General features: G+C 61.2%; 55 protein-coding genes and 1 pseudogene (2 of these 56 only partly in view). 37 read left to right on the top strand and 19 right to left on the bottom strand.

Annotated features, from left to right (window positions below; translation table 11 throughout):
- The 8 genes and pseudogenes from VZC39_RS00975 to VZC39_RS01010 form a co-directional block, all read left to right on the top strand.
- On the top strand, positions 1-501 hold the final stretch of the coding sequence (locus tag VZC39_RS00975; protein ID WP_434665036.1) for a LysM peptidoglycan-binding domain-containing protein. Its footprint begins 588 nt before the window's first position; 501 of the gene's 1,089 nt are visible here — the last part of the coding sequence; its start codon lies off the left edge, out of view; its stop codon occupies positions 499-501.
- Position 502: 1 nt separating this feature from the next.
- Positions 503-1,618 carry a DNA-processing protein DprA gene (gene dprA / locus VZC39_RS00980; protein ID WP_349920610.1) on the top strand — a complete coding sequence of 372 codons (1,116 nt, stop codon included), beginning with the start codon at positions 503-505 and terminating at the stop codon, positions 1,616-1,618.
- Complete coding sequence (locus tag VZC39_RS00985; RefSeq protein ID WP_043763422.1) at positions 1,611-2,084, top strand: DUF494 family protein; 474 nt, start codon at positions 1,611-1,613, stop codon at positions 2,082-2,084. The genes dprA and VZC39_RS00985 overlap by 8 nt, the downstream gene beginning before the upstream one ends.
- A gap of 55 nt (positions 2,085-2,139) precedes the next feature.
- A complete protein-coding gene (locus tag VZC39_RS00990; RefSeq protein ID WP_349920611.1) occupies positions 2,140-2,697 on the top strand; it encodes a DNA topoisomerase family protein in 558 nt (185 codons plus the stop codon).
- A gap of 159 nt (positions 2,698-2,856) precedes the next feature.
- Positions 2,857-3,417 (top strand): Sua5/YciO/YrdC/YwlC family protein, encoded by a 561-nt coding sequence (locus VZC39_RS00995; RefSeq protein WP_349920612.1) that lies wholly within the window; start codon positions 2,857-2,859, stop codon positions 3,415-3,417.
- Between the two features lie 90 nt (positions 3,418-3,507).
- The gene (gene hemF, locus VZC39_RS01000; RefSeq protein WP_349920613.1) at positions 3,508-4,416 is read left to right on the top strand and encodes an oxygen-dependent coproporphyrinogen oxidase; all 909 of its coding nucleotides are present in this window, start codon (positions 3,508-3,510) and stop codon (positions 4,414-4,416) included.
- 101 nt (positions 4,417-4,517) lie between these two features.
- Entirely contained in the window at positions 4,518-5,339 is an 822-nt protein-coding gene (gene aroE / locus VZC39_RS01005; RefSeq protein WP_349920614.1) for a shikimate dehydrogenase, read from the top strand.
- A pseudogene (locus VZC39_RS01010) lies at positions 5,336-5,589 on the top strand (DUF1488 domain-containing protein). Before aroE ends, VZC39_RS01010 begins: the two are co-directional and overlap by 4 nt.
- Before the next feature lie 789 nt (positions 5,590-6,378).
- Here the strand turns inward: VZC39_RS01010 and yihA are convergent.
- Positions 6,379-7,035 carry a ribosome biogenesis GTP-binding protein YihA/YsxC gene (yihA, locus tag VZC39_RS01015; protein ID WP_349920615.1) on the bottom strand — a complete coding sequence of 219 codons (657 nt, stop codon included), beginning with the start codon at positions 7,033-7,035 and terminating at the stop codon, positions 6,379-6,381.
- 142 nt (positions 7,036-7,177) lie between these two features.
- Here yihA and VZC39_RS01020 point away from each other — a divergent pair, with 142 nt between their 5' ends.
- The 4 genes from VZC39_RS01020 (at position 7,178) to hemN (ending at position 11,011) form a co-directional block, all read left to right on the top strand.
- Positions 7,178-7,795, top strand: coding sequence for a c-type cytochrome (locus tag VZC39_RS01020; protein ID WP_349920616.1), 618 nt, complete (start codon positions 7,178-7,180; stop codon positions 7,793-7,795).
- A 797-nt stretch (positions 7,796-8,592) separates the two neighbouring features.
- Complete coding sequence (gene yihI, locus VZC39_RS01025; protein WP_434665045.1) at positions 8,593-9,162, top strand: Der GTPase-activating protein YihI; 570 nt, start codon at positions 8,593-8,595, stop codon at positions 9,160-9,162.
- Between the two features lie 11 nt (positions 9,163-9,173).
- Positions 9,174-9,614: a DUF2489 domain-containing protein gene (locus VZC39_RS01030; protein WP_349922333.1), complete on the top strand. Its 441-nt coding sequence runs from the start codon at positions 9,174-9,176 to the stop codon at positions 9,612-9,614.
- 23 nt (positions 9,615-9,637) lie between these two features.
- Positions 9,638-11,011, top strand: coding sequence for an oxygen-independent coproporphyrinogen III oxidase (gene hemN / locus VZC39_RS01035; RefSeq protein ID WP_349920618.1), 1,374 nt, complete (start codon positions 9,638-9,640; stop codon positions 11,009-11,011).
- Between the two features lie 67 nt (positions 11,012-11,078).
- On the opposite strand, the gene add is transcribed toward hemN, so the two are convergent.
- The 5 genes from add to glnA all read right to left on the bottom strand — a co-directional run bounded on the left by add (position 11,079) and on the right by glnA (position 16,985).
- Positions 11,079-12,086, bottom strand: coding sequence for an adenosine deaminase (add, locus tag VZC39_RS01040; protein WP_349920619.1), 1,008 nt, complete (start codon positions 12,084-12,086; stop codon positions 11,079-11,081).
- A gap of 142 nt (positions 12,087-12,228) precedes the next feature.
- Positions 12,229-13,647 carry a nitrogen regulation protein NR(I) gene (gene glnG, locus VZC39_RS01045; RefSeq protein ID WP_349920620.1) on the bottom strand — a complete coding sequence of 473 codons (1,419 nt, stop codon included), beginning with the start codon at positions 13,645-13,647 and terminating at the stop codon, positions 12,229-12,231.
- 9 nt (positions 13,648-13,656) lie between these two features.
- Positions 13,657-14,724 (bottom strand): nitrogen regulation protein NR(II), encoded by a 1,068-nt coding sequence (gene glnL, locus VZC39_RS01050; RefSeq protein WP_349920621.1) that lies wholly within the window; start codon positions 14,722-14,724, stop codon positions 13,657-13,659.
- 86 nt (positions 14,725-14,810) lie between these two features.
- Positions 14,811-15,380, bottom strand: coding sequence for a DUF4124 domain-containing protein (locus VZC39_RS01055; protein ID WP_349920622.1), 570 nt, complete (start codon positions 15,378-15,380; stop codon positions 14,811-14,813).
- Between the two features lie 195 nt (positions 15,381-15,575).
- Positions 15,576-16,985, bottom strand: a complete 1,410-nt coding sequence (gene glnA / locus VZC39_RS01060; protein ID WP_349920623.1) for a glutamate--ammonia ligase — start codon at positions 16,983-16,985, stop codon at positions 15,576-15,578.
- A gap of 351 nt (positions 16,986-17,336) precedes the next feature.
- Here glnA and typA point away from each other — a divergent pair, with 351 nt between their 5' ends.
- The 3 genes from typA (at position 17,337) to dtd (ending at position 20,755) form a co-directional block, all read left to right on the top strand.
- The gene (gene typA, locus VZC39_RS01065) at positions 17,337-19,148 is read left to right on the top strand and encodes a translational GTPase TypA (RefSeq protein ID WP_349920624.1); all 1,812 of its coding nucleotides are present in this window, start codon (positions 17,337-17,339) and stop codon (positions 19,146-19,148) included.
- A gap of 161 nt (positions 19,149-19,309) precedes the next feature.
- A complete protein-coding gene (locus tag VZC39_RS01070) occupies positions 19,310-20,182 on the top strand; it encodes a virulence factor BrkB family protein (RefSeq protein ID WP_349920625.1) in 873 nt (290 codons plus the stop codon).
- A 135-nt stretch (positions 20,183-20,317) separates the two neighbouring features.
- Positions 20,318-20,755: a D-aminoacyl-tRNA deacylase gene (gene dtd / locus VZC39_RS01075; RefSeq protein ID WP_434665053.1), complete on the top strand. Its 438-nt coding sequence runs from the start codon at positions 20,318-20,320 to the stop codon at positions 20,753-20,755.
- Positions 20,756-20,878: 123 nt separating this feature from the next.
- Here dtd and VZC39_RS01080 read toward each other — a convergent pair whose 3' ends face one another.
- Positions 20,879-21,544 carry a spermidine synthase gene (locus VZC39_RS01080; protein WP_434665056.1) on the bottom strand — a complete coding sequence of 222 codons (666 nt, stop codon included), beginning with the start codon at positions 21,542-21,544 and terminating at the stop codon, positions 20,879-20,881.
- A gap of 173 nt (positions 21,545-21,717) precedes the next feature.
- On the opposite strand from VZC39_RS01080, the gene VZC39_RS01085 reads away from it, so the two are divergent.
- Entirely contained in the window at positions 21,718-22,626 is a 909-nt protein-coding gene (locus VZC39_RS01085) for a bifunctional GNAT family N-acetyltransferase/hotdog fold thioesterase (RefSeq protein ID WP_349920628.1), read from the top strand.
- A gap of 53 nt (positions 22,627-22,679) precedes the next feature.
- Here VZC39_RS01085 and VZC39_RS01090 read toward each other — a convergent pair whose 3' ends face one another.
- The 4 genes from VZC39_RS01090 to gntU form a co-directional block, all read right to left on the bottom strand.
- The gene (locus VZC39_RS01090) at positions 22,680-24,755 is read right to left on the bottom strand and encodes a membrane assembly protein AsmA (RefSeq protein ID WP_434665059.1); all 2,076 of its coding nucleotides are present in this window, start codon (positions 24,753-24,755) and stop codon (positions 22,680-22,682) included.
- Positions 24,756-24,829: 74 nt separating this feature from the next.
- The gene (gene recG / locus VZC39_RS01095; RefSeq protein WP_434665062.1) at positions 24,830-26,899 is read right to left on the bottom strand and encodes an ATP-dependent DNA helicase RecG; all 2,070 of its coding nucleotides are present in this window, start codon (positions 26,897-26,899) and stop codon (positions 24,830-24,832) included.
- A gap of 193 nt (positions 26,900-27,092) precedes the next feature.
- Complete coding sequence (gene pssA / locus VZC39_RS01100; RefSeq protein ID WP_349920631.1) at positions 27,093-28,442, bottom strand: CDP-diacylglycerol--serine O-phosphatidyltransferase; 1,350 nt, start codon at positions 28,440-28,442, stop codon at positions 27,093-27,095.
- A gap of 148 nt (positions 28,443-28,590) precedes the next feature.
- Positions 28,591-29,931 carry a gluconate transporter gene (gntU, locus tag VZC39_RS01105; RefSeq protein ID WP_349920632.1) on the bottom strand — a complete coding sequence of 447 codons (1,341 nt, stop codon included), beginning with the start codon at positions 29,929-29,931 and terminating at the stop codon, positions 28,591-28,593.
- 245 nt (positions 29,932-30,176) lie between these two features.
- Here gntU and VZC39_RS01110 point away from each other — a divergent pair, with 245 nt between their 5' ends.
- The 3 genes from VZC39_RS01110 (at position 30,177) to VZC39_RS01120 (ending at position 33,195) form a co-directional block, all read left to right on the top strand.
- Complete coding sequence (locus VZC39_RS01110; RefSeq protein WP_434665067.1) at positions 30,177-30,686, top strand: gluconokinase; 510 nt, start codon at positions 30,177-30,179, stop codon at positions 30,684-30,686.
- A 61-nt stretch (positions 30,687-30,747) separates the two neighbouring features.
- Positions 30,748-32,544, top strand: coding sequence for a phosphogluconate dehydratase (edd, locus tag VZC39_RS01115; RefSeq protein ID WP_434665069.1), 1,797 nt, complete (start codon positions 30,748-30,750; stop codon positions 32,542-32,544).
- A 9-nt stretch (positions 32,545-32,553) separates the two neighbouring features.
- Positions 32,554-33,195, top strand: coding sequence for a bifunctional 4-hydroxy-2-oxoglutarate aldolase/2-dehydro-3-deoxy-phosphogluconate aldolase (locus VZC39_RS01120; protein ID WP_349920635.1), 642 nt, complete (start codon positions 32,554-32,556; stop codon positions 33,193-33,195).
- 125 nt (positions 33,196-33,320) lie between these two features.
- Here the strand turns inward: VZC39_RS01120 and VZC39_RS01125 are convergent, their stop codons facing one another.
- Positions 33,321-34,328, bottom strand: coding sequence for a substrate-binding domain-containing protein (locus VZC39_RS01125; protein WP_434665072.1), 1,008 nt, complete (start codon positions 34,326-34,328; stop codon positions 33,321-33,323).
- Between the two features lie 87 nt (positions 34,329-34,415).
- Here VZC39_RS01125 and VZC39_RS01130 point away from each other — a divergent pair, with 87 nt between their 5' ends.
- The gene (locus VZC39_RS01130; RefSeq protein ID WP_349920637.1) at positions 34,416-35,066 is read left to right on the top strand and encodes a Qnr family pentapeptide repeat protein; all 651 of its coding nucleotides are present in this window, start codon (positions 34,416-34,418) and stop codon (positions 35,064-35,066) included.
- A 143-nt stretch (positions 35,067-35,209) separates the two neighbouring features.
- On the opposite strand, the gene VZC39_RS01135 is transcribed toward VZC39_RS01130, so the two are convergent.
- Together VZC39_RS01135 and gpmM are read right to left on the bottom strand one after the other, a co-directional pair.
- A complete protein-coding gene (locus VZC39_RS01135) occupies positions 35,210-36,610 on the bottom strand; it encodes a peptidoglycan DD-metalloendopeptidase family protein (protein WP_349920638.1) in 1,401 nt (466 codons plus the stop codon).
- Between the two features lie 9 nt (positions 36,611-36,619).
- Entirely contained in the window at positions 36,620-38,149 is a 1,530-nt protein-coding gene (gene gpmM, locus VZC39_RS01140; RefSeq protein ID WP_349920639.1) for a 2,3-bisphosphoglycerate-independent phosphoglycerate mutase, read from the bottom strand.
- Positions 38,150-38,496: 347 nt separating this feature from the next.
- Here gpmM and VZC39_RS01145 point away from each other — a divergent pair, with 347 nt between their 5' ends.
- The 3 genes from VZC39_RS01145 to gpsA are packed head-to-tail and all read left to right on the top strand — an operon-like array spanning position 38,497 to position 40,452.
- Complete coding sequence (locus VZC39_RS01145; protein ID WP_434665076.1) at positions 38,497-38,928, top strand: rhodanese-like domain-containing protein; 432 nt, start codon at positions 38,497-38,499, stop codon at positions 38,926-38,928.
- A gap of 46 nt (positions 38,929-38,974) precedes the next feature.
- Positions 38,975-39,445 carry a protein-export chaperone SecB gene (gene secB, locus VZC39_RS01150; protein WP_349920641.1) on the top strand — a complete coding sequence of 157 codons (471 nt, stop codon included), beginning with the start codon at positions 38,975-38,977 and terminating at the stop codon, positions 39,443-39,445.
- Between the two features lie 2 nt (positions 39,446-39,447).
- On the top strand, positions 39,448-40,452 hold the full coding sequence (gpsA, locus tag VZC39_RS01155) for an NAD(P)H-dependent glycerol-3-phosphate dehydrogenase (protein ID WP_349920642.1): 1,005 nt from the start codon (positions 39,448-39,450) through the stop codon (positions 40,450-40,452).
- Positions 40,453-40,531: 79 nt separating this feature from the next.
- On the opposite strand, the gene nfuA is transcribed toward gpsA, so the two are convergent.
- Both nfuA and VZC39_RS01165 read right to left on the bottom strand, forming a co-directional pair.
- Positions 40,532-41,110 (bottom strand): Fe-S biogenesis protein NfuA, encoded by a 579-nt coding sequence (gene nfuA / locus VZC39_RS01160; protein ID WP_349920643.1) that lies wholly within the window; start codon positions 41,108-41,110, stop codon positions 40,532-40,534.
- A 161-nt stretch (positions 41,111-41,271) separates the two neighbouring features.
- Complete coding sequence (locus VZC39_RS01165) at positions 41,272-42,000, bottom strand: ComF family protein (protein ID WP_434665080.1); 729 nt, start codon at positions 41,998-42,000, stop codon at positions 41,272-41,274.
- Positions 42,001-42,038: 38 nt separating this feature from the next.
- Between VZC39_RS01165 and bioH the strand changes: the two genes are divergently transcribed.
- The 3 genes from bioH (at position 42,039) to VZC39_RS01180 (ending at position 43,980) form a co-directional block, all read left to right on the top strand.
- The gene (gene bioH, locus VZC39_RS01170) at positions 42,039-42,803 is read left to right on the top strand and encodes a pimeloyl-ACP methyl ester esterase BioH (RefSeq protein ID WP_434665082.1); all 765 of its coding nucleotides are present in this window, start codon (positions 42,039-42,041) and stop codon (positions 42,801-42,803) included.
- Between the two features lie 83 nt (positions 42,804-42,886).
- Positions 42,887-43,120, top strand: coding sequence for a flagellar biosynthesis protein FlgE (locus tag VZC39_RS01175; protein WP_434665085.1), 234 nt, complete (start codon positions 42,887-42,889; stop codon positions 43,118-43,120).
- Positions 43,121-43,215: 95 nt separating this feature from the next.
- On the top strand, positions 43,216-43,980 hold the full coding sequence (locus VZC39_RS01180; RefSeq protein WP_434665088.1) for a putative metalloprotease CJM1_0395 family protein: 765 nt from the start codon (positions 43,216-43,218) through the stop codon (positions 43,978-43,980).
- A 724-nt stretch (positions 43,981-44,704) separates the two neighbouring features.
- Here the strand turns inward: VZC39_RS01180 and VZC39_RS01185 are convergent.
- Both VZC39_RS01185 and greB read right to left on the bottom strand, forming a co-directional pair.
- Positions 44,705-47,035, bottom strand: a complete 2,331-nt coding sequence (locus tag VZC39_RS01185; protein WP_434665090.1) for a Tex family protein — start codon at positions 47,033-47,035, stop codon at positions 44,705-44,707.
- A gap of 201 nt (positions 47,036-47,236) precedes the next feature.
- Positions 47,237-47,710 (bottom strand): transcription elongation factor GreB, encoded by a 474-nt coding sequence (greB, locus tag VZC39_RS01190; protein ID WP_100860708.1) that lies wholly within the window; start codon positions 47,708-47,710, stop codon positions 47,237-47,239.
- 222 nt (positions 47,711-47,932) lie between these two features.
- Here greB and ompR point away from each other — a divergent pair, with 222 nt between their 5' ends.
- The gene (ompR, locus tag VZC39_RS01195; RefSeq protein ID WP_434665093.1) at positions 47,933-48,652 is read left to right on the top strand and encodes an osmolarity response regulator transcription factor OmpR; all 720 of its coding nucleotides are present in this window, start codon (positions 47,933-47,935) and stop codon (positions 48,650-48,652) included.
- Positions 48,649-49,959 carry a two-component system sensor histidine kinase EnvZ gene (gene envZ / locus VZC39_RS01200; protein WP_434665096.1) on the top strand — a complete coding sequence of 437 codons (1,311 nt, stop codon included), beginning with the start codon at positions 48,649-48,651 and terminating at the stop codon, positions 49,957-49,959. Before ompR ends, envZ begins: the two co-directional genes overlap by 4 nt.
- A gap of 37 nt (positions 49,960-49,996) precedes the next feature.
- On the opposite strand, the gene VZC39_RS01205 is transcribed toward envZ, so the two are convergent.
- Positions 49,997-50,911 carry a DMT family transporter gene (locus VZC39_RS01205; RefSeq protein ID WP_434665098.1) on the bottom strand — a complete coding sequence of 305 codons (915 nt, stop codon included), beginning with the start codon at positions 50,909-50,911 and terminating at the stop codon, positions 49,997-49,999.
- Positions 50,912-51,266: 355 nt separating this feature from the next.
- Here VZC39_RS01205 and rpsJ point away from each other — a divergent pair, with 355 nt between their 5' ends.
- The 9 genes in view from rpsJ to rplP are tightly spaced (at most 22 nt apart) and all read left to right on the top strand, a layout consistent with a single transcriptional unit that may run on beyond the window.
- On the top strand, positions 51,267-51,578 hold the full coding sequence (gene rpsJ / locus VZC39_RS01210) for a 30S ribosomal protein S10 (RefSeq protein ID WP_005307944.1): 312 nt from the start codon (positions 51,267-51,269) through the stop codon (positions 51,576-51,578).
- Positions 51,579-51,600: 22 nt separating this feature from the next.
- On the top strand, positions 51,601-52,233 hold the full coding sequence (gene rplC, locus VZC39_RS01215; RefSeq protein WP_010672559.1) for a 50S ribosomal protein L3: 633 nt from the start codon (positions 51,601-51,603) through the stop codon (positions 52,231-52,233).
- 17 nt (positions 52,234-52,250) lie between these two features.
- Complete coding sequence (rplD, locus tag VZC39_RS01220) at positions 52,251-52,856, top strand: 50S ribosomal protein L4 (protein WP_005340616.1); 606 nt, start codon at positions 52,251-52,253, stop codon at positions 52,854-52,856.
- The gene (rplW, locus tag VZC39_RS01225; protein ID WP_005307955.1) at positions 52,853-53,155 is read left to right on the top strand and encodes a 50S ribosomal protein L23; all 303 of its coding nucleotides are present in this window, start codon (positions 52,853-52,855) and stop codon (positions 53,153-53,155) included. The genes rplD and rplW overlap by 4 nt, the downstream gene beginning before the upstream one ends.
- A 15-nt stretch (positions 53,156-53,170) precedes the next feature.
- A complete protein-coding gene (gene rplB, locus VZC39_RS01230; RefSeq protein ID WP_100292730.1) occupies positions 53,171-53,992 on the top strand; it encodes a 50S ribosomal protein L2 in 822 nt (273 codons plus the stop codon).
- 22 nt (positions 53,993-54,014) lie between these two features.
- Positions 54,015-54,293, top strand: a complete 279-nt coding sequence (gene rpsS / locus VZC39_RS01235; protein ID WP_005307960.1) for a 30S ribosomal protein S19 — start codon at positions 54,015-54,017, stop codon at positions 54,291-54,293.
- A gap of 10 nt (positions 54,294-54,303) precedes the next feature.
- On the top strand, positions 54,304-54,648 hold the full coding sequence (gene rplV / locus VZC39_RS01240; protein ID WP_005319741.1) for a 50S ribosomal protein L22: 345 nt from the start codon (positions 54,304-54,306) through the stop codon (positions 54,646-54,648).
- Positions 54,649-54,651: 3 nt separating this feature from the next.
- Positions 54,652-55,365: a 30S ribosomal protein S3 gene (rpsC, locus tag VZC39_RS01245; protein ID WP_005307962.1), complete on the top strand. Its 714-nt coding sequence runs from the start codon at positions 54,652-54,654 to the stop codon at positions 55,363-55,365.
- 13 nt (positions 55,366-55,378) lie between these two features.
- Positions 55,379-55,609: the 5' portion of a 50S ribosomal protein L16 gene (rplP, locus tag VZC39_RS01250; protein ID WP_005307963.1), read on the top strand. Its footprint extends 183 nt past the window's final position; the window shows 231 of its 414 coding nt (coding positions 1-231); the start codon lies at positions 55,379-55,381; the stop codon falls past the right edge of the window.

Consider the following 55,609-nt stretch of genomic DNA (forward strand, 5'->3'; position numbering starts at 1 on the left):
TTCGTCGGTGTGGTGCGGGCCGAGGAGCAGTTGCCCGACAACACCACCAGAGTGACCCTGGCCCAGAGTCGGCGGGAAGTCTATCAGGGGGACAAGGTGATGCCGCTGCCGCCCCAGGAGGCCCTCACCGCCGTCTTCATGCCCAAGGAGGCGCCCGTGATCAGCCCGGGCTACGTGATCGAGCTGCCGAGCAAGGCTCGCGGAGGTGGCAAGTTTGACGTGGTGCTCATCAACAAGGGGCTCAGAGACAGCGTCTCTCCCGGCGATGTGCTGGACATCCAGCGCCCCGGCGCCGAGATGGTGGACAAGAATGGCAAGGTCTCTTACCGCGAATACGCCTCCGTCTATGACAAGGCGTTCTATTCTGCCGGCAAGTCTTCCCTGCCGTCAGAATCCGTGGCCAGGGTCATGCTGTTCAAGGTGTATGACAAGCTGAGCTATGGCCTCATCCTGCAGAGCCGCGAGCTGGTGAGCTCGGGTTACCAGGTCAGCAACTTCTGACGTGTCGGCGCCTCTCGATCGCCTCGCCCTGTGGTTGACCCTGAATGCGGTGAGTGGCATAGGGCCGGTGACCGCCGCCCGCCTGCTGGGCCGCTGCCATGATGACATTGCGGCCCTGTTCGAGGGCGACGATGGTCAGTTGCGAGCCATGGGGCTCGATGAGCATCAGCTTCGGCAACTCAGGTGGCCGGGCCCCGAGGTGGAACAGGGGCTGCGCTGGGCCAGTCAGCCCGCTCATCATCTCATCTGCCTCGATTCTCCGCTTTACCCTTCCCTGTTGAAACAGATCCCGGCTGCCCCCTTGCTGCTCTATTGCCGCGGGGATCTGTCTGCGCTGGCATTGCCGCAGTTGGCCATGGTGGGCACCCGTCACCCCACCTATGCGGGCAAGGACAACGCCGCCCGCCTGTGTGCGGAGTTGGTAGCGTGCGGCTTGGCCATCACCTCCGGGCTGGCCCTCGGCATCGACGGTGTCTGTCATCAACAGGCACTAGCGGCAGGAGGAGCGACGCTGGCGGTGCTGGGCTCTGGGCTCGACTGCCTCTATCCCAAGCGCCATCAGGGACTGGCGGAACAGATCCTGGCGCAAGGTGGCCTGCTCATCTCCGAGCTGGCGCCGGACAAGGGGCCCTTGGCCGAACACTTCCCACGTCGCAACCGCATCATCAGTGGCTTGTCGCTGGGTACCCTGGTGGTGGAAGCGGCGGAACAGAGCGGCTCTCTCATCACGGCCCGCTATGCCCTGGAACAGGGGCGCGAGGTGTTCGCCGTACCCGGCGCCCCGCAGAACGCCCAGGCGGCGGGTTGCAATCGGCTCATTCAGCAAGGGGCCAAGCTGGTGCTGGCAGCGGCCGATATTCTGGAGGAGCTGCCGATGCTGGCAGCCGCAGTGGGGGCCACCCGCCCCGTCCCCGAGGCTTCGCATAATAGCGAATTGCCTTATGCCGATTTGTTGGATAACGTAGATTATGAAGCCACGAGCGTGGATACCGTTGCCGAGCGGTCCCGGCTTCCTGTCGAGCAGGTTCTCGGCAGGTTGGTAGAGCTGGAGCTGGCCGGTGCAGTGATGGCGGTAGCCGGTGGATACGTCAGAACGAGGAGGGCGAATCATGTTTGATGTATTGATGTACCTTTTCGAGACCTACATCCACAGCGATGCAGATGTGATGGTCGAGCAGGATGAACTCACCGACGAACTGAGCCGGGCCGGTTTCAATCAGGACGAAATCGAGAAGGCGCTCAACTGGCTGGAACGGCTGGCCAATCTGCACGACAGCGAGCGGGAGGTCTATGTGACCGCCAGCGCGCAAGGCTCGATGCGGATCTATGCCCCGCAAGAGCTGGTCCGCCTCAGCACCGAGTGCCGTGGTTTCCTGCTGTTCCTGGAACAGGCCCAGGTGCTCAATGCCGAAACCCGCGAGATCTGTATTGAACGCCTGCTCGAACTGGATAAACCGGATATCGAGCTGGATGATCTCAAGTGGGTAGTCATGATGGTTCTTTTCAACGTGCCAGGCAGTGAAAACGCCTACCAGCAGATGGAAGAGCTGGTGTTTGATGAGTCAGACGGCGTCATTCACTGACAGTCCGGCGCCGCGCTGGTAGAATTCAGGCCATCTGGATTTCGAGGCGCGGCCCATGTCAAAGATCGATCACCACCTGTTTTCAGCCCACGAGCCTGCGTTCGAGCGAGAGCCGTGCCCGCAGTGTGGTGCCGAGCTGGTGATCCGCCAGGGCAAGCATGGCCCCTTCCTGGGCTGTTCCGCCTATCCCGCCTGCGACCATATCCGCTCCCTCACTCCGTCTGGCCGCGATATCGAGAAGGTGCTGGAGGGGTCGGCCTGCCCGGATTGCGGTCAGCCCCTTGCCATCAAGAAGGGGCGCTACGGCCTCTTCGTCGGCTGCACCCAGTACCCGGCCTGTCAGCATATCGAATCCCTGCAGGAGAGTGACGATACCCAGATCCTCTGCCCCGAGTGCGGCAAGGGTCACCTGGTGAGTCGCACCTCCCGTTATGGCAAACAGTTCTACTCCTGCGACGGCTACCCCCACTGCAAATATGTGGTGAACGACAAGCCGATCCCCATGCCCTGCCCCCAGTGTGGCTGGGGCATCATGGTGGAGAAAAAAGTGCGGGGGACGCTGAGCTGGATCTGTCCGCAAAAGAAATGCGGCCATCAGAGCGAGCGGGTATAATCCCGCCGCCGTAACCAAATTGAAACATCATGGGTACCAGCGCCTGGCGGTATCAGGGTTGCCCCATGGGGGATCCCCTGTCTGCCGTGCCATTCCCCTGTCTGATGTCGGCTCAACCTGAACCTGTGACGAGGTGGCAGCCAGACTGCCGCATTTCCTATGCAAAACGAATTTGAACAAGCGGTTGCCGCTCTGCGTGCGGACGGGGTGATTGCCTATGCGACCGAGGCCGTGTTCGGCCTGGGATGTGATCCAGACTCCGAGCAGGCCGTACAGCGCCTGCTGACCATCAAGCAGCGGCCGGTGGAGAAGGGACTGATCCTGATCGCCGCCGATCTGGCGCAGTTGCAGGCGTACGTCGATCTCAGCCAGCTCAGCACCGAGCAGCTGGCACGGGTTGAGGCGAGCTGGCCTGGCCCCTTCACCTGGATCATGCCGGCCCGCCCCACTACCCCTGCTTGGCTGACCGGCCGTTTCGATACCCTGGCGGTGCGCGTGAGTGGCCATCCCCAGGTGCAGGCCCTGTGTCGCACCTATGGCAAGCCCCTGGTTTCCACCAGTGCCAACCTGACCGGTGAGGAGCCCGCCCGCAGCACCGCCGAGATCGGTGCCCCGCTGGCAGACATGCTGGCTTATGTATTGCCGGGGAGCGTCGGTGGACAGGCCAATCCATCCGAGATCAAGGACGCCAGAACCGGCGCCATCATCCGTCCCTCCTGAGGGCGGAACCTTCCCGCTCCGGCGGGCTGGCCCTGGCCAGGGCATCATAATAAAACGGGCGGGACGCGATCCCGCCTGACTGGAGACAAGATGAGCAAACCGGACGTGGCCGGGATCAAGGCCTTCCTGCTGCAGTTGCAGGATCAGATCTGTCACGGCCTCGAGCAGGCCGATGGGGCAGGGCACTTCGTCGAAGATGCCTGGACCCGAGAGGGCGGTGGTGGTGGCCGCACCCGGGTGCTGCGCCACGGCGCCGTGATCGAGCAAGGGGGCGTCAATTTCTCCCACGTCCATGGGGATGCCATGCCCGCCTCGGCGACCGCCCACCGCCCCGAGCTGGCGGGTCGTCGTTTCGAGGCGATGGGGGTCTCCCTGGTGATCCATCCGCACAATCCCCATGTGCCGACCAGTCACGCCAACGTACGTTTCTTCATCGCCGAGAAGGAGGGTGAAGATCCCATCTGGTGGTTTGGCGGTGGCTTCGATCTGACACCCTTCTATCCTGTCGACGAAGATGTGCGGCACTGGCATCAGGTCTCCCGTGACCTGTGTCAGCCCTTTGGTGAAGGGGTTTACTCCGAGTTCAAGTCTTGGTGCGATCGTTACTTCTTCCTCAAGCATCGGGGAGAGACCCGTGGCGTCGGCGGCCTCTTCTTCGATGATCTGAACCGCTGGCCGTTCGATGACTGTTTCGCCTTCATGCGGGCGGTGGGTGAGGGCTATCTTGCGGCCTACCTGCCCATCGTCGAGCGACGCAAGGCACAACCCTTTGGCGAACGTGAGCGTGAGTTCCAGCTCTACCGCCGTGGTCGTTATGTGGAGTTCAACCTGGTCTACGACAGGGGCACCCTGTTCGGCCTGCAGACCGGCGGTCGCACCGAATCCATTCTGATGTCCATGCCCCCGCTGGCTCGTTGGGAGTATGACTGGCAACCAGAGCCGGGAAGCCCCGAAGCCGCGCTCTATCGTGATTACCTCACGCCAAGGGAATGGGTGTGACGCAAGGGGCCGGCAGGCCCCTTTTCGTTGCCGATTTTTGGCTTGTTCCAGGGCAGGAAAACCCGTTAAATCGGGGCATACCCTTCTGATGGAATTCCCCGATGGATCGTTATCTGGTTTTTGGCCACCCGGTGCGCCACAGCAAGTCCCCCTTCATCCATACCCTGTTTGCCCGCCAGACTCAGCAAGCGCTGGAGTATGGCCTGGCCGAGCCCGCCCCTGCTGAGTTTGAGACCAGCCTGCGCGCTTTCTTCGCCGAGGGGGGCAAGGGCTGCAACGTGACGGTCCCCTTCAAGGAGCAGGCCTTCGCCCTGGTGGACAGGTTGAGTCCAAGAGCCAGGCGAGCGGGGGCCGTCAATACCATCAAGCTGACCGATGACGGCGTGCTGCTGGGGGACAACACGGATGGGGCCGGGCTGGTGGCGGATCTCAAGTCTCACGGGGTGGCCCTGACAGGAAGCCGTATCCTGCTGCTCGGCGCCGGTGGTGCCGCCAGGGGCTGTCTGGCCCCTCTGCTGGCCGAGAGGCCGAGCGAGCTGGTGATCGCCAACCGTACCCAGGCCAAGGCGGCCCGACTCGCCGAGGAGTTTCAGGATCTGGGGGCTATTCAGGCCGTGGCTTATGAGGCATTGCAGGGGCCCTTCGATCTCGTCATCAACTCCACCTCCGCCAGCCTGCAGGGGGATCTTCCTCCTCTCTCCCCTGCTCTGATCCACGGTGATATTGCCATCTACGACATGATGTATGGAGCCACCGATACCCCCTTCATCGCCTGGGCCAAGTCCCACGGAGCACGGCTCACCATGGATGGGCTCGGCATGCTGGTGGAGCAGGCGGCGGAGGCCTTTACCGTGTGGCGCGGTCTGCGTCCCGGAACTAAACAGGTATTGAGAGAACTGAAACGCAATCTGGGGATCCTGTGAATCAAGGCATACTCTTTCCCGATCTGATGAGTTGGGAAGAACAGGCGCAGCGAGTCCATTTCCCGGCCCAGTGGCAAGGATCGACTGCTACATCAGTCGGCGGAGACTGGAGAAACTGGCAGGTCTGAGCCTAGCCCGGGAGGAGGAGATCCTCAAAGCTTTTGAGGCCCTGCGCTTTGACATCGAGGAAATGACTGAAAAACTCATTGAAGAACAATCGTTTGGTGAAGATGGCGCCATCTGTTTATAGATTCTTCAAGTTTTTTTCTGATGCAGCGGAACTTGAGAGGGAAATGGCTGACTAACTAGATAGTTGAGGAAGTGCTAGCTAGTCACCTTTTATAACGCCCCGGTCTTCGTACTGGGGATTTTTTTATCTACATGAAAATTAAGAGAATTTATGTAATCTATTTTTCGTGAAACTAAATTACATAAATTACTTTCACTTTCTGCTGCTTTGCTGTACAGTTCTCTGCGTAGGGTACAGAGGTAAGATGTTCTATCTTTCAGACCTTTTATTTCACGTAATTGAATGTGGCTGAATAGCAGCCCCGATGAGTCATCGTCGGGGCGTTTTTTTATGCTAGTTGTTTAGAGTAAATGCTTTAATTCACCCAGTTTTTTGCTAGAATGAGGGCCTTTCTTGAGGAAAACCAATCGTCTTTGTTCTCGAGAATTAGCTTTTTCCCAATTTTTTGAATTGATTGCTTAGGGCCAGTCTTGCGGATCGCAGCACTGGCCTCATTTTTGTCCTCTCCCCGCCCATCCCTTCGTTGTGTTGTAATAAAATTTCAGTTTTGTTCTTGTTTGGCCTCAAAAAGGCTCTGTACGACAAGAATTCTGAAAACGCTACCAGAGCGGCAATAAGTTAATTATTGCTACATTTAAAGCGGCTATCACATTGATTATCAATGATTCCATACCCTGAGAGGGGGCGTCATTGCGTGTCGAGATACGGGGGAGATAGGCGGGAGAGAAACTGAAAGTCTTTCAATCAGCGGAGAACCAACTCCGCTCATTGCACCGAGGTGGGGAGTGCTTACTCCTCGATCTGATCCTCTTCATCACTGTCTGCCGGCTCGTTGTCGGCTCCGGACAGATACCAGCCGGTCAGGGTCTGGGCCAGCTTCTCGACACCGATATTGGTGAGGGAAGAGAAGGCTTCCACCTGGATCTGCGGACCCAGCTCCGCCACCGCCTGGCGAACCTTGATGACCTGATTGTTGCGAGGGCCCGGGCTCAGCTTGTCTGCCTTGGTGAGCAGCAGCATGACGGGCAGTTCGCGGTGGGCGCTCCACTCCAGCATATTCATGTCGGTCTCTTTGAGCGGGTGGCGGATGTCCATCAGGATCACCAGCCCTTTCAAGGACTCACGGCGCTGGAGATATTCTGCCAGCGACTTTTGCCACTTCAGCTTCATTTCCAGCGGGACCTGGGCATAACCGTAGCCCGGCAGATCCACCAGACGCTTGCCCGGTTCCAGCTCGAACAGGTTGATCAGCTGGGTGCGGCCTGGGGTCTTACTGGTGCGGGCCAGGTTCTTGTGCTTGGTCAGGGTATTCAATGCTGACGACTTGCCGGCGTTGGAGCGACCGGCGAACGCAATCTCGACACCCCCGTCATTCGGCAGGTGGCGGATATCGGGTGCGCTGGTCACAAAATGCACCTTATTGAAATTCAGAGTTTGTGTATCCAACGTAAATTCCCTATAGAGAGAGAGGGTTATGAGTTACTTTATTGTAAAATCGTGTAAAATAGCGTCGCTTATACGCGTTTATTTTAACATGCCTTCGGCGGCATGGGATCTGGAAGCCTAATAACGAGAAAGTTGGAACGCCATGAAGAACCTAGTCATTACACTTGCTCTGATGGTTGGCGTAATTGGGATGGCACAAGCCAAGGGCGATGCCACAGCGGGACAAACCAAGGCTGCTATCTGTGCAGCTTGCCATGGACCGGACGGCAACAGCCCAGTCGACATGTATCCCAAGATTGCTGGTCAGCACGCATCATATATCAAAAAACAATTAGTTGAACTGAAGGCTGCCGCTTCTGGCCAAACTGGCCGGGTTGCCCCCATCATGGGGCCCATGGCCTTGCCCCTGTCCGATCAGGACATGGATGACCTGGCAGCTTACTTCTCCAGCCAGAAGGTGACGCCCCTGGCCGTGCCGGATGAGGTCGTGGCCGCCGGCAAGGCACTCTACATGGGGGGCGACATGAGCCGGGGTCTGGCGGCATGCACCGCCTGCCATGGGCCGCGGGGATCCGGTGTCGAGCAGGCCAAGTATCCTAGCCTGTCCGGGCAGCATCCTGCCTATATCAAGGCCCAGCTGATCGCCTTCCGCAGCGCAACCCGCGAAAATGATCCCAACGGCATGATGCGGGACGTGGCCAAGAAGCTGACGGATGAAGACATAGAGTCGCTGTCCAGGTATGTGGCTGGCTTGCACTGATAACAGCTGAAACCTATCTTGTTGAAAAGTACGGGGAACTCAATTGTTCCCCGTTTCTTTTTCGCCTTTAACACCATTGGCCATAAATGGCCTGGGTTGTTGTAAGAGATCTCCTATTTTCTGGTTCGGCCCCGGCTGAAACGACCCTCAGCTTTCATTTTCGAAACCATAACTTTCAAATACTTAGGCATGAATAGGCAGTTTTGTCTTCATTTGAAGAGATCTTGAGTGGATTGAGCCATTCTGCCAAGTTGTTACAGTGGGGGCATGGAGTGACGCGAGGGCGATTGTCCCATCGGGTCGGACAGGAAGTCTGCTCAGCATGCACAGGTGATGGGCACGGGATAGCAAGACCAGGATGGTGATCGCTCGGGATGGGCGAGGCTGCGGGAGGCAACCACCCCGGATGGATGGCAGGATGTCATCGAGATGGGTCAGGCAAGCACACGCACATTCAGGAACGACCAATAAGGGTCAGGAAGACCCCACAACACGATGCGCAGATGTACGCCCAGGGACAGGCGTTTTGCAACCAGGGAATGGGACTCGCATAAATATAAAAAGGCAGCTTCGGCTGCCTTTTTTCCATTGGGTGATTAACCCGCTCAGGCATTCTGTGTCAAAATAGCAGCAACATGCCCAGAGGATGCCGATCCTGCGGTGTTCAGCGGTCAATATGGCCGAATTGGTGCAGGATCCCCTTCTTGTTCCAGATTTACTGTTCCCGCCTCAGCATCCTTCCCGCACGAATCCATCACGGGATCGGGCTTCAATCCAGATATTTGTCGGAGTCATTCATGTCGGCCAAACAACCCACCCGCAAGCCTACCGGCAAGCGCAAAGAATCAGATGCCAGTGCCCAGGAAGGTCGTGAGCGCAAGCGCGCCGCCAAGCGCAAGGGTTTGAAAGCAGGCTCCCGCCAACAGGCAGGGGAAGAGCAGAAGCGCGGCAGCGGCAAGCAAGCCAAGGATCCGCGCATCGGTTCCCGCAAGCCGGTCGTGCTGGTCGTGGAAGAGAAGAAGAGCAAGCCGGTCGTTTCCAAGCCGCTGAAAGAGAAGAAGCTGGTGATGACCCCCGAGCAGGAACTCGCGTCCATCGAGAACGATGATCGTCTGAACGATCTGCTGGATCGCCTGGACAATGGCGAGACCCTGGCCGCGGACGAGCAAATCTGGGTCGATCAGTGGGTCGACCGCTACCAGGAGCTGATGGACGAGCTCGGGATCATCGATACCGATGAAGACGACGACTTCGATGACGCCGACTTCGACGAGCCGAGCCAGCCTGCCTCCGAAGAGGAGCTGTGGGAGCGCTTCACCCAGGTTGACTATCAGCCTGAACCCAAGCCTGAGCCGAAGAAAAAGTGATGAGTGGATGGATGCTGGCCGCCCTGCTGGGTGGCCTTGTCTTGCTGGGGCTGGCGGTCTACGCCGGTACCCTGCTGGCTCGTCTCAAGCGTCAGCACGAGATGCAGCAACAGGCCATCGCGGCCCGCAATGAGCGTATCCTCGAGAGCGTCAGGGTGATCGCCCATGCGGTGCGGGACGGTCAGTGCGACTACTCGGAGGGGGCCATTCGCCTGACCAATCTGCTGGATGCCCTGCAGATTAAGGGCGGACGCGCCTTCACCGAGGAGTTCCCCGGTCTCTATGGTCTCTATGAGAAGGTGAAAGAGATGCCGACTCACGAGGCGAGACGGGCGCTCAAGCGCAATGAAGTGATGAGGATGGATCTCGAGCGCAGCGGCTATGAAGCCGAGCTGGAGGCGCAGATCCTCAAGGACGTCGCCCTGTTGAAGGACTTCCAGTTAAGCCGTTGATATAAAAGAAAGAGGAAGCAAGCGTGCAAGTAGAACAGATTGTGTGGGACCAGGCCCTGATCGAGAAATACAACTACAGTGGCCCGCGTTATACCTCCTATCCCACTGCGCTGGAGTTCAACGAAGGGTTCGGTTATCCGGATTTCGTCCACGCCGCCGGCCAGTACCCGACCCGCAATTTGTCGCTCTACGTGCACATCCCCTTCTGCCACAAGCTCTGTTACTACTGCGGCTGCAACAAGGTGATCACCCGTCATCAGCACAAGGCCGATCAGTATCTCGACTTCCTCGAGCAGGAGATCAAGGCCCAGGCCCCGCTGTTCAAGCACCGGCTGGTGACCCAGCTGCATTGGGGCGGCGGCACCCCGACCTATCTGAACGAAGCCCAGACCCGGCGCCTGATGGCCATGCTGCGGGAACACTTCCAGTTTGCAGGCGAAGGGGAGATCAGCATCGAAGTGGATCCGCGGGAGATCGAACTCTCCATGCTGGATGTGCTGCGAGAGGTGGGCTTCAACCGCATCAGCCTCGGCGTGCAGGACTTCAACAAGCAGGTCCAGATCGCGGTCAATCGGGAGCAGGACAACGACTTCATCCGCGCCATGCTGGAGCGCGCCCGTGCGTTGGGCTTCCGCTCCACCAACCTCGATCTGATTTATGGCCTTCCCCACCAGAACCGGGACAGCTTCCATCACACCCTGGAAGAGGTGCTCAAAACCGATCCGGCCCGTCTCTCCATCTTCAACTATGCCCATCTGCCGAGCCGCTTCGCCGCCCAGCACAAGTTGAAAGAGGCGGACATGCCGGCTCCTCGCGAGAAGCTGGCCATGCTGCAGGACACCATCGCCTTCCTCACCGGCCAGGGTTACCAGTTCATCGGCATGGATCACTTCGCCAAGCCGGACGACGAACTGGCGGTGGCCCAGCGGGAAGGCAAGCTGCACCGCAACTTCCAGGGGTACACCACCCAGGGGGATTGCGACCTGCTGGGTCTGGGGGTCTCCTCCATCAGCATGATCGGCGACGCCTACTCCCAGAACCAGAAGGATCTCAAGGCCTACTACGCCCAGGTGGACGAGCTGGGTCATGCCCAGTGGAAGGGGTGCTCCCTCAATCAGGATGACCTGATCCGCCGGGAGGTGATCAAGCGCCTCATCTGTGACTTCTCCCTGAACTTCGCTGCCGTCGAGCAGGCCCACGGCCTGGTGTTCAAGGAGTATTTCGCCGAGGATCTCAAGCTGCTGCAGACCTTCATCGACGATGGCCTGGTGCGCATGACGGCCGAGGGGCTGGAGGTGGTCTCCACCGGTCAGCTGCTCATTCGCAACATCTGCATGTGTTTCGACGTCTACCTGCGCAGCAAGGCGCGTCAGCAGCAGTTCTCCCGGGTGATCTGAATCGTTCGATTGCCGGACAATAAAAAAACCGCCGAGAGGCGGTTTCTTTATTGGGTCGGGATGCCGACTAGCCTTGGCGGCGGGCAGCCCGGGCGCTCAGTTCGGCCTTCTCGGCGTCGCTCAGGAAGGCCAGTGTCAGACCATTGCGCTGCGCGGTGCGAATTTCTTCCGCACTCATGCCGGCGGTAGGGGCTGCGACCTCGTATTCGTAGGGCAGATCTATGCCTTCAACAGCAGGATCGTCGGTGTTGAGACAGGCCAGTACGCCGGCGGCCAGGAACTGGCGGATCGGGTGATCGCCGAGGCTCGCCACCGTGGTGGTCTGCAGGTTGGAGGTGAGGCAGGATTCGATGCCGATGCGGTGCTCCGCCAGGTAGGCCATCAGGGCCGGATCCTGGATCGCCTTGACGCCGTGGCCGATGCGCTCGGCGCCGAGCTCCCGGATGGCCTGCCACATGCTCTCGGGGCCTGCGGCTTCACCGGCGTGCACGGTAACCCGCATGCCCGCATCCCGCACCTTGCGGAAGTGGTCGGTGAACAGGTTGCCAGGGAAGCCCAGCTCATCCCCCGCCAGATCGACGGCGACCAGCTGATCCCGGTGGGCCAGGCAGGCTTCCAGTTCGACTCGGCACTGCTCGGTGCCGAAGGTGCGACTCATGATGCCGATGAGGTTGGTCTTGATGCCAAAATCGCGGCTGCCGGCGGCCACGCCATCGATGACGGCCTCCACCACGCCCTGGGGGTGCAGCTTGTGGGCCATGGCCATGTAGGCCGGGCTGAAACGCAGCTCGGCATAGTCGATGCCGGCGCGCAGCAGATCTTCCACGTTCTCGTAGGCCACCCGACGGCAGGCATCGTAGTCGGCCAGCACGGCCACGCCCCAGTCCAGCTTTTTCAGGAAGGCGACCAGGCTCGGTTCGTTCTCGACGATCTGCACGTGGGGGCGCAGCGCCTCCAGCTCGGTGGCGGGCAGCTGAATGTTGTGCTGTCTACCCAGCTCGAGAATGGTCTGTGGGCGAATGTTGCCGTCCAGATGGCGGTGCAGGTCGGTCAGGGGGAGGGATCTGTCAATCATGGTGGCGCCTTCTGCGAGTCGGGTTGGAAAGCCTGCCATTCTAGGCAGGACTCCTGAAAAAGATACCCCGTTTGCAGGCAAACGGGGTACTGGGCGGGCATATATTCATCAAGGCGTGATGGGAATCGTTTTCCCCTGAGGCTCAGGGAATATCGAGCTCCTTGAGCTTGCGGGTCAGGGTGTTGCGACCCCAGCCGAGCAGGCGGGCTGCCTCCTGCTTGTGACCGCGAGTGTGTTCCAGTGCCGTCTCCAGCATGATCCGCTCGAACTGGGGCAGGGCGTCGGCCAGGATGTCGGTCTCCCCCAGCGCCAACTTGCCAGCCACCCAATCCTGCAACTGTTGCTGCCAGCCACCGGCGAGGGCGGGTTGCCCCGGCTCTGCCGTGCTGGTGACCGGGGTCAGCAGTTCGGGAGGGAGATCGCTCACCAGCACCTCCTGACCCGAGGCCATCACGGTCAGCCAGCGGCAGACGTTCTCCAGCTGGCGCACGTTGCCCGGCCAGGGCAGGCGGCTGACATAGGCCTGGGTGTCCGGATGCAGGCTCTTGGCCTCCACGTTCAGCTCCTTGGCCGCTCGCAACAGGAAGTGCTGGGCGAGTTGGGGAATGTCTTCGCGCCGCTCCTTGAGGGCCGGGATGTGAATGCGAATGACGTTGAGGCGATGGAACAAATCCTCCCGAAACTCGCCGTCGGCCACCCGCTTCTCCAGATTTTGGTGGGTGGCGGCGATGATCCGCACGTCCACCTGCACCGGCTGGTGACCGCCGACCCGGTAGAACTGCCCATCCGCCAGTACCCGCAGCAGCCGGGTCTGTACCTCGAGGGGCATGTCCCCTATCTCGTCGAGAAACAGGGTGCCGCCATCGGCCTGCTCGAAGCGGCCGTGACGGATGTTGTTGGCACCGGTGAAGGCCCCCTTCTCATGGCCGAACAGCTCGGATTCGATGAGATCTTTGGGGATGGCCGCCATGTTGAGTGCGATGAAGTTCTTGTGGGAGCGGGGGCTGTGCTTGTGCAGGGCATGGGCGACCAGCTCCTTGCCGGTACCACTTTGACCGTTGATGAGCACCGAGATGCTGGAGCGTGACAGTCGGCCGATGGCGCGAAACACCTCCTGCATGGCGGGGGCCTCGCCGATGATCTCCGGGCTGTTGCCGGGCTCCTGCTGACGACCCTTGCGTTTGGTACGCTGCTCCTTGAGGTGATTCTCGGCGCGGCGTACCAGGCTGACGGCCTCGTCGATGTCGAAGGGCTTGGGCAGGTACTCGAAGGCGCCGCGCTGGTAGGCGTTGACCGCACTGTCCAAGTCCGAGTGGGCGGTCATGATGATGATGGGCAGATCCGCCTGACGGCGATGGATCTGCTCCAGCAGGCTGAGACCATCGATGCCGGGCATGCGAATGTCGGAGAGGATGACGTCGGGCGAGCGCATCTCCAGGGAGCTCAGCAGGGCTTCACCATCGGCAAAACTCTCGCAATCGAAGCCTTCGCTGCCCAGGGTGCGCTCCAGGACCCACCGGATGGAGCTGTCGTCATCGACGATCCACACTTTTGCTGTCATGAGGTTCCCTTATTTGCGAAGCGGTAGATAGATGGTGAATTCGGTATGGCCGGGCCAGCTGATGCAGTCGATGCGCCCCTTGTGCTGATCGATCAGGTTCTGGGCGATGGAGAGGCCAAGCCCCGTCCCTCCCTCCTTGCCGGTGATCATGGGGTAGAAGAGGGTGTCGCGGATGGCATCGGGAATGCCGGGGCCGTTGTCGATGATCTTGATCTCCGCCGCCAGCCGGTAGCGCTGGCCGTGGATGGTGATCTGGAAGGCGGTGCGAGTCTTGATGCGGATGAGCCCGGTCTGCTCCCCCAGCGCCTCGGCGGCGTTGCGCACTATGTTGAGGAAGGCCTGCTGCAGCTGATCCGCCTCCATCTCGAATTCCGGAATGCTGGGATCGTAGTCCCGCTCGATCCGGATCTGGGGAGGCAGCTCCAGATCCACCAGGCGGCGCACCTGTTCCAGCACCGAGTGCACATTGTGCATCTGGTGGCGGCCGGGCCGCTGGGGGCCGAGCAGGCGATCGACCAAGGCCCGCAGCCGGTCGGCCTGCTCGATGATGATGCCGGTATATTCCCGCAAGGCGGGATCCGGCAGCTCCTTTTGCAGCAACTGGGCGGCGCCGCGCAAGCCACCGAGGGGATTCTTGATCTCGTGGGCCAGACCGCGCACCAGCTCCTTGGCCGCCTGCTGCTGGGCATGTTGCTGCAGCTCCTGGCTTATCTTCTTCTGCTGATCGATCTTGCGCAGCTCCACCACCATCAGCCGCTGTTCACCGCTGCCCTGGGTGTCGGCCATGGGGCTGACGCTGATCTCCACCAGCCTGGGTTCCCCTTCCACCACCAGGGTCACTTCGCTGTCGGTGAAGCCTTGCCCCGAAATGAGGCACTGTTTGAATCGCTGCAGATCGAGGGAGATGTGTTCGAGCAGATAGGGCAGCTCTATGCCGATCAGGCGCCGCTCGCTGAGGGAGAGCAGCTGCTCTGCCGCCGGGTTGACGAATTGAATGCAGAGCCGCTCGTCCATCAGGATGACGGCGGTCAGCAGGTTGTCCAAGAGTGTCTTGGCGTTGTCCGAGCGGGTTGGCACTGGTTTCTCCCTAAAACGGTGCTGCTCACCGATTATGCACCGATATGGTGCATTGAGTTTACCCGCATCGGTGCATCACATCACCCCTAATCCGCTTTGGGGGTGGCCTTGGGAGCCGGATCCACCGTGGTTCTGTGCAGGTAAAAGGTGGTTGGCTTGGATTTAGCAAGGATCGTACCGTCTTTGGCGAGCAGCTCGAGCTGCGCCTGATGGGCGCCGCGATCGAGGTTCTCCACCCGGATTGCCAGGCTGTTATGGACCAGGGGGACGGCCTTGCCGTTGAGCAGCAGGCGCAGATCGAACTGTACCGGTGCCTGGGGATTGACCTCGGCCTGGAAGACGATGTTGCCCGTGTTGTCACGCAGGGTACTGCCTGGCTCGGGGGAGAGCAGCTCGACAGACAGCGTGGCGGCCGCCTGTGCCTTCTTGTCATCAACCCCGGTCAGATGATTGAAGTTGTCTACCTGCACCGAGTGGGGGGCGGTGCCGATGAGGGGGGAGACCCGAAGATCCAGCTCCTTGGCACTCTTGCCGGGAGGGGGAGCATCGGTGTAGTGGGTCACGCCGTTGGCATCGACCCAGGAGTAGACCCTGGCAGCCTGGGCGGCGAAAGGCAGCATCAGCAAGAGGCTCAGCATCCATGGCACTGTGTTCATCCATCTCTCCTTGACGGGGTTCAGCTTAATCCTATCAGAGAAAAAACGGCCAGACCGATTGTCGGAAATATGGGGCGGATATCGATCGATGGGCTGGCGGTTTCTTCCGTGAATGGCGCGTGTGCGGGCTGCCGGCCCACCATAAAAAAACCCGCCAGCTGGCGGGTTTTCATGTTGATGACGCAAGGACACCGATTAGACGGAGTAGTACAGCTCGAACTCCAGCGGGTGCGGGGTCATGCGTACGCGATCCACGTCCTGCTGCTTCAGCTCCAGGTAGGAGTTGATGAAGTCATCGCTGAACACGCCACCACGGGTCAGGAACTCGCGGTCTGCGTCCAGGGCAGACAGGGCTTCGTCCAGAGAGCCGGCAACGGTCGGCACTTCGGCGGCTTCTTCCGGCGGCAGGTCATACAAGTTCTTGTCCATGGCATCGCCCGGATGGATCTTGTTGATGATACCGTCCAGGCCGGCCATCAGCTGGGCGGCGAAGGCCAGGTAGGGGTTGGCTGCCGGATCCGGGAAGCGAACCTCGATGCGACGGGCTTTCGGGCTCGGCACCACCGGAATACGGATGGAGGCAGAGCGGTTGCGGGCGGAGTAGGCCAGCATGACCGGGGCTTCGTAGCCTGGTACCAGACGCTTGTAGGAGTTGGTGGTCGGGTTGGCGAAGGCGTTGATGGCCTTGGCGTGCTTGATGATGCCGCCGATGTAGTGCAGCGCCATCTCGGACAGACCGCCGTACAGGTCGCCGGCGAACAGGTTGACGCCGTTCTTGGCCAGGGACTGGTGGCAGTGCATGCCGGAGCCGTTGTCACCGAACATGGGTTTGGGCATGAAGGTAACGGTCTTGTTGTAGGCGTGGGCCACGTTGTGGATCACGTACTTCAGCACCTGCACTTCGTCCGCTTTCAGAGTCAGAGTGTTGAAGCGGGTCGCGATCTCGTTCTGACCGGCGGTCGCCACTTCATGGTGGTGCGCTTCGACCACCTGGCCCATCTCTTCCAGCACCAGACACATGGCGGCACGGATATCCTGGGAGGAGTCAACCGGTGCAACCGGGAAGTAACCACCCTTGACGAAGGGACGGTGACCCTTGTTGCCGTGCTCGTAGTCGGTACCGGAGTTCCAGGCAGCTTCTTCGGATTCGATCTTCACGAAGCTGTGGCCCATGGTGTTGGAGAAGGTGATGTTGTCGAACATGAAGAATTCCGGCTCCGGCCCGAACAGCACGGTGTCAGCGATGCCGCTGGACTTCAGGAAATCTTCGGCGCGCTTGGCGATGGAGCGCGGATCGCGGTCGTAGCCTTGCATGGTGGCGGGCTCGAGCACGTCACAGACGATGTTCAGGGTGGTCTCTTCAGTGAAGGGATCCAGCTTGGCGGAGGCCGGGTCCGGCATCAGCACCATGTCAGACTCATTGATGCCCTTCCAGCCGCCGATGGAGGAACCATCGAACATCTTGCCATCTTCGAAGAAGTCTTCATCGACCTGATGGGAAGGAATGGATACGTGCTGTTCTTTACCCTTGGTGTCGGTAAAGCGCAGATCAACAAACTTGACTTCGTGTTCCTGGATCAGGGCCAAAACGTTCTGGGCTGACATGCTAAGTAACCTCCGGTGTTAAAACTCTTTGGGTGAATGCGTCGTCATATTCACATAAGCCAGTATCGTGCCAAGTTTGTGACAGCTTGATTTCAGGGCATTTGCACCGTTTCAGGCTGTCGGGTCACCCGCTCTCGTGCAGTGTTGCGCCTCATAGTGGTGCAACCTTGGATCCTTTTGGTGCACCAATATGGTGCGCCAGCGTTCCAACCCCCATCTAAGCAGGCTTTTCAAACGGGGTCTATGATCCTGATCCCCTGTCGTGCACGAATGGTCTGCAATTCTGCTAGGCAGATCACAAAGGCGAGAGTACAATTAGCGCCCAATTTTACCCGGTGATTTGAGGCGAGAATGTTAGAGAATTTACGCAATATTGCGATTATTGCGCACGTTGACCACGGCAAAACGACTCTGGTTGATAAGCTGCTGCAGCAATCCGGCACTCTGGATCGCACCAGCGAAGGTCAGGAACGGATCATGGACTCCAATGATCTGGAACGGGAACGTGGCATCACCATTCTCGCCAAGAACACTGCGATCCGCTGGAACGACTACCGCATCAACATCGTTGATACCCCGGGTCACGCCGACTTCGGTGGTGAAGTTGAGCGCGTACTGTCCATGGTTGACTCCGTGCTGCTGCTGGTCGACGCCGTCGACGGCCCGATGCCGCAAACCCGTTTCGTGACCCAGAAGGCGTTCGCCCAGGGCCTGAAGCCGATCGTGGTCATCAACAAGATCGACCGTCCGGGTGCTCGTCCTGACTGGGTAATGGATCAGGTATTCGACCTGTTTGACAACCTGGGTGCCACCGATGAGCAGCTGGACTTCAAGGTTGTTTACGCCTCTGCACTGAACGGCTGGGCCACCATGGATCAGGACGTGCCGTCCGAGAACATGGAACCCCTGTTCCAGGCCATCGTCGACAACGTGGAAGCCCCCAAGGCTGACGCAGACGGTGGTTTCCAGATGCAGATCTCCCAGCTGGACTACAACTCCTACGTCGGTGTCATCGGTATCGGCCGTATCACCCGTGGTCGCGTCAAGACCAACCAACAGGTCACCATCGTCGGTGCCAACGGCAAGAGCCGTACCGGCAAGGTCGGTCAGGTGCTGGGTTACCTGGGTCTGTCCCGTACCGAAGTGGCCGACGCGCAAGCGGGCGACATCATCGCCATCACCGGTCTGGGCGAGCTGAAGATCTCCGACACCGTCTGTGACAACAACGCCGTCGAAGCCCTGCCGCCGCTCTCCGTTGACGAGCCGACCGTGAACATGACCTTCCAGGTGAACACCTCCCCGTTCGCCGGTAAAGAAGGCAAGTTCGTGACTTCCCGCAACATCCTGGAGCGTCTGAACCAGGAGCTGGTCCACAACGTGGCCCTGCGCGTGGAAGAGACCGAAGATCCGGACAAGTTCCGCGTCTCCGGCCGTGGTGAACTGCACCTGTCCATCCTGATCGAAAACATGCGTCGCGAAGGTTACGAGCTGGCCGTATCCCGTCCGGAAGTTATCCTGCGCACCGTTGACGGCGTTCTGCAAGAACCGTTCGAAACCGTGACTGTCGACGTGGAAGAGATCCACCAGGGTTCCGTGATGGAGCAACTCGGCCTGCGTAAGGGCGAGATGACCAACATGACCCCGGATGGCAAGGGCCGTGTCCGCCTGGACTTCATGATCCCGAGCCGTGGTCTGATCGGCTTCCAGACCGAGTTCCTGACCATGACCTCAGGTACCGGCCTGCTGTACCACACCTTCGACCACTACGGTCCGCACAAGGGTGGCAGCATCGGTGAGCGTCAGAACGGCGTGCTGATCTCCAACGCCACCGGCAAGGCTCTGACCTTCGCCCTGTTCGGCCTGCAAGACCGCGGTCGTCTGTTCATCGGTCACGCGACCGAGGTGTACGAAGGCCAGGTGATCGGGATCCACTCCCGCTCCAACGACCTGACCGTCAACTGCCTGAAGGGCAAACAGCTGACCAACATGCGTGCCTCCGGTACCGACGAAGCCCAGGTGCTGACTCCGCCGATCCGCATGACCCTGGAACAGGCCCTCGAGTTCATCGACAACGACGAGCTGGTCGAGATCACCCCCAAGGCGATCCGTATCCGTAAGAAGTTGCTGACCGAGATGGATCGCAAGCGCGCCGGTCGTGCTTGATAGCTGTTCATCGACAGACCAAAGAGAGGCCTTATGGCCTCTTTTTTTATGGGCGCTTGCCCGGGTGCGAGCCACGCTGACGGGTCAGGGCTGCACGCAGGTGGCCAAATGGCCACCCTATCTGACACAATATCGGCATGATGAATTGTTCGAGAATTGCGATGTTGCAGAAAATCCGTGGCCGTCTGGGCCATGCCGTTTCCTTCTTGCGCCACGATGGTGGCCACTTCGCCCAGTTTGTCTGGGGCCGTTTCCAACAGGACAGGTTGACCGTCACCGCGGGCTACCTGGCCTATGTCACTCTGCTCTCCCTGGTGCCCATGATCGCCGTGGTGTTCGGCATGATGTCCGCCTTTCCGGTGTTCCAGAGCCTGAAGCAGGGGATAGAGCAGTTCGTCTATCACAACTTCGTGCCCACCGCCGGTGAGATGCTCAAGGAGTACATCGACGGCTTCGTGGCCAATGCCACCAACACCACGGCGGTGGGGATTGGCGCCCTGATCGTGGTGGCCCTGATGCTGATCTCGGCCATCGACAAGAACCTCAACTACATCTGGCGCTCGACCCAGAACCGGCCCCTGGCCCAGGCCTTCGCCATGTACTGGATGATCCTGACCCTGGGCCCGGTGCTCATCGGTGCCAGCCTCGCCATCTCCTCTTATATCTTGTCCCTCAAGCTGTTCTCCGGTGACAGCCTGTTCGGCATCGGTTTCCTGCTGCTGCGCAGCCTGCCGTTCCTGTTCTCCGTGCTCACCTTCCTGCTGATCTATACGGTGGTGCCGAACTGCAAGGTGCGGTTGACCCACGCCTTCATCGGCGCCCTGGTGGCGGCCACCCTGTTCGAGCTGGCCAAGCGTGGTTTTGCCATCTATATCACCAACTTCCCCTCCTATCAGGCCATCTACGGGGCGCTGGCGACCATTCCTATCTTGTTCGTATGGGTCTATCTGAGCTGGCTGGTGATACTGCTCGGTGCCGAGACCACCGCCTGCCTCGGTGAATATGAGAAGCCAGGGGCCGAGGAGCTGGGTTGAGTTGCGCCAGGGTCCATCCGGCGGGAGGAGATGCGCAAGGCTGATGTGACATTGGCCTGCGCCCATCGCTTATTGCTACCATCAACGACCGCCTTCGGGCGGTCGTTCGTTTCTGACAAGACAAAGGAGTTGCGGGTGATTGCATTGATCCAACGGGTTGCCGAGGCCAGCGTGACGGTGGACGGCGAGGTGGTGGGCGCCATCGAGGGGGGCCTGCTGGTGCTGCTCGGGGTCGAGCAGGGGGATGATGAGGCCAAGGCCGACAAGCTGCTGCACAAGGTGAGCGGCTATCGCATCTTCTCCGACGAGAACGGCAAGATGAACCTCAACGTCGGTCAGGCCGGCGGCAGCCTGCTGGTGGTCTCCCAGTTCACCCTGGCGGCGGATACCGGCAAGGGGATGCGGCCGAGCTTCTCCGGCGGCGCGCACCCGGTGGAGGCGGAGCGTCTTTATGACTATTTCGTGGACAAGGCGCGAAAGAGCGGTCTGCCGACCGAGAGCGGCCGTTTTGCCGCCGACATGAAGGTGCGGCTGCTCAATGACGGCCCCGTGACCTTCTGGCTGCAGGTCTGATAGCTACCTTTCATGCTGCCAAAGACTGTTTTTATGGCGTTTTGTATGGCAGAAAATCGCTGTGCAATACATAACCACTGCCTGCCAGGGGGCGATCCCGGCTTGTCGGTACGTTTTCAGCCCCTATGAGCCGTGATGGGGCTCGCGGGTAGTGTGCAGGATGACATTGCGGTAGCCGGGCACGGCATGCAGCTCGGTGGGACCGACCCACTCCCTCGCCAGCCGCAGGGCCTGCGCCTGTTCGAGCTGGGTGCGTGGCAGCAGGTTGATGATGAGGGTGCCCGCGAGGCGCTGGGCCAGGGCCTGGTAGAGGGGCGCCTGGAACAGCAGCAGGGGGTTGCCGTCCTGACTGAACAGATCCAGCAGCACCAGATCGTAGCGCTCCTGATGCTGGAGCAGGAAGTGGAGTGCATCGGCCTGGTGCAGCCGGGGAGCTCGCAGGGCCGAGGGTTGAAAGAATTGCTGGAACAGGGTAAGGATCTCGGCGTCCAGATCCACGCAATCGTGTTCGGCCTCGGGCCAGCGGGCCGCCAGATGGCGGGTGAGATCGCCGCCGCCGAGGCCCAGCTCCAGGATCCGGTTCGCCCGTTCGGGCAGGTGTACGGCAATGCTGCGTTGATGGGGCAGACAGAGGCGTTCTGGCTGGGCGAGGCTCATGGCCGACTGCACCACGCCGTCCATTTCCAGCCAGCGATGCTGACCATTTTCCAGGATGCTGAGGCGGCGCTCGGGTTTGACACTGAGGTGCAATAAGTGATCGGCTTGGTACGCTTGCAGATTGAAGTCCATGAATTTGCACGGCAAGATGGTTTTCGACCAGTGTAACTCAAGGATGTATCTATGTACCGGGTGGTCACCCCCCAAACGGCAGCCGAGCCGGATGTTTACTACCAGTGGCGCTGGGAGGCATTGGTGCGCAAGCCCTTCATTCTGCCCTGCGGCGCTAACTCAAGGATCGCTTTATGTACCGGGTAGTCACCCCCCAAACGGCAGCCGAGCTGGATGCTTACTACCAACTGCGCTGGGAGCTGCTGCGCAAGCCCTTCAATCTGCCCATCGGCTCCGAGCGGGACGAATATGACACCGTCGCCATCCACCGTCTGATGCTGGCGGAAGACGACACCCCCATCGCCGTTGGCCGCCTGTTCGTCGGGGGGGACGAGGCCCAGATCCGCTTCATGGCATTGCGCCCCGAGTACCGGGGCCAGGGACTCGGGGCCCGCATGGTGGAAGACCTCGAGCAGCTCGCCCGGGACGAGAAGGTGAAGCGGCTGGTGATGAACGCCCGCCAGGAGGCGGTCGAGTTTTACCGTCGCTGCGGTTTTCTGGAGGTGGGGGAAGGCCCCGTCTCCTTTGGCCGCATCCCTCATCGGCAGATGATCAAGTCCCTGAGTCCTTTGCAGACCATCCAGTACCGATCGGAGTGGTGTCAGGATCTCACCACCCGCTGGTCGAGGGGCATCCCCATCAGCGAGAAGATGGGTGTCCACATCACCCATTACGACGGGCAGACCTTCCACCTCAAGGCCAACCTGGCGGCCAACCTCAATGTTCACGACACCATGTTCGCCGGCAGCATTTACAGCCAGTGCGTGCTGGCGGGGTGGGGCCTCATCTGGTTGCAGCTCAAGGAGGCCGGACTGGGCGGTGACATAGTGCTGGCGGAGGGGAACATCAAATATTACCGTCCGGTGAGCGAGGAGCCGGAAGCCAGGGTGGCCCGCGAGGGGATGCCCGCGGTGCTGGATCCCCTCAAGAACAAGGAGTCTGCCAAGTTCAGCCTGAGGGTGCAGCTGTTCAGCGGCCGCAAGCTGGCGGTGGAGTTTTCCGGTCAGTATGTGGTGCAACCCATCAAGCGGGCTGGCCAGTAGATGGATCTTGCCGACCTGCTGACGACAAGGCCTCATGATGAGGCCTTGTTCGTTTATGGCGTTGGTTGGGGCGCCGGTTTGGGCTGGGCCGGACGCCAGAGCGGGCTGCTGTTGCCCTGGGCCGGGTAGCGAACCCCGGGCTCCCAGCCGCAGGTGTTCTGCCCGGTGGGGAAGTGCCACTCCAGAGTCGGGTCATCGAGGGGGCCGCGCCACTGGGCCAGCAGCTCGGCACAGCGCTGCTTGTTCAGCACCCCGAGATCCAGCTGCCACTCGCTCTTGGCAAGATCCAGCCCGCCCTGCAGGGCGAGCAGGTGGGTGATGGTGGAAGCGCCGGCCTGCTCGACGGTCACCTTGCCCTGCTCGGCCTTGGCCTGCAGTGTGATGTGGTAGAAGGGGGTATCCCCTCTTTGCAGCGCCTGCCACAGCGCCTCTGGCGTCATGGCGGGTGCCTGGGGTTCCTTGAACCACTCATCCAGCAGGGGGTCTATCCCCACCTTGTCCCAGAAGGGATCCCTGGCATCCAGGCTCAGGCTGCCCTGCAGGGTGCTGCGCCAGCTGTCCGGGGTCTCCCCTGTCACGGCCTGCAGATCGGCGCTGATGTCCAGCTTGCCCGCCACCGAGAGGGGGGAGGGCTTGTCCGGATGGAGCAAGCTGTTCCACTGCTCCATGTCCAGCTGCTTGCCCTGCAGTTGCAGCCGGCTGCTCTGGCCCGGTTCCTTGCCCCATTGGCCGCTCAGGGTGAGGGAGCCCTCGTCAGGCAGGGTGGTCGAGAGGCGGTTGAGTTGCCAGGAGCTGGGGGTCAGCTCCCCATCCAGCTCGCCGTTGCGGGCACTGAGGCCGTCCCACACCAGTTCGAACCATTTGCTCTCCACCCGGGTGCGGCCGAGCAGGGGGCCCGGCTGATTGCCCCGCAGGCTGAGATCGGTCAGGTAAAACTGCCAGCCGGTCAGGGAGAGTGGCAGCGCATCGTCGAAGGAGAGCACCTTGAGCTTGTCGAAGGTGAGCTTGCGCACGTCGATCTGCTGGGGGCGCCAGCCTTGCCAATCCTGCCACCAACCGTCTGGCAGGCTGATGTCCATGGCGCTCAGGCTCATCTCCTTGAGGGTGAGCCGCTGCAGGTCCGGGTCCAACGCCAGCTCCAGATTGAACTCCCCCTCATAGGCCTTGCCCTGCAATTCAGCATCGTATTGCTGGGGCGAGAAGGCGAGCCGTCCCTTGATCGCCTCCAGCTGGAACAGGCCGCGACCGAAGTCCGCCAGGGTGCCGATGAGGTAGCCGCTGGGACGATGGCCGGCCTGCCAGTCGAAGGCGGTCAGCTGGCCGTTGAAGTTGTTGAAGGCGATCTCCTGGTTGATGGCATTGACGTTGAGCTGCTCGAACTGGCCCTTGTCCAGGCTTATCTTGCGCAGGGGGAAGTTGCCTTGTGGGATATCGCCGAGCTCGACTCGCATGGCGCGCGCCTTGAGATCGTGCAGTCGCAGGCTGCGAGCAGGCCAGTCGAGCACCATGCCGGTTGCAAGCCCGCCGTCGAACAGGCTGGCGGTGAGCTTGTCGGTGCTGAGCACCTGGGCTTCCAGTCGCCCCGTCAGGTTGAGGCGAGCCAGGGTGAACTGGGGCACTTCCAGCTGATTGATGGCCAGGGTCAGATTGGCCTGGGGCTGGCGTTTAGGATCGATCAGTTCCCAGTCGCTCAGAGTGGCGCTCAGGCCACGCAGGGTCAGCTCCGGACTCAGCAAGCTGAGATTGTCGACGGTGCTGTCGCTGATGGTGAGGGTGCGCACCGGCAGGGTGGGCAGCTGGTTGGGGAGCGGCAGCTTGATGACGGGGCGGATGAGATCCAGGTGGGCGATGCGCACGTCCCGGTTCAGCCAGTCGATGTTGTCTATCTCCAGATAGATCTTGTCGAGCTGCACCGCATCTCCGTAGTGCACCTGCTCCGCCAGCAGGGTGTAGGGATGGAGCGGATTGAACACCAGCCGGCCTATGCTGACCGGCACCCCGGTCTGCTGGCTCAGCCAGTCGGCGATGGGGCCCTTGGCACGATCGGCATCGAACAGGCCAAGCCCCATCCAGACGAAGAGCAACAGGAAGGCAAAGAGATAGAGCAGGGCGCGTAGCCAGGAATTCATCGGTGCTTTTCTCCTGTTTCTATGGGCCGGTCAGGCGTTGGCATAGTGAGCCTGCAGGTCAAACCGGTGACGGATCAGGCATTGGAATAGTGATCCCGCAAGCCGAGCCAGCGCCGGATCAAGGGTTCGACATGGCTCGGGTGCTTGTCCATCAGGAAGCGAGCCATCTTCTGCACCTGGGGGATCAGCGGCTGGTCCCGCACCAGGTCGGCAATCTTGAGATCCGCCAGCCCGGTCTGGCGAGTGCCGAGCAGTTCTCCCGGCCCGCGCAGCTCCAGATCCCGCTGGGCGATGAGGAAACCGTCGTTGGTCTCGCGCAGCACCCCGAGCCGGCTCTGGGCCGTCTTGGAGAGCGGGGCGTGATAGAGCAGCACGCAGTGGGAGGCCACCGATCCCCGCCCGACACGGCCGCGCAGCTGGTGCAACTGGGCCAGCCCGAGTCGCTCCGGGTTCTCGATGATCATCAGGCTGGCGTTCGGCACATCCACCCCCACCTCGATGACGGTGGTGGCGACCAGCAGTTGCAGGATGCCTGCCTTGAACTCCTCCATCACCCGCTGCTTCTCGACGGGACGCATGCGGCCATGTACCAGGCCGATATGCAGACCGGGCAATCGGGTTTGCAGTTCGGTGGCGGTATCCTCGGCGGCCTGGCATTCCAGCGCCTCGGACTCCTCGATCAGGGTGCAGACCCAGTAAGCCTGCTTGCCCTCCTCGCAGGCCAGCCTGACCCGTTCTATCACATCGTCCCGGCGGCTGTCCGGCAGGGCGACCGTGGTGATGGGGGTGCGGCCCGGCGGCAGCTCATCGATGATGGAGGTATCGAGATCCGCATAGGCGGTCATCGCCAGAGTGCGGGGGATGGGGGTGGCGGTCATGATCAGCTGATGGGGGTGTACCCCCTCCCGTTCCCCTTTCTCCCGCAGGGCGAGGCGCTGGTGCACCCCGAATCTGTGCTGTTCGTCGATGATGACCAGAGCCAGTCGCTGGAACACCACCTGCTCCTGGAAGATGGCGTGGGTGCCCACCACCATCTTGACGCTGCCGTCGGCAATGGCGGCGAGCGCCTCTTCCCGCGCCTTGCCCTTCTGCTTGCCAGCCAGCCAGCCGACCTTGATGCCGAGCGGTGCCAGCCAGTTGGCGAAGTTGATGGCATGCTGCTCCGCCAGCAGCTCGGTCGGGGCCATCAGCCCCACCTGGCAGCCGTTGCCGATGGCCTGCAGGGCGGCGAGCGCCGCGACCAGCGTCTTGCCGGAGCCCACGTCTCCCTGCACCAACCGCATCATGGGGTAGGGGCGCTGCAAGTCCTGGCTTATCTCCGCCACCACCCGGTTCTGGGCCCCGGTCGGTTTGAACGGCAGGGCGCCGAGCAGTTGCCTGATCAGGGTGGGAGCGGGCTTGAGGGCGCGGGCGAGCTGGGTCTGGGATTGGGCACGTACCTTCAATACCGAGAGGTTGTGGGCCAGCAGCTCTTCCAGCACCAGCCGCTGCTGGGCCGGATGCTGGCCGCTCTCCAGCAACGCCAGCGCCACCGAGGGAGGTGGGCGATGCAGCAGACGCAGGGCGGCGGCGAGTTCGATCTGATGGGGATAGAGGCCGGCAGGCAGCAGTTCGTCTACCCCGTAGAGGTCGAGCTGGGCCAGGGCCTGATCGGTGAGGCTGCGCAGGGTCAGCTGGCGCAAGCCTTCCGTGGTGGGATAGACGGGGGTGAGGGCATCCTCGGTCTGGCCGGCCTGCTCCTCGCCGAGCAGCTTGTACTCGGGGTGGGCCATCTCCAGCCCGTATTTGCCGGGTCTCACTTCGCCAAAGCAGCGGATCAACCTGCCCTGGCCCAGGCTGTTCTTCTGGGCGGCGGTGAAGTTGAAGAAGCGCAGGGTCAGGGTGCCGGTGCCATCGCTGATGCGGCATACCAGCATGCGGCGACGACCCATGACCAGCTGGGTATCCTGGATTTCACCCTCGACCGCGCCGTGCAGACCCGGCGGCAGATCGCCGATGGGCCACACCTGGGTGCGATCCTCGTAACGCAAGGGGAGGTGGAACAGCAGGTCCTGCACGGTGGCGAGTCCCAGCCGTTCGAGTTTCTCCAGCATCTTGCTGCCGACGCCCTTGAGGCTATCGAGGGAGATTTTATCCAATTTCATCAATTAGATGCCCGAAAACACTGTAAATATGTCCAGATGATAGGGGTTATTGATGTTGCGATGCAAGCCGCGTTGCTGTCGCAGAGATGCCGGCAGGGGGCGATGGCGGCAGGCCATGAATGACAAAGGCCCGCCGAAATCGGCAGGCCTTTGGGTGCATGGCTGTGCGCCTGGGATGCAGGCTTCACAGACGTTAGATGATGCGCTTGAGCAACAGGTGTGCCTTGACCCTGTGGATCCGGGCCAGCAGTTTGCGCACCTGATCCGGGTAATCCTGGATCTGCTCAATCTGGTCGAAGCGGCTGATGCGACGGGCATGGGTCAGGATGTTGTCCCGCTCCTCGGCGAAGCGCGCACGCAGATGGTGGTGCTGATCATGCACCAGCAGGCCGTTCTCCAGATCCAGTGCCCAGGCGCGGGGATTGAGGTTGTTGCCGGTGAGCAACGCCCACTCCTCGTCCACGAAGATCCCCTTGAGGTGATAGGAGTTCTTCTCGCAGCACCAGAGCATCAGGTTGAGGCGGCCGCTGTCAATGTGACGCTGGTTGCGCTCGGCAAACTTGCGCAGGTTGGTCTCGTACAGGTAGGGCAACCCACCGATGGTGGAGAACTTCTCCTCCGGCGGGATGAAGAAGTCGTTGGCCGTCTTGTCACCCACGACTATGGTCACCTTGCAACCGCGCTGGAGCAGTGCCTCCACATCCTTGTTCAACTCCTTGGGTGGGTTGAAGTAGGGGGTGCAGATGAAGATCTCCCGCTCCGTGGCCCGTACCAGGTTGCGGATCATCCGGTTGAGCTGGTTGCCGCGCTTGCCCAGGCCCGCCATGGGGGTGATGGCGATCTCCTGGCTGTTGGGCAGTATGGTTTCGAAGCGGTACTGGCTGGTACGCAGTGCCTGTTTGAAGCGACGGATCTGCCCTTTCAGCTGCTTGGCGCCGGGAATGCCGGTGCGATCCAGCCGCTGGACGGCGTCGCTGCGCAGGAAGACGTCATCCACATAGTTGACCATGCTGCGGGTCAGCGCCTGGCTGCGGATCTGGTGATAGCGATCGAAACGGTAGCGATCCTGCTGGTGCAGGTAGATGTCGTTCAGGCTGGCGCCCGAGTAGAGCAGCACATCGTCGAAGATGAAGCCCTTGAGGTGCAGCACCCCGAGCAGCTCGCGCCCCTTTACCGGCACTCCGTAAATTTCGATGGGGTGCTCGTGGCGCGCGGCCATCTCCTGATACAGCAGATGGTTGCCACCCTGCTTGCCCTTACCGATGAGCCCGCGCTGGGCGCGGTGGAAGTCGACGAAGACTTTGACATCGAGGGCCGGGTTGCGTTGCTTGGCGGCGTAGAGGGCGGAGAGGATCTCCCGTCCTGCCTCATCGTCTTGCAGGTAGAGGGCGATCAGATAGATACGCTGGGTCGCACCGGCGATGAGGGAGAGGATCCGGCTCTTGAATTCCTTGGCGCTGCTGAGTACCTGAAACTGATCGGCGGAGACCGCGATCTGGGGCAAACGTGTCAGCGACTGTCGATAATGTGCCGATGAATGCATAGAGAAACCTGATATCACGGGGTTAAGCGTTCCACTCGGGGCAATGAATAGGCGATTCTAACAACCTCACTCCCTCAGCCAAAGTAAAAGAATCATCAAGAAGCTGAAAAAGGCCTCACAACGGAGGCCTTTTCGAGGGGAGATCGCCTTACAGGAAACTGTAGATGATCATCGCCACGATCCCGCCCGTGGTCCCAATGATGGTTTCCATCACGGTCCAGGTTTGCAGGGTCTGCTTCTCGCTGAGGCCGAGGTAGCGGTTGGCCAGCCAGAAGCCGGAGTCGTTGACGTGGGACAGCACGATGGCGCCGCCACCGATGGCGATGGTGATGGTGGCCAGCTGGGCACCGCTCAGGCCGAGGGGTTCCAGCATCGGCAGCACCAGGCCGCAGGCGGTCAGCATGGCGACGGTGGCCGAGCCCTGGATGACCCGCACCGCGGCGGCCAGGATGAAGGCCAGCGCGACGATGGGCAGGCCGGAGTCCGCCAGGGTATTGCCGAGGGCGGCGCCGACACCGGAGTCCACCAGTACCTGCTTGAACACGCCACCGGCACCGGTCACCAGGATGATGACGCCGGCAGGCTGGATGGCGCTGTTGCAGATGTTCATCACCTCGTCACGGGACATGCCGCGACGCACCCCCAGCAGATAGAAGGCGGCCAGACAGGCGACCATGATGGCGGTGAAGGGGTGGCCGATGAACTCCAGCCAGTCGTGCAAGGTGGAACCTGCCTCCACGAAGCGGCTGACGATGGTCTTGAGGCCGATCAACAGCAGCGGCAGGCCGATGAGGCCCATGGCCAGCCCGAAGGAGGGCAGGGTCTTGCTGTCGTCGTGCACGCTGTTCTGGGCATCGGCGGGGAGGGGGACATCCACCACCTTGCTGATCAGCTGGCCAAACAGCGGGCCCGCCAGGATCATGGCCGGAATGGCGGCGATGAGGCCGAACAGGATCATGTAACCGAAGTCGGCACCCAGCTGGGAGGCCACCAGGATGGGGCCGGGCGCCGGGATCAGGAAGGCCTGGCAGGTGGCGATGCCCGCCAGCAGGGCGATGCCGATCTTCACCACGCTGCCGCCGCCACGGCGGACGATGGCGAAGGCGACGCCGATCAGCAGCACCACGGCCACGTCGAAGAACAGGGGCAGGGCGCAGACAAAGCCGGTGAGGGTCATGGCCCAGCTGGCGCGCTTGACGCCGAAGGTGCCGAGCAGGGTGTGGGCAACCCGGTCGAGGGCACCGGTCACTTCCATCACCTTGCCGAACATGGCGCCAAGGGCCACGACCACGGCAACGAAGCCGAGAGTGCCCCCCATCCCTTTCTGGATGGTGGTGGCGATCTCGGCCGGGTTCATGCCGGCGGCGAGGCCGGCGACCATGGAGACCAAGATGAGGGAGACGACGGCGTGCAGGCGGGCCTTCATCACCAGAAAGAGCAGCAGCACGATGGAGCCGGCGGCCGTCATGATCAGGGAGAGGTCTGACATTGTTATGCGTTCCTTATTCCAAGTTCGATTGCGATAGCCTGGCGCGCGTTATCCAAGCATATCTACATGATTTGTTTATATTTATTGTTTTATCTCTGCCCCATGCCACTGGCCGGGCGCCGAGACTGTTCAGTCTGTGGCAGACTTCACATTTTTCGTTGTTACCGGTAACATGTTACCGGTAACGTGGTAAGTTAAAACCCATCAACGACACGTTTTTTGAAAAATGAGATAGAGGTCAAACAATGGCGGGCAAGAGCATTATCGTGATGGGTGTGTGTGGTAGCGGCAAATCCAGCGTCGGCCTTCGGGTGGCTGAAATCCTCGGTGCCAAGTTCATCGACGGTGATGACCTGCACCCCCGCGCCAATATCCAGAAGATGGCGGGGGGCAATCCCCTCAACGACGAGGACCGCGCCCCCTGGCTTGAGCGGATCCGTGATGCGGCCTACAGCCTGGAGCAGAAGAACGAGGTGGGCGTGATCGTCTGCTCCGCCCTCAAGCGCCAGTACCGGGATCAGATCCGCGACGGCAACGAATCTGTGCACTTCCTGTTCCTCGACGGCGACCAGCCCCTGATCCTGGAACGGATGCGTGCCCGCAAGGGCCACTTCATGCGAGAGAGCATGGTACAAAGCCAGTTTGATACTCTGGAGCGCCCAGATGGCGAGGCCGGGGTATTCCACATCGATATAGACGGGACCTTCGATCAGGTGGTCGATCGGGCCGTCACGGCACTGGAGCAGGCCCTGTGAGCCGCCCCCTGATCCCGGCGGTTGCCGACCGCCGACCCATGATTTCACCGGAGCAAGCGTCATGATCCATCCCGTGATCCAGGCGGTCACCGACCGTATCCGCGAGCGCAGCCGTACTCGCCGCGCCGCCTTCCAGGCCCGCATCCAACGCCAGGCCGAGCAGGGCAAGACCCGTGCCGCCCTGGCCTGCGGCAACCTTGCCCATGCCGTGGCGGCGTCCAGCTGCGACGAGAAGGGCCGCATCCTCGACATGACCCGGGCGAATGTCGGCATCGTCACCGCCTACAACGACATGCTGAGCGCCCATCAGCCCTATCAGGGCTATCCGGATCAGATCAAGGCGGTGCTGGCCGAGCTCGGCCACAGCGCCCAGGTGGCCGGCGGCGTGCCTGCCATGTGCGATGGCGTCACCCAGGGCCAGCCGGGAATGGACATGTCCCTCTTCTCCCGGGATCTCATCGCCCAGGCGACGGCGCTCTCTCTGTCCCACAACACCTTCGATGCGACCCTGCTGCTCGGCATCTGCGACAAGATAGCCCCGGGCCAGATCATGGGGGCGCTCTCCCATGCCCACCTGCCCACCGCCTTCGTCCCTGCCGGCCCCATGGCCAGCGGCATCAGCAACGACGAGAAGGTCAAGGTGCGCCAGCAGTACGCCGCCGGCGAAGTGGGCCGTGACGCCCTGCTGCAGATGGAGTGTGGTGCCTATCACTCGGCCGGTACCTGCACCTTCTACGGCACCGCCAACACCAACCAGCTGGTATTCGAGGCCATGGGCCTGATGCTGCCGGGCTCTGCCTTCGTGCATCCCCACAGCGCGCTGCGCCAGGCCCTGACCGCCGAGGCGGCTCGCCGTATCAGCGCCATGATCCCCGGCTCCCCGGCCTACCGCCCCCTGATCACTGTGCTGGACGAGCGCTCCCTGGTGAACGGTCTGGTGGCCCTGCTCGCCTCCGGCGGCAGCACCAACCACAGCATCCACATGGTGGCGCTGGCCCGCGCCGCCGGTCTGGAGCTGACCTGGGATGATCTGAGCGATCTCTCCGACGTGGTGCCGCTCTTGGTGCGCATGTACCCGAACGGCCCGGCGGACGTGAACGCCTTCGAGCAGGCCGGCGCCGTGCCCGGTCTGATGCGCCGGTTGGCGCAAGGCAACCTGATCCATCTGGATGCCACCCCGACCTTCGGCGAGATGCAGGACTACCTCAGTCGCCCGCAGCTGGTGGATGGCAAGCTGGTGTGGCAACCGGTGGGCGAGAGCACGGATCCGAGTGTCCTCTCTCCTTCCGGCTCAGTGTTCCAGGTCACCGGTGGCACCAAGCTGCTGGCGGGTAACCTGGGCCGCGCCGTGGTCAAGGTCTCTGCGGTGGCGCCGGAATATCGCGTCATCGAGGCCCCGGCCCGGGTCTTCTCCTCCCAGCACACGGTGGAAGCGGCCTACAAGGCTGGCGAGCTCAATCAGGATGCGGTCATCGTGGTGCGCCACAACGGCCCGGCCGCCAACGGCATGCCGGAGCTGCACAAGCTGATGCCGGTGCTCGGCAACCTGCAAAAGGCGGGTCACAAGGTGGCGCTGGTCACCGATGGCCGCCTGTCCGGGGCTTCCGGCAAGATCCCGGCCGCCATCCACGTCACTCCGGAGGCACTGCACGGCGGGGCCATCGGCCTGCTGCGTGATGGCGACATGCTGCGGGTGGATGCCGAAACCGGTACTCTGGATTGCCTGACCGACCTGAGTGGTCGCAGCCAGGCCGAGATTGACCTGACCCTGGAGCAAGAGGGCTGGGGTCGTGAACTGTTCAGCGTGATGCGTCGCGCGGTATCGAGCGCCGAGTGTGGCGCCACCATCTTTGACTGAGGAAGAGCAATGCAAAACTGGAAAGTGACTCCCGCCGAGGTGTTTGCCGCCTCCCCGCTGGTGCCCGTGATGGTCATCAATGAGCTGGATCAGGCCCTGCCCATGGCCAAGGCCCTGCTGGCCGGTGGCATCTCGGTCTTCGAGATCACCCTGCGCACCCCGGTGGCGCTGGATGCCATCGCCCTCATCGCCCGCGAGATGCCGGAAGCCATGGTGGGGGCGGGGACCGTGCTCAACAGCGCCCAGTTCGATGCCGCCGTGGCCGCCGGTGCCCGCTTCGTCATCTCCCCGGGCATGACCCCGGCCCTGCTGGCCCATGCGGCCAAGAGCACGGCGCCGCTGATCCCCGGGGTGGCCACCCCGTCCGAGGTGATGCAGGCGCTGGAAGCCGGGTACGATCACCTGAAGTTCTTCCCGGCCGAGGCCAACGGTGGCACCAAGGCGCTGTCCGCCATCGCCGCGCCCCTGCCCCAGGTCAAGTTCTGCCCGACCGGCGGCATCGGCCCGAAAAACGTGGCCGACTATCTGGCACTGAAATGTGTCGCCACCGTTGGCGGCTCCTGGATGCTGCCGGCAGAGGCCGTCAAGGCCGGCAACTGGGATGAGGTGACCCGCCTGTCCCGTGAAGCGGTTGAATTGGTTAAACGCTAAGTCTTTATCGTTTAGCAAAACTAAACAGGCCACCTCAGGGTGGCCTGTCGTTTTTCGTGCAAAGCAGGGGAGGCGGGGCGCTTTTATTCCCCCTGTCGCCTCCCGAGGGTCAGGCCGGGCGCCGTTTAACCCAGGCTCTCCCCTTCATAGAGGGAGAAACCCATGTCCCGGCGGTTCTCGGGGTGGGGCTGGCCGCTCAGCCGGGCCAGCAGCATGGCGGCCGCCTCGCGGCCTATCTCCTGGCGCGGGGTGACGATGCTGGCGAGCTTGGGGGTCATGGCATGGCTGATGTCGAGGGCGTTGCTGCCGGCGATGGCGACCTGCTGAGGCACGGGGATCCACTTGGCCTGGCACTGCAGCAGGGCCCCCACCGCCAGGTCATCGTTGGTGCAGAACAGGCCGTCCAGATCCGGATAGCGCGCCAGCGCCTGGTCCAGCAACTGGCCTCCCAGGGTGAAGGTGGAGGATTGCTCGGTCAGCAGGTGGCGCCCCTCGAGGCCAGCCTCATTCATCGCCTGGTAATAGCCTTCCATCCGCAACTGGGTACGCACATCGAGCCGCGCCCCCAGATAGACCACCTTGCGCCGCCCCCGACGCAGCATCTCTGTTACCATGGCCCGGGCGGCCGCCCGGTGATCCATGCCGACCACCATGTCGATGGGATCCTGGGGCAGGTCCATGGTCTCCACCACCGGGATGCCGGCGGTGGCGATCATCTTGCGGGTGCGCTCGGTGTGCTGGCTGTCCGAGAGGATCAGGCCATCCACGTTGTAGGAGAGCAGGGAGGCGACCTGCTCTTCTTCTCGCAGCGGGCTGTAGCCGTAGTGGGCCAGCAGGGTCTGGTAGCCGGCAGGTCGGGTCACCGATTCGATGCCATGCACCACGGCGGAGAAGACCTGGTTGGAGAGGGAGGGGATCAGGATGCCGATGGCCTTGCTGGTGGCGTTGGAGAGGATCTCTGGTGCCCGGTTCGGGATGTAGCCCAGGGTCTCCACCGCGGCGGCGACCCGTTCGCGAGTGCCCTCGGCCACGGCCTGGGGATCCCGCAGATAGCGGCTGACGGTCATCTTGGTCACCCCGGTCAGGTCGGCGATGTCTTGCAGGGTAGGGCGGCGCTTGCGGGTATCGTTCATCTGGGGGTCCGGCGAGAATGTTACAGGTAACATTAACGGTTTTGGGTAGCAAAGTCAGCCGATGGCGCTGCCGCTGGGAGGTTTCAATTGATAAAGGGCAAGAGCTTCAACGGGAAACGGTTCGAACAGCAGGAGGTGGACGATGAAGATTTCAGCGATTGCCGCTTCATCGACTGCAATTTCTCCTGGCTGGATCTGAGCGAGAGCCGCTTCGTCGACTGCAGTTTCTACGACAGGGAGCACGAACAGGGTTGCCAGCTGCAGGGCTGCGATCTGCGGGAAGCCAGCTTCCTGCGCTGTGACCTCACCCTGGCCGACCTGAGCCGCAGCCAGTGTCTGGGGCTGGAGATGCGGGATTGTCAGGCCATGGGCATCAACTTCGCCAATGCCAGCTTCGCGAACCAGATCACCCGGAAGAGCTACTTCTGCGAGGCGCACCTGACCGGCAACAACTTCAGCTACGGCAACTTCGAGGGCTGCCTGCTGGAGCAGTGCGAGCTCGGTGGTAACCGCTGGCAGGGGGCCAATCTGCTGGGGGCCTCCCTCGCGGGATCCGATCTCGGCGGCTCAGCCTTCGGACAGATAGACTGGACCAGCTTCAACCTGCAGGGCTGCGATCTGCGCCAGTGCGATCTGCCGGGTCTGGATCTGCGGCGGGTCAATCTGGAGGGGGTAAAGATCAGCGAGGAGCAACAACAGGGCTTGCTGGAGCAGATAGGCCTGATCGTCTTCCCTTGAATGACTGGATGATGTGAGAGATGGGGAGGGCGAACGGCTTGATGAGCCGCCCGGATGGACAGAATAGTCGGTAAGTTTTCATCATCCTTACCACCCGCCAACACCAGAAAGCCTGCATCATGCAGGCTTTCGTGAAGGTCAGGTTAGCGTCTGGCGAGCCACTTGGTGGGGTTGATAGCCTCGCCCTGATAGCGGATCTCGAAGTAGAGGCCGGGCCTGTCCTGACCACCGCTGTCACCCACCAGGGCCACGGGCTCCCCCTGCTCCACATTCTGGCCGACCTGGCGCAGCAGCGACTGATTGTGACCGTAGAGGCTCATGTAGCCGCGACCGTGATCGATCACCAGCAGCATGCCGAAGCCGTCCAGCCAGTCCGCGTAGACCACCTGACCCGGGGCGACCGCCTTGACCTGGGTGCCTTCACTGGCGCCGATCAGGGTGCCCTTCCATTTCAGCTCGGCGGTGCGCGGCGAGCCGTAGGAGATGAGGATGGGGCCCTGCACCGGCCAGCGCAGGCTGCCGTTGGTCTTGAGGCCGCTGTAGCCATTGCTTGCCTTGGCGCTGTTGCGGGCGGCGGCTTGCTGCTGCGCCACCCGATCCTGCTGTGCGCTGACCCGGCGCTGCTCGGCGGCGAGCCGCTGCTGCTCCCCCACCTTCTGCTGCTGGGCCGCGAGACGCTGTTGCTCGGCGATCCGCTTCTGCTCGGCCGCCAGGCGTTGTGCCTCCAGCTTGCGCTGGCGCTCCTGTTCCGCCTTCAACTTGGCGAGGCGTTCCCGCTCCGCCCGCTCGCGTCGCTCTTTCTCTTCCTGTTGGCGGCGCAGCTCTTCCAGTCGTGCCTTGAGGGCCTTCTCCGCCTTCACCAGCTTGCTCAGCTTCTGCTCGTCATCCTGCACCGATTGCTGCAACTGGTTGCGTACGGTGGCGCGGCTCTGCTGGCTGGCCAGCAGGCTCTGGTGGGTGGCTTGCTGCTCGGTGAGCAGACTCTGCAGCTTGCTCTCTGTCTCCTGGGTGGCCTGCTGGTTGTGGGCCAGCTTGGTGCGGGTCGCACGCAGGGCTTCGATGGCCTCGATACGGGCCTTGTTGAGATAGTCGAAATAGTCGAGGGCGCGGCTCAGTTTGGCCGGATCCTGCTGATTGAGCAGCAGCTTGAGGTAGTCGTGGTTGCCCGCCTGAAAGGCGCTCTCCGCCTGTCTGGCCAGCAATTGCTTCTGGTGGCTGGCCTGGCGCTCCAGTTCCAGTTTGTCCTGTTGCAGCTTCACCAGCTTCTGCTGGTTCTGTTTCAGCTGCAGCTTGGTCTGATCGAGTTTGGCGGCGGCGGTCGAGATGGCCTGTTCATCCGCCTTGAGCTGGGTATTGAGTTTGGCCAGCTCCTGCTTGCTCAGCCGGATGGTCTTCTGCTGCGCCTTGATTTCGGTCTGCATGGCACCGAGCTGCTGGTTGGCAGCCTGCGCCTTGCCGGCGCCGCCGAGCAGGCAAAAAAACAGCGCGCCGGCCAACAGGCCGACGCGACTGGTTTTGGTTGAAATAACTTCGCATCCCCGCATGGGGAAGGATTATTTCAGAATCATCAGGGGCTTGCCAGTCATTTCCGGCGGCACCGGCAGACCCATGAGGGTCAGCATGGTGGGGGCCAGATCGGACAGTTTGCCGCCTTCGACCACCTCGGCTTTGCGACCGAAGTAGATGAGAGGAACCGGCAGATTGGTGTGGGCGGTGTGGGCCTGACCAGTCTCCTCGTCCATCATCTTCTCGGCGTTGCCGTGGTCGGCGGTGATGAGGCATTCGCCACCTACTTCGGCCAGGGCCTCGGTGACGCGACCGATGCAGTGGTCGACCGCTTCACAGGCCTTGACGGCCGCATCGAACACGCCGGTGTGGCCGACCATGTCGCCGTTCGGGTAGTTGCAGATGATGACGTCGTACTTGCCGCTCTTGATGGCGCCGACCAGCTTGTCGGTCAGCTCGCCCGAGCTCATCTCCGGCTGCAGATCGTAGGTGGCCACTTTCGGGCTGGCGACGATCTCGCGATCTTCACCGGTGAAGCAATCCTCTTCGCCACCGTTGAAGAAGAAGGTGACGTGGGCGTACTTCTCGGTTTCGGAGATGCGCAGCTGGGTCTTGCCCTGCTTGGCCAGCCATTCACCCAGGGTGTTGACCAGGGCGGTGGGCGGGTAGGCGCAGGCGGTCTTGATGTCGGCCGCGTACTCGGTCAGCATCACGAAGTTCAGTGCAGGCGTTGCGGCGCGGGCGAAGCCGGTGAAGTCGCTGTCGACGAAGGCGCGGGTGATCTCGCGGGCGCGGTCGGCACGGAAGTTCATGAAGATCAGTGCATCGCCATCCTGCATGGGCGCGGCGGCACCGATGCGGGTGGCCTTGACGAACTCGTCGTTCTCGTCGCGGGCATAGGCGTTGGCCAGGGCTTCGGTGGCGCTGTCGGCGGTGAACTCGGCCTTGCCCTGGGTCATCAGGTCATAGGCTTGCTGCACGCGATCCCAGCGGTTGTCACGGTCCATGGAGTAGTAACGACCGATCATGGAGGCGAAACGACCCTTGCCGAGCTTGGCGAACAGGGCGTCGAACAGCTCGATGGAGGACTGGGCGGAGCGCGGCGGCACGTCACGGCCATCCAGGAAGGCGTGGAAGTAGATCTGCTCGGCGCCACGTTTGGCGGCCATCTCGATCATGCCCATGATGTGCTCTTCGTGGCTGTGGACGCCACCCGGGGACATCAGGCCCATGATGTGCACGGCCTTGCCCTTGGTCACGGCGCCGTCAACAGCCTTGGCCAGCTCGACGTTCTGGAAGAAGTCGCCGTCCTGGATCTCCTTGGAGATGCGGGTCAGTTCCTGATAGACGATGCGACCGGCGCCGATGTTGACGTGACCCACTTCGGAGTTGCCCATCTGGCCATCGGGCAGACCCACGTCCAGGCCGGAGCCGGAGATCAGGGTGCTGGTGTAGTCACGAGCGAGGCGGTCGAGGTTGGGGGTCTTGGCGGCAGCGACGGCGTTGTACTCTTGCTTGGTGCTGTAGCCCCAACCGTCCATGATGACCAGAACCAACGGTTTCTTAGCTGTTGACATAAGGCTATGTCCTCTCGGATAGGAATGAATTGCGGGAACTGAAACTAGCGTAATATTACTACATCTGCCGAAATAGTCACCTGATAGCCAAGTCCCTCTGCCACCAGGTTTTTTAACTGTTGCCCCGCTGTATTGGGCATGTTGCCGGCTTGTCCGTCCCTCGGTTTTTTCGTCCCGTTGCGGGATTTGCTTCGTTATTTTCATGGCCTGACGGCCACCCTTTCCGCCCTGCAAACGACGGCCAATCCCTGATGGGAGCTTGCTCCCGCTTTACCGCCAAGGTGGCTGATCTTATCAAGGGCCCCATGTATACTCGGGCACTTGTCTTGGTCCCTGGATAGTAGAAGATGCAAGAGTATTTGGATTTTGCGACCCGCAACCCGCTGCTGACCGCAGCCTGGTTGGGTCTGGCAGGCACCTTGGTTTACACCACGGTGCGTGCTCGTTTGTCTCCGGTGAAGTCGGTGAACAACCACGCGGCCACCCTGCTGATCAACCGTGAGAATGCCGCCGTCGTGGATATTCGCAGTCAGGATGAGTTCGCCAAGGGTCATCTGGCCGGTGCTCACCACCTGCCCCTCACCCAGATCCAGGCCAACAATCTGGGCCCGGTTGAAAAGCACAAAGACGCCCCCATCATAGTGGTGTGCGAGTCGGGGATGACCGCTGGTGGTGCGGGTCGCCAACTGAGCAAGGCCGGCTTCAAGCAGGTTTATACCCTCAGCGGCGGCATGGCCCAATGGCGGGCAGAGAATCTGCCGGTGACCAAAAAGCGCTGATTTAAGGGCCCGCGCCCACTCATTTTCATAAAAGGAATCAAACGAAATGGCTGACGAAATCAACAACCAGGAAGTACAACCGGAATTCCACATCCAGCGTGTCTACACCAAGGATGTCTCTTTCGAAGCACCGAACACCCCGCACATCTTCCAGAAAGAGTGGCAACCGGACGTCAAGCTGGACATGGACACCAAGACCAACGTCCTGGCCGACGGCGTGTACGAAGTGGTGTTGACCCTGACCGTGACCTGCAAGCTGGAAACCGAGACCGCCTTCCTGTGCGAAGTGCAGCAGGCAGGTATCTTCACCATCGGCAACCTGCCGGAACCCCAGCTGGCTCACTGCCTGGCGGCCTTCTGCCCGAACATTCTGTTCCCGTATGCCCGTGAAGCAGTGGCTAATCTGGTGAGCAAGGGTTCCTTCCCGCAGCTGAACCTGGCACCGGTCAACTTCGATGCCCTGTTTGCCCAGCACATGGCGCAAGCACAGGCCCAGCAGGCGGCTGCGGAAGCCTGATAATGGCCGACCAGATCGCTATCTCGGTCCTGGGGGCGGGGTCTTACGGCTCCGCCCTTGCCATTTCTCTGGCGCGCAACGGTCATCCGACCCTGCTGTGGGGTCACGACCCCGCCCATGTCGCCGAGCTGGAACAGGATCGCTGCAACAAGGCCTTCCTGCCGGACGTGCCCTTCCCGGCCGACTTGCAACTGACCTCGGATCTGCAGGCGGCGGTGCAAGCCGCCCCCGTGCTGCTGCTGGTCGTGCCGAGCCATGTGTTCGGCCAGGTGCTGGCCCGGGTCAAGCCCTTCCTGCGCCCGGATACCCGTATCGCCTGGGCCACCAAGGGGCTGGAACCGGACAGCGGTCGGCTGTTGCAGGATGTGGCGCGCGAGGTGCTGGGTGACGAGATACCGCTGGCGGTGATCTCAGGCCCGACCTTCGCCCGCGAATTGGCTGCCGGCTTGCCGACCGCCATCTCGGTCGCCTCGACCCACGACGACTTTGCCGACGATCTCTCCCTGCTGCTCCATTGCGGCCGCTCGTTCCGGGTTTACACCAATCCGGACTTCACCGGCCTGCAGCTCGGTGGCGCGGTCAAGAACGTCATCGCCATCGGTGCCGGGCTCTCCGACGGGCTGGGTTTTGGCGCCAACGCCAGAACCGCGCTCATCACCCGGGGTCTGGTGGAGATGCAGCGTCTCGGCGCCGCCTTGGGTGCCGATGCCAAGACCTTCATGGGGATGGCGGGGCTAGGGGATCTGGTGCTGACCTGTACCGACAACCAGTCACGCAACCGCCGTTTCGGTCTGGCGCTCGGTGCCGGCAAGGACGTGGACACTGCCATGACCGAGATAGGTCAAGTGGTGGAAGGTTATCGCAACACCAAGGAAGTGCATCTGCTGGCCGCCCGTTGTGGCGTCGAGATGCCTATCTGCGAGCAGATCTTCAAGGTGCTCTACGAGGGCAAGAACCCGAAAGAGGCTGCCATCGCCCTGCTGTCGCGAGACAAGAAAGACGAGTAATCGTCATGGTGCGCGGTGCGCCGGATAGCAAAAGGCCCTGCCAGATTCTGGCAGGGCCTTTTTCATGGGCGGCAGGCAATCAATAGTAGGAATGATCGCCACGCTGGTGCTCGGTGGCGTCTTTCACACCGTTGAGCTCGCCCGGGAATTTCTCCAGCAGCTGCTTCTCGATCCCCTCTTTCAGGGTGTAATCCACCTGTGAGCAGCCGTTGCAACCGCCGCCAAACTGCAAAATCGCCAGCTTGTCGTCGGTGATGTCAATCAGGGTCACCTTGCCACCGTGACTGGCCAGCATGGGGTTCACCTCGGACATCAGCACGTATTCGATGCGATCGGCCAGGGGGGCATCGTCAGCGACCTTGCGCATCTTGGCGTTCGGCGCCTTCAGGGTGAGCTGGGAGCCCATCTGATCGGTGACGAAGTCGATGGTGGCATCCACCAGGAAGGGGGCGCTCAGGGGATCGACCAGGCAGTCGAAGCCACTGAAGGGCAGGTGTTGATCTTCCGGATCGACCGCGTCGGGTGGGCAATATGATACGCCGCACTCGGCATTCTGGGTTCCCGGATTGACCACAAACACCCGGATGTTGGTGCCATCAGGCTGCTTTTCCAGCAACTTGCGGAAGTGGGCCTGGGCGGTGTCGGAAATGCTGATCATCACTATCCTCATAAACCTGAGTGTACGACTAAGGTATTCATGATAACTCTCTTGGCAGGGCTTGGGTAGCATGACGGCGGCCACTTGTGATGCGCAGTGGCCAATCGACGCCGGGGTTCCCGGCCGTGACGCTGGATCTCGCCGACATCGCCTGTCCCTTCCTATTTGATGTGTCTCAGGGTTCGACAGAGTGCCCATACCTCCACCCGCTCGACGCCGCTCTGATGGAGCAGCCGGCTGAGTTGCCCCGCGGTGGCGCCCGTGGTGACCACATCATCGAGCAGGGCTACATGACGATATGCATGAGGGGCAATCTGGAAGGCGCCACGCAGGTTGCGCCGTCGCTGACCCGCGCTGAGGTGGGTCTGCTGCGCCGTGGCTTTGGCTCTGCGCAGCAGTCTGCCATCGCAGGGGATGCCGGTGATCTCGCCAAGCGCCCGCCCTATCTCCTCCGCCTGATTGAAGCCGCGCCACCACTGGCGCCACCAGTGCAGCGGCACCGGCAGTATGACCTCGGGGGGCTGGGTCAGGTCCAGGTGATCCGCCAGCACCCGGGCGAGCGGTGGCGCCAGCAGGATCTGGCCCGCGTATTTCAAGCCGGGGATCAGCAGAGGGTAGGGGGGCAGATAGTCCCCGATCACCTGCAGCCGCTGCCAGGGGGGCGGCCGACGCTGGCAGCGGCCACAGATCTGCTCCTCTTCCTTTATATGTTCTGACAGCGGGGCGGCGCAGAGCCGGCAACGGCATTGGGGTTGGTGCAGTGCAGCCTGGCACCAGCGACACAGCAGGGGATGCTCATCGCAGGGTTGGCGGCAGAGCTGGCACAACCCCAGCCAGTCACCGGGGTCGCCGAGGATCGGACTTGCTTTGGCGAGCAGCCGCTTTAACATGCGCTCATCCACGCAGAGAAACAGGATCTTGAGTCTAGATGAGCATATCGGTTGAACGGTTTGGCCAGGGGCCGGATCTGGTGTTGTTGCATGGCTGGGGGATGAACGGGGCCGTCTGGCATGGCGTGATGCCGACTCTGGCGCAGCATTATCATCTGCACCTGATCGATCTGCCGGGGTTTGGCAACAGTCCCCTGCCTGCAGGAAGTGATTACTCCTTGCCCTGGCTGGCCGAGCAGGTTGCCGCCGTCATGCCCGCACGTTGTCATCTGCTCGGCTGGTCCCTCGGTGGCCTGGTGGCGAGCCAGCTGGCCCTGATGCAGCCCGAACGGGTGCAATCCCTGATCACGGTGGCGAGTTCCCCCTGCTTCATGGCGCGGGATGACTGGCCGGGCATAGCACCCAAGGTGCTGGCCGGTTTCAACCAGATGCTGGCGGGGGATTTCAAGCAGACCATAGAGCGCTTCCTCGCGATCCAGGCCATGGGCAGCGAGCACGCCCGTGACGACATCCGCCAGCTGCGCCACTGGCTGGCAGAACGCCCGGCCCCCCAGCTGGCCGCGCTGGAAGCCGGTCTCGGCTTGCTGGCGGAGATCGATCTGCGCGACGAGCTGACGACGCTGAGCCTGCCCTGGCTGCGCATCTATGGTCGGCTTGATTCCCTGGTGCCCAAGGCCAGCATTGGGCTGCTGGACGAGCGTTATCCCCACAGCCAGAGTCGGATGCTGGACAAAGCCTCCCATGCCCCCTTCATCTCCCATCCTGATCAGTTCGTCGCCCTGGTGCGGGAGTTTGTCGGCTGAGCACATTGGTCGAATAATGCGCTCCAGGCTTCAATAACGCCCCGTTCTGGTTGATAATTGGCCAACGACAGAGGAGAGAAGCCATGCGTATCGATTCAGCCATGACCACGGGGGTGCAGGGTTTCCAGCGGGCGGAGCAGCAGGCCGCCCAGGCCTCCAGCCAGATAGCCCGCCTCAATACGCCGGCGGGTGATCAGGTCCAGTTGTCGGATGAGCTGGTCAACCTCAAGGTCGCCGAGTTGCAGGCCGGCGCCTCCGCCAAGGTGATCCAGACCGCCAGCGACATGATGGGTACCCTGATCGATATCCGGGTCTGAGATGAACATCAACGTCAGCCAGTCACCCATCATTGCCAATCCGCTGCATCCGCAGACGGCATGGATGGGTGCCTTGATCGCCATCCGGGTCTGAGATGAACATCAATGTCAGTCTGCCAACCATGGTGCCGAACCAGCTGCATCCACAGACGGAAGCGGCGCAGACTGACAATCGCCGTGCCGAGCTGGTGCCCCAGTTGCGGCAAGGGGAGGCCGCCAATGCCGAATCCGGTGTCGCCTCCCAAAAAGATCGATCCCGATCGGCCCCCGGCAATGCCAATCCACAGTCCCAGTCCAGCAGAGAGAGTGCCCAGACCGGCCATCCGGCAACCCTGCCCCATCGTTTCGTGGAGGCCACGGATGAGGAGGGCAAGCGCAGGCAGCAGGAGTCCGGTCAGCAGGAACAACAGAAGCAGCGGCGGCAGACAGAGGCGCTGGCGGAGCGGGATCTCGAGGTACGCAAGCATGAGCAGGCCCACCAGACGGCCGGTGGTGAGCACGCGGGCAGCCCGACCTACGAGTATGACCAGGGGCCGGATGGCAGACGCTATGCCAGTGGGGGGGAGGTCGCCATCGATGTCGGCGTCATCCACGGAGATCCGGCCGCTACCCTGGTTAAGATGCAGCAGGTGCGGGCGGCCGCCCTGGCGCCGGTCGAACCCTCTTCTCAGGATCTGAGTGTGGCCCGCAGCGCCACGGTCAAGGAGGCGCAGGCCCGCAAGGCGCTGATGGCCGCCGATGCCGAGACGTCGCCCAGCCCGCTCGGGGCCTATATGGACAGACGCAACCAGGTGATTGCGCAGCATTATCAGCAGGCAAGCCGTCCCGCCCCCCGCCACTATTTCAGCCAGGATATCTGACAGTCATGCCATTCGAACTCTAGTGTTGAAGCGCCTATTGAGGCGGGATCAGCCCAACATTCTTGCTAACCATCTTAGTTTCATGGCAGCGGTATTGGCGTTAAATTTCTTACTGTTAGTCGCAGCTTGACAATGAGTGGGGCCGCTGGCCCCACTTTCCTACTATCGAAATGCTTTATCTATTCCCAGTAGGCTTACTTTTTTGTGGATTTACTTGGCTTTAACGACGGGGTATTCCCCGGAGTATCTTTATTATCGCGGCGACGTTGATCAGGTTTCCCTGTCGATTTAGCGATTGGTTTTGGACCAGGCTTAAGACCCATAACAGTTCTCCTTTAACTGTTCAGAGGACGACCCTCTTACATGGACATGTGGGCCGTCGTTAAAATTATCAAGTATGGGCGCAGGGTTAATATGGATAAGGGAGAGTCTTGTCACGCATGAGGTGGACCCGATTGGGGTCATTACATTTCCACTTTGCTGCTTATGGGTGCCAGATGTCGTTATGTTGTTGTCGTATGTGCCTGGTGATTAAAAATGTACGAAGTGTGTAAGATTGCCTCAACTTGAAACAACGTAACTTTATTAAATCAAGGTATTACGAGTTAAATCGCGCCTAGTAGAGTTGCAGTTTGGGAGCCCACATCCGCCGCGCCGCTGGCAAGGCATTCAATCTGCATACCCAGCAAAAAGCCCCTCGCGGGGCTTTTTGCATTTTGCTCTCTTACTTCTTGGCCTTGGAGAGGGCGGCGGCGAAGGCGTTGCCCATGGCGCCCCCCATGCCGGTCTGGGGCGCGCTCTGGCGGGATTCGCTTCGAGGCTTGTCCCGACCGGCGTTGCCCTGGCGTGGCTCCGCCGGCTTGCGCCCTGGCCCACTCTTCTCGCCGGCCTTCTCTTGCAAACGCATGGTCAGGCTGATGCGCTTGCGGGGGGCGTCCACCTCCAGCACCTTGACCCGCACTATGTCACCCGCCTTGACCACCTCGCGGGGATCTTTCACGAAGCGATCGGTCAGGGAGCTGATGTGCACCAGGCCGTCCTGATGGACCCCGATGTCGACGAAGGCACCGAAGTTGGTGACGTTGGTGACCACCCCCTCCAGCACCATTTCGGGCACCAGGTCGCTGATTTTCTCGACCCCTTCCTTGAAGGTGGCGGTCTTGAACTCGGGGCGCGGGTCGCGGCCCGGCTTGTCCAGCTCGCCGATGATGTCGGTGACGGTGGGCACGCCGAAGCGCTCATCCGTGTAGTCGGCGGGTTTCAGGCTCTTGAGCAGGGTGGCGTTGCCGAGCAGGCTCTCCACCTGCTGCTGGAGCCGTGCCAGGATCCGCTCCACCACGGGGTAGGACTCCGGGTGAACCGCCGAGCCATCCAGCGGGTTGCTGCCGCCGCGAATGCGCAGGAAGCCGGCGCACTGCTCGAATGCCTTGGGGCCGAGCCGGCTCACCTTGAGCAGTTGCTGGCGATTGTGGAAGGCGCCGTTGTCGTCCCGGTAGGCGACGATGTTCTGGGCCAGGGTCTGGGAGAGGCCGGAGACCCGGTTGAGCAGGGCGACCGAGGCGGTGTTCACATCCACCCCGACCGCGTTCACGCAATCCTCGACCACGGCATCGAGCCTGCGGGCCAGCTGGCTCTGGCCCACATCGTGCTGGTACTGACCGACCCCGATGCTCTTGGGATCGATCTTGACCAGCTCGGCCAGGGGATCCTGCAACCGGCGGGCGATGGAGACGGCGCCGCGGATGGAGACGTCGAGATCCGGGAACTCCTGGGAGGCGAGCTCGGAGGCGGAGTAGACGGAGGCACCGGCTTCACTCACGACAATCTTCTGGGCTTTGGCCGTCGGGTAGCGTTCGAACAGATCGCTCACCAGGCGGTCGGTTTCCCGGGAAGCGGTGCCGTTGCCGATGCTGATGAGCTCGACCTTGTGCTTCTGGCACAGCTCGCTCAGGGTGCGCAGGCTCTGATCCACCTGTTTTTTCGGCTCGAACGGATAGATGGTAGCGTGATCGACCAGCTTGCCGGTGGCATCCACCACGGCGACCTTGACGCCGGTACGGATGCCGGGATCCAGCCCCATGGTGCAGCGCATGCCGGCCGGTGCCGCCATCAGCAGATCCTTGAGGTTCATGGCAAACACCTGGATCGCCTCCTCTTCGGCACTCTCACGGATGCGGCCGACCAGCTCGGTTTCCATCTGGAGCGAAAGCTTGATCTTCCAGGTCCAGCTCACCACCCCCTGCAGCCACTTGTCCGCCGGGCGGTTCTGCAGGTTCAGTTTGAGGTGATGGGCGATGATCCCCTCGCAGGGGCTGGCGCTCTCATCCTCGCCGGTCACCAGCGCCAGGTTGAGCACCCCCTCGTTACGGCCGCGCAGCATGGCCAGCACCCGGTGGGAGGGGGCCTTGTGCAGGGGTTCGTCGTGTTCGAAGTAATCCTTGAACTTGGCCCCTTCCTGCTCCTTGCCCGCCACTACCCGGGCGCGCAGGGTGGCGTTGTGCCACAGGTAGTCCCGCAGCTTCTCCAGCAGGTCGGCCTGCTCGGCGAAGCGTTCCATCAATATGTAGCGGGCGTCGTCGAGGGCGGCCTTGGTATCGGTGATGCCCTGCTCGGGATTGAGGAAGGCGGCCGCTTCCTGCTCGGGGTCACGCATGGGATCGGCGAGCAGCCGATCCGCCAGGGGCTCGAGCCCGGCCTCGATGGCCATCTGCCCCTTGGTGCGGCGCTTGGGCTTGTAGGGCAGATAGAGATCTTCCAGCCGGGTCTTGCTGTCCGCCTCGCGCAGGTCGCGGGCGAGCTCCGGGGTGAGTTTGCCCTGCTCCTCGATGGAGCGGATGATCACCTGGCGGCGATCTTCGAGTTCCCGCAGGTAGCCGAGGCGACTCTCCAGGGTACGCAGCTGGCTGTCGTCCAGCCCGCCGGTCACCTCCTTGCGGTAACGGGCGATGAAGGGGACGGTCGCCCCCTCGTCCAGCAGGCTCACGGCGGCCTGCACCTGATCGGGACGAGCATTCAGCTCGGTGGCGATCTGTCTCTCTATGAGTTGGCTCTGCATCGGGGATCTCTAATGGTCGGTTCTATCCAACTGGCCTGAGGTGGCGCCCTGGCTCAGCAAGGGGCACCACTCGGCCGGTTTGCGCCCTGGGCGCCGGGTGGGAGCACTATAGGGGCTAGGGGCGGTGGATGCCAGCCCGGCCGGGGGCATGGCGGACTGGTCAACCTGCATGGGGGCCGGGAAGGGGGCTCCCTCGGTGGTTCAGCGGGGGTAGCTTATCTCGTTCACATACCAGCAGGCGTCACCCACTGGCGTACGCACTATGGCCTCGTCACCCACCTCTTTCTTCAGCAGGGCGCGGGCCATGGGGGAGTCGATGGAGATGTAATCCTTGCGACCGAAGATTTCGTCATAGCCGACGATGCGAAAGCGCTTGGTCTCCCCTTCCTCGCTCTCCACCTCGACCCAGGCGCCGAAGAACACCTTGCCCTCCTGGGAGGGGGCGTAGTCGACGATGGTGAGCTCCTCCAGACACTTGCGCAGGTAGCGCACCCGGCGGTCGATCTCCCGCAGCCGCTTCTTGTTGTACTGGTAGTCGGCATTCTCGCTGCGATCGCCGAGGCTGGCCGCCCAGGCCACCTTCTTGGTGACCTCGGGCCGCTCCTCTCGCCACAGCATGTCGTGCTCTTGTCGCAGCCTGTTGTAGCCTTCTCGCGTGATGAGTTTGGTTTTCATGGCGTAATCAGCCCCTGTTACGACCTGATAAGGGAGGTTGTTCTGTCCGGAGTCTTGGTGATGGCGCCCCGGCTGTGGGGGCAAAGGTATCAGAGAGGCCCGGGCTCTGACCATAGCCCGGAGTTTTAGCCGCGTCCGGGGTAATAACCGGTAACATATTTATGCTTTGCCGTTGGGAGGGGGAGCCCTAGTATTGGGGGCAGCGAGAGAGGAGTGGCAAGCATGAGTCAGCAATACAAGGTCCTGGTGGTCGACGATGACCTGAAACTGCGTTCCCTGCTGGAGCGTTATTTGACCGAGCAGGGGTTCATGGTGCGGGGGGTTGCCAACGGCGAGCAGGCTGACCGGCTGTTGACGCGTGAGAACTTCAGCCTGATGGTGCTGGATCTGATGCTGCCGGGGGAAGATGGCCTCTCCATCTGCCGCCGCCTGCGGGAAGCGGGCAACCAGATCCCGGTGCTCATGCTCACCGCCAAGGGGGACGAGGTGGATCGCATCGTCGGTCTCGAGATGGGGGCCGATGACTATCTGCCCAAGCCGTTCAATCCCCGCGAGCTGCTGGCCCGGATCCGCGCCGTGTTGCGCCGCCATACCGTCGAGCTGCCCGGTGCCCCCTCCGCCGCCGAGAAGATGGTGACCTTCGGTGCCTATCAACTCAACCTGGCGACCCGGGAGCTGAGCCGGGACGGAGAACCGGTCGCCCTGACCAGCGGCGAGTTCGCCGTGCTCAAGGTGCTGGTGAGCCACCCGCGCGAGCCGCTCTCCCGCGACAAGCTGATGAATCTGGCCCGGGGGCGGGAGTACACCGCCACCGAGCGCAGCATCGATGTGCAGGTCTCCCGCCTGCGCCGGTTGCTGGAGCAGGATCCGGCCCAGCCGCGCTATCTGCAGACCGTCTGGGGTCTGGGCTATGTGTTCGTACCGGATGGTGATGGCGCATGAAACGAGTGAGCAGCATGTTTTCCCGCATGCTCTGGTTTCTGGCCGCCGTGCTGGTGGTCTATCAGTTTGTCTCCTATGTCACCTTCTACAACTATCTGCTGTCGCCGGCGGTCAATCAGATCAGTCATCTGTTGGCCAACCAGGTCAAACTCATCTTCCCCGTCGACAGCAATCAGCTGGCCCTGAGCGAAGACGCCGAGGCCCTGGTCTATGTGGCGACCGGCAGCGACATCTATACCCAGAGCGAGGCGGAGCAGCACGGACTCAATGACTCCAAACCCTATCCCTATCTGGAAGAGAACATCAGCAACGAGCTGAAGGGCAAGACCAAGGTCAGGGTCGAGATCCAGGATCACTACATCATCTGGATCCAGCCGCCCCAGGCCAGCCAGATGTGGGTGCGGATCCCGCTGACCGAGATTGAGGATGACGATATCGAGCCGCTGCTGCTCTATATGAGCGTGCTGCTGGTGGTGACCCTGTTCGCGGCCTGGCGATTTGCCCGCCAGCTGGTGCGCCCGCTGGAGGATCTGGAGGCGGGGGCCGTGGCGGTGGCCCGCGGCAACTTCCCCGATGCGCTGAGTGAGCAGGGCTCCCGGGAGGTGCGCCGTCTGACCCGCACCTTCAACCACATGTCGAGCTCCATCAAGAGCCTGATAGAGGAGCGCAACCTGATGATGGCGGGGGTCTCCCATGACTTGCGAACCCCTCTGACCCGTATCCGGCTGGCGACCGAGATGATGTCCTCCGGGGATGAGTACCTCAAGGAGAGCATCAACGCGGACATCGACGAGTCCAACGCCATCATCGATCAGTTCATCGACTACATCCGGCCGGACGAGGGGCTGGACATCCAGCAGATCGACCTGACCCAGCTGATCCACGATGCCCTGCTGATGCAGACCGATCAGGGCCTGGAGGTGGAGCTGCTGTTGCCGGAGCAGGCGGTGCGAGTGGCCTGCAACCCCGTCAGCCTGAGGCGCATCCTCAACAATCTGTCGGGCAACTCACTGCGCTACGGGGCGAGCCGCTTGCAGGCCGAGCTCAAGGATGATGGCCACTGGGTACGGCTGCGACTCTCTGACAATGGCCCCGGCATCGCGGAGCAGGATTATCAGCGGGTGCTCAAACCCTTCACCCAGGGCAATGTGGCGCGTACCGTCGGCGGCAGTGGCCTGGGGCTGGCCATCGTCGCCAAGATAGTCTCCCTGCATCACGGCACCATACGGCTCGGTGGCTCGGCACTCGGGGGCCTGCTGGTGGAGATACGGCTGCCCAAGCAGCAGCCGCTGGAGTGGATAGATTGAGACAGAGGGCGCATCGGAGGATGCGCCCTCTGTGTTTTCAGCCTTCCGAGCCGACTTTGTTGCGGTAGCGCTTGCCGTATTTGAGTTGCTGGATGAGCAGGGCCGCCACGATCAGCGCCAATCCGATGGGGGTGGCCGGGTGTATGGTCTCGCCGATGAGCAGATTCAGCAGTACCAGCGAGGCGAAGGGTGAGATGAAGATGAGGTTGCTGATGGGGGCCGTGTTGGTGGCGTGACGCAGGGCCATCAGCCAGAGCACGAAGCCGAAGCCCATCTCGAACAGTCCCACGTAGATGGCGCCGGCCCAGCCCTGCCATGCGGTCATGGCGAAGCCCGCCATCAGCCAGGTCGCCACGACGATGAAAGGCAGGCTGATGAGGAAGCCGAGCAGCAGGCTGACGATGGGATCCCCTTGGTTGCGGGTGTTGAGGATCCAGTAGCCGGCCCAGATGAGGGTCGATACCAGTGCCAGGGTCACGCCGAGGGGGCTGTCGAACTGCAGGCCGAACACGTCTCCCTTGGTGGCGATGACCAGGGCGCCGAAGTAGCCCAGCACGATGGCGACCCCGTCCCGGCGGCGCAGCTTCTGGCCGAGGAAGGGAACCGCCAGCAGGCTGAGGGTGATGGCCCAGGTGTAGTTGAGGGTTTGAGCCTGCTGGGCGGGTAGCAGATCATAGGCCTTGAACAGCAGCAGGTAATAGAGGAAGGGGTTCAGTACCCCCAGGGCCAGATAATAGAGAGGGCGAGCCCGGATGTAGTTCAGCAACAGGGGCAGCTTGCCCTGCTTGGCGACGATGGCGGTGAGGGTCAGGGTCGAGGTGAAGGCGGCGACGAGCAGCAACTGCACGGGCTCGAAATAGGTGAGGGATATCTTGAAGGCGGTGGCGACTGTCGACCAGAGCGCCACGGCGCAAAGTCCATACTGGTAGGCTTTTTTCTGATCTTTGAGCATCGCGGTCGTTCCGTTGACAGAGGCAGGGGCGCAGTCTAGCAGTCCGCTCGGCACCTTGTCGTCATCATGGTATCGAGGTCAGGCGAGGCCGCCTGGGCGAGATCCGTCCGCGACGGATGATTGTGCACAATCTGTTCGCCTTCTCTTGCATGAATTGAAAAAATCCGTATAATCCCCTCCGCTTACCCATGAGGTAAGCCAGACGATATGTCTGCATGCTGAGCTTCTCGTTTACGCGGGCCAGCCATACAGTCCTCCCGATATGGGGGGAAACGTGAAAAATCACACCTCTGGCGGGAGTAATCCCGGTCGGGCGGTGTTGATTTATGTTCTTTTATCTATTGGAGCTCTGTCAATGCAGAACCAAAGAATCCGTATCCGCCTGAAGGCTTTTGATCATCGCCTGATCGATCAATCCACTGCGGAAATCGTTGAAACTGCAAAGCGCACCGGCGCGCAGGTTCGCGGTCCTATTCCGCTGCCGACTCGCAAAGAGCGCTTCACCGTTCTGATCTCCCCGCACGTCAACAAAGACGCGCGTGATCAGTACGAGATCCGCACTCACAAGCGTCTGGTAGACATCGTTGAACCGACTGACAAGACCGTAGACGCTCTGATGCGTCTGGATCTGGCAGCTGGTGTAGACGTCCAGATCAGCCTGGGTTAATTACGGAAAGAGGTTGATAACAATGACAATCGGTCTTGTAGGTCGCAAAGTGGGTATGACTCGCATCTTCACCGAAGATGGCGTTTCTATCCCGGTGACTGTTATCGAAGTTGAAGCTAACCGTGTAACTCAGGTCAAATCTGTAGAAACCGACGGCTACAACGCTATTCAGGTTACCACTGGCGCCAAGAAAGCCAGCCGTGTAACCAAGCCGGAAGCTGGCCACTTTGCCAAAGCTGGTGTAGAAGCCGGTCGCGGTCTGTGGGAATTCCGCCTGAACAACGGTGAAACTTTCACTGTTGGTAGCGAGCTGAAAGTAGATCTTCTCGCTGACGTTAAGCTGGTAGACGTTACCGGCACATCCAAGGGTAAAGGTTTTGCCGGTACTGTTAAGCGCTGGAACTTCCGTACCCAGGATATGACCCACGGTAACTCTCTGTCCCACCGTGTACCTGGCTCCATCGGTCAAAACCAGACCCCGGGCCGTGTATTCAAGGGCAAAAAGATGGCTGGTCACATGGGTGCTGAGCGTGTAACGACTCAGAACCTGGAACTGGTTCGTGTTGACGCTGAACGCAACCTGCTGCTCATCAAAGGCGCAGTACCGGGTGCAACCAACGGCAACGTGATCGTTAAACCTGCCGTCAAAGCGTAACGTCTGAGGAGATAGTAATGGAATTGGTAATGAAAGACGCCAAGAGCGCTCTTGAAGTTTCCGAGACTACCTTCGGGCGCGAATTCAACGAAGCCCTGGTTCACCAGGTTGTCGTTGCTTATGCCGCTGGTGCCCGTCAGGGTACTCGTGCGCAGCTGACTCGCTCTGAAGTGTCTGGTGGCGGCAAAAAGCCGTGGCGTCAGAAGGGTACTGGTCGTGCCCGTGCTGGCTCCATCCGTTCGCCCATCTGGCGTTCCGGTGGTGTGACCTTTGCTGCTAAGCCGCAAGATCACAGCCAAAAAGTAAACAAGAAGATGTACCGCGGCGCTATCCGTAGCATCCTGTCCGAGCTGGTACGTCAAGAGCGTCTGATCGTTGTTGAGAAATTCGGCATCGAAGCTCCGAAGACCAAAGAACTGATCGCCAAGCTGAAAGAGATGGAACTGACTGACGTTCTGATCGTGACCGCTGAAGTCGATGAGAACCTGTTCCTGGCTGCTCGCAACCTGTACAAAGTTGACGTGCGTGACGTTGCCGGTATCGACCCGGTCAGCCTGATCGCCTTCGACAAGGTTCTGATGACTGCTGATGCAGTGAAGCAAATCGAGGAGATGCTGGCATGATCCGCGAAGAACGTCTGTTGAAAGTTCTGAAGGCTCCGCACATCTCTGAAAAGAGCACCATGGTTGCAGAAAAGCAGAACACTATCGTGTTCAAAGTTGCTGTTGATGCCACCAAGGCGGAAGTCAAAGCTGCAGTTGCGAAACTGTTCGAGGTCGAAGTTGAGACCGTCCGTACCCTGAACATGAAGGGTAAGACCAAGCGCGCAGGTGCACGCGTAGGCCGTCGTTCCGATTGGAAGAAGGCTTATGTCACCCTGAAAGCGGGTCAGGACATCGACTTCATGGGCGCAGCCGAGTAAGAGGAGTTCTCAAAAATGGCAATCGTTAAGTGCAAGCCTACTTCTCCGGGCCGCCGCCACGTCGTCAAGATCGTCAACCAAGAGCTGTACAAGGGCAAGCCCTTCGCCGCTCTGCTGGACAGCAAAAGCAAGTCCGGTGGTCGTAACAACAACGGCCGCATCACCACTCGTCACATCGGTGGTGGTCACAAGCAACACTACCGTCTGGTCGACTTCAAGCGCGACAAAGACGGCATTCCGGCCAAAGTAGAGCGTCTGGAATACGATCCTAACCGTACCGCAAACATCGCCCTGGTGCTGTATGCAGACGGTGAGCGTCGTTACATCCTGGCTCCGAAAGGCCTGAAAGCAGGTGATGCTATCGCTTCTGGTGCTGATGCTGCGATCAAGGTAGGTAACACCCTGCCGATGCGTAACATCCCGGTCGGTTCTACCGTTCACGCCGTAGAGATGAAGCCTGGTAAAGGTGCCCAGCTGGCTCGTTCCGCTGGTACTTTCATCCAGATCCTGGCTCGTGAAGGTAACTATGTAACTCTGCGTCTGCGTTCCGGCGAAGTACGTAAAGTTCTGGCCGAGTGCCGCGCTACCATCGGTGAAGTCGGTAACTCCGAGCACATGCTGCGTCAACTGGGTAAAGCCGGTGCAAACCGCTGGCGTGGTATTCGTCCGACCGTTCGCGGTATGGCGATGAACCCGGTTGATCACCCGCACGGTGGTGGTGAGGGTCGTAACAAGGGCATGCAGCCTGTGTCCCCATGGGGCCAGAAGGCTAAGGGCTTCAAGACCCGTAAGAACAAGCGTACCGACAAGTACATCGTACGTCGTCGTAACAAGTAATTGTTAACATAGAGGAATCACCATGCCACGTTCTCTCAAGAAGGGTCCATTTATTGACCTGCACTTGCTGAAGAAGGTAGAGAAAGCGGTGGAAAGCGGGGATAAAAAGCCGGTTAAGACCTGGTCCCGTCGTTCAATGATCATCCCGAACATGATCGGTTTGACCATCGCTGTCCATAATGGTCGTCAGCACGTTCCGGTTTTCGTTACCGAAGAAATGATCGGTCACAAACTGGGTGAATTCGCACCGACTCGTACTTATCGCGGCCATGCTGCTGATAAGAAGGCTAAGAAGCGCTAAGGGATAAATGATGGAAGCTATCGCTAAACACCGTTATGCCCGTACTTCTGCCCAGAAAGCTCGTCTGGTAGCCGATCAAGTACGTGGTCTGTCCGTAGACAAGGCTCTGAACATCCTGACCTTCAGCCCGAAAAAGGCTGCTGTTCTGGTGAAGAAAGTGCTGGAATCTGCCATTGCCAACGCTGAGCACAACGAAGGCGCCGACATCGACGCCCTGCGTGTTGCCACCATCATGGTAGACGAAGGTCCCTCCATGAAGCGCATCCGCCCGCGTGCCAAAGGTCGCGCGGATCGTATCCTCAAGCGTACCGCTCACATCACTGTAGTGGTATCCGACGCTAAGGCTGGGAGATAAGCAATGGGTCAGAAAGTACATCCTAATGGCATTCGCCTGGGTATTACCAAGCCTTGGAATTCTACCTGGTTCGCGAACACCAAAGACTTCGCTGACAACCTGTACAGCGATTTCCAAGTACGCCAGTTCCTGACCAAGGAGCTGAAAAACGCTTCCTTGTCCAAGATCACTATCGAGCGTCCGGCCAAGAGCATCCGTGTGACCATTCACACCGCTCGTCCGGGTGTCGTGATCGGCAAGAAAGGCGAAGACGTTGAGAAACTGCGCAAAGCTGTAGCCACTATTGCTGGCGTGCCTGCTCAGATCAACATTTCCGAAGTCCGCAAGCCGGAGCTGGATGGCAAACTGGTTGCCGACAGCATCACTTCTCAGCTGGAACGTCGCGTAATGTTCCGTCGCGCTATGAAGCGCGCCGTACAGAACGCCATGCGCCTGGGTGCCAAGGGCATCAAAGTTGAAGTGTCCGGTCGTCTGGGCGGCGCTGAAATCGCGCGTACCGAATGGTACCGTGAAGGTCGTGTGCCGTTGCACACCCTGCGTGCCGACATCGACTACGCAACTTCTGAAGCCCACACCACTTACGGTGTGATCGGCGTTAAAGTTTGGATCTTCAAGGGCGAAGTTCTGGGCGGTCTGGCTGCAGTCAATGCTGCCGCTGCTCAAGAGCAAGCTCCTGCGAAGCCCAAGCGTGACAACAAGCGCCGCGCTGCCAAGTAAGGAGATTCGGTAAATGTTGCAACCAAAGCGTACTAAATTCCGCAAGACCCACAAGGGTCGTAACCGCGGTCTGGCCAACTCCGGTAACGAAGTATCCTTCGGTACCTTCGGCCTGAAGGCGACATCCCGTGGTCAACTGACTGCTCGTCAAATCGAAGCAGCCCGTCGTGCCATGACCCGTCACGTTAAGCGTCAGGGTAAAATCTGGATCCGTGTGTTCCCGGACAAGCCGATTACCGAAAAG

Origin of the sequence: Aeromonas sp. NJAU223, from assembly GCF_051125555.1 — a bacterium.
Taxonomy (GTDB): Bacteria; Pseudomonadota; Gammaproteobacteria; order Enterobacterales; family Aeromonadaceae; genus Aeromonas; species Aeromonas veronii_G.

Coding starts and splice junctions, on each gene's coding strand:
- VZC39_RS01135 (WP_349920638.1), bottom strand. CDS start 36,610: ATGCGGGGATGCGAAGTTATTTCAACCAAAACCAGTCGCGTCGGCCTG.
- rpsS (WP_005307960.1), top strand. CDS start 54,015: ATGCCACGTTCTCTCAAGAAGGGTCCATTTATTGACCTGCACTTGCTG.
- rplC (WP_010672559.1), top strand. CDS start 51,601: ATGACAATCGGTCTTGTAGGTCGCAAAGTGGGTATGACTCGCATCTTC.
- aroE (WP_349920614.1), top strand. CDS start 4,518: ATGGATCGTTATCTGGTTTTTGGCCACCCGGTGCGCCACAGCAAGTCC.
- VZC39_RS01080 (WP_434665056.1), bottom strand. CDS start 21,544: ATGGACTTCAATCTGCAAGCGTACCAAGCCGATCACTTATTGCACCTC.
- bioH (WP_434665082.1), top strand. CDS start 42,039: ATGAGCATATCGGTTGAACGGTTTGGCCAGGGGCCGGATCTGGTGTTG.
- VZC39_RS01055 (WP_349920622.1), bottom strand. CDS start 15,380: ATGAACACAGTGCCATGGATGCTGAGCCTCTTGCTGATGCTGCCTTTC.
- recG (WP_434665062.1), bottom strand. CDS start 26,899: ATGAAATTGGATAAAATCTCCCTCGATAGCCTCAAGGGCGTCGGCAGC.
- VZC39_RS01030 (WP_349922333.1), top strand. CDS start 9,174: ATGCTGGCCGCCCTGCTGGGTGGCCTTGTCTTGCTGGGGCTGGCGGTC.
- rplD (WP_005340616.1), top strand. CDS start 52,251: ATGGAATTGGTAATGAAAGACGCCAAGAGCGCTCTTGAAGTTTCCGAG.
- ompR (WP_434665093.1), top strand. CDS start 47,933: ATGAGTCAGCAATACAAGGTCCTGGTGGTCGACGATGACCTGAAACTG.
- rplW (WP_005307955.1), top strand. CDS start 52,853: ATGATCCGCGAAGAACGTCTGTTGAAAGTTCTGAAGGCTCCGCACATC.
- typA (WP_349920624.1), top strand. CDS start 17,337: ATGTTAGAGAATTTACGCAATATTGCGATTATTGCGCACGTTGACCAC.
- rplB (WP_100292730.1), top strand. CDS start 53,171: ATGGCAATCGTTAAGTGCAAGCCTACTTCTCCGGGCCGCCGCCACGTC.
- VZC39_RS01165 (WP_434665080.1), bottom strand. CDS start 42,000: ATGTTAAAGCGGCTGCTCGCCAAAGCAAGTCCGATCCTCGGCGACCCC.
- VZC39_RS00985 (WP_043763422.1), top strand. CDS start 1,611: ATGTTTGATGTATTGATGTACCTTTTCGAGACCTACATCCACAGCGAT.
- VZC39_RS01145 (WP_434665076.1), top strand. CDS start 38,497: ATGCAAGAGTATTTGGATTTTGCGACCCGCAACCCGCTGCTGACCGCA.
- rpsJ (WP_005307944.1), top strand. CDS start 51,267: ATGCAGAACCAAAGAATCCGTATCCGCCTGAAGGCTTTTGATCATCGC.
- hemF (WP_349920613.1), top strand. CDS start 3,508: ATGAGCAAACCGGACGTGGCCGGGATCAAGGCCTTCCTGCTGCAGTTG.
- pssA (WP_349920631.1), bottom strand. CDS start 28,442: ATGCATTCATCGGCACATTATCGACAGTCGCTGACACGTTTGCCCCAG.
- glnA (WP_349920623.1), bottom strand. CDS start 16,985: ATGTCAGCCCAGAACGTTTTGGCCCTGATCCAGGAACACGAAGTCAAG.
- secB (WP_349920641.1), top strand. CDS start 38,975: ATGGCTGACGAAATCAACAACCAGGAAGTACAACCGGAATTCCACATC.
- VZC39_RS01175 (WP_434665085.1), top strand. CDS start 42,887: ATGCGTATCGATTCAGCCATGACCACGGGGGTGCAGGGTTTCCAGCGG.
- VZC39_RS01205 (WP_434665098.1), bottom strand. CDS start 50,911: ATGCTCAAAGATCAGAAAAAAGCCTACCAGTATGGACTTTGCGCCGTG.
- VZC39_RS01180 (WP_434665088.1), top strand. CDS start 43,216: ATGAACATCAATGTCAGTCTGCCAACCATGGTGCCGAACCAGCTGCAT.
- VZC39_RS01120 (WP_349920635.1), top strand. CDS start 32,554: ATGCAAAACTGGAAAGTGACTCCCGCCGAGGTGTTTGCCGCCTCCCCG.
- envZ (WP_434665096.1), top strand. CDS start 48,649: ATGAAACGAGTGAGCAGCATGTTTTCCCGCATGCTCTGGTTTCTGGCC.
- greB (WP_100860708.1), bottom strand. CDS start 47,710: ATGAAAACCAAACTCATCACGCGAGAAGGCTACAACAGGCTGCGACAA.
- VZC39_RS01085 (WP_349920628.1), top strand. CDS start 21,718: ATGTACCGGGTAGTCACCCCCCAAACGGCAGCCGAGCTGGATGCTTAC.
- VZC39_RS01020 (WP_349920616.1), top strand. CDS start 7,178: ATGAAGAACCTAGTCATTACACTTGCTCTGATGGTTGGCGTAATTGGG.
- VZC39_RS01125 (WP_434665072.1), bottom strand. CDS start 34,328: ATGAACGATACCCGCAAGCGCCGCCCTACCCTGCAAGACATCGCCGAC.
- edd (WP_434665069.1), top strand. CDS start 30,748: ATGATCCATCCCGTGATCCAGGCGGTCACCGACCGTATCCGCGAGCGC.
- VZC39_RS00990 (WP_349920611.1), top strand. CDS start 2,140: ATGTCAAAGATCGATCACCACCTGTTTTCAGCCCACGAGCCTGCGTTC.
- gpmM (WP_349920639.1), bottom strand. CDS start 38,149: ATGTCAACAGCTAAGAAACCGTTGGTTCTGGTCATCATGGACGGTTGG.
- yihI (WP_434665045.1), top strand. CDS start 8,593: ATGTCGGCCAAACAACCCACCCGCAAGCCTACCGGCAAGCGCAAAGAA.
- glnG (WP_349920620.1), bottom strand. CDS start 13,647: ATGACAGCAAAAGTGTGGATCGTCGATGACGACAGCTCCATCCGGTGG.
- VZC39_RS01185 (WP_434665090.1), bottom strand. CDS start 47,035: ATGCAGAGCCAACTCATAGAGAGACAGATCGCCACCGAGCTGAATGCT.
- gntU (WP_349920632.1), bottom strand. CDS start 29,931: ATGTCAGACCTCTCCCTGATCATGACGGCCGCCGGCTCCATCGTGCTG.
- VZC39_RS01110 (WP_434665067.1), top strand. CDS start 30,177: ATGGCGGGCAAGAGCATTATCGTGATGGGTGTGTGTGGTAGCGGCAAA.
- VZC39_RS01090 (WP_434665059.1), bottom strand. CDS start 24,755: ATGAATTCCTGGCTACGCGCCCTGCTCTATCTCTTTGCCTTCCTGTTG.
- VZC39_RS00995 (WP_349920612.1), top strand. CDS start 2,857: ATGCAAAACGAATTTGAACAAGCGGTTGCCGCTCTGCGTGCGGACGGG.
- rpsC (WP_005307962.1), top strand. CDS start 54,652: ATGGGTCAGAAAGTACATCCTAATGGCATTCGCCTGGGTATTACCAAG.
- rplV (WP_005319741.1), top strand. CDS start 54,304: ATGGAAGCTATCGCTAAACACCGTTATGCCCGTACTTCTGCCCAGAAA.
- gpsA (WP_349920642.1), top strand. CDS start 39,448: ATGGCCGACCAGATCGCTATCTCGGTCCTGGGGGCGGGGTCTTACGGC.
- nfuA (WP_349920643.1), bottom strand. CDS start 41,110: ATGATCAGCATTTCCGACACCGCCCAGGCCCACTTCCGCAAGTTGCTG.
- add (WP_349920619.1), bottom strand. CDS start 12,086: ATGATTGACAGATCCCTCCCCCTGACCGACCTGCACCGCCATCTGGAC.
- VZC39_RS01070 (WP_349920625.1), top strand. CDS start 19,310: ATGTTGCAGAAAATCCGTGGCCGTCTGGGCCATGCCGTTTCCTTCTTG.